Genomic DNA, 57,671 nt, shown 5'->3' with positions numbered 1-57,671 from the left:
CGATGCCACATGGTATGATTTTGCAAAAGAAATTTTAAGACTTTCAGGTAAACTTGAGAATGTAATACTTAAAAAAACCGATAATTATCCTACTTTTGCACAAAGACCTATTTATAGTGTTCTTAACAAAGAAAAATGTATTACATCTTTTAATCTGAATATTATAAACTGGAAAGAATCATTAAAAAGAGTGTTGAAGCAATAAATTATGTTATATCCATTAAAATTTAACCCAATTTTAAAAGAAAAAATATGGGGAGGAAATAAATTAAAAACCATCCTGAATAAATCTACATCTAATACTAATGTAGGTGAGAGTTGGGAAATTTCGACAGTAGATAAAGATATTTCTATAGTTGCTAATGGTGAACTTTATGGCAAGAAATTAGATGAACTTATTCGAGAGCACAAAGCAGAATTATTAGGTAAAAAAGTATACCAGGAATTTGGAGATCAATTCCCTTTATTACTTAAGTTTATTGATGCCAAAGAAGATTTATCTGTTCAATTGCATCCAAATGATGAATTGGCTAAGAAAAGACATGATTCTTTTGGTAAAACAGAAATGTGGTACGTAGTCCAGGCAGATGTAGATGCAAAGTTAATAGTTGGTTTTAATAAAAATACTTCTAAAGAAGAATACCAAACATATTTGGAAGAAGGAAAAATAACAAAACTCCTTAATTTTGAAGATATTTCAAAAGGAGATAGTTATTTTATCAAGACAGGGAAAATTCATGCAATAGGTAGAGGAGTATTAATCGCTGAAATTCAGCAAACATCTGATATTACCTATCGGGTTTATGATTGGGATAGAAAAGACGATACTGGAAATTCTAGAGAATTACACACCGATTTGGCACTAGATGCTTTGGATTATAATACTAAAGATGATTTTAAATTGATTTATAACAGGAAAAAGAATACAGCCAATGAGGTTGCTGATTGCAATTACTTCACAACTAATTATTTAAAAATAGAACAGCGATTAGATAGGGTTTATAATGCAATAGATTCCTTTAAAATATATATGTGTTTAGAAGGAACAGGGAATATCATGTGCAATACTCATTCAGAAAGTATTGGTAAAGGTGAAACTATATTGATTCCTGCAATGTTTGATAAGATTGAAATTAAAGGAACAGAGCTGGAACTTTTAGAGATTTATATTAAATAAAACCCCATAAAATGAATAAGATAATTAATGTGGTGTTGAGTGGAGGATCTGGAACTAGGCTTTGGCCTTTATCCAGACAATCTAAGCCAAAACAGTTTTTAAAAATATTTGACAAAAAGTCGTTATTCCAACATACTATTACTAGAAATAAATCGCTTGTTGATGATTTTATGTTATTAACAAATATAGACCAAGAAAATCAAGGAGTTAGTCAAGTAGAAGAACTTAACATTTCATTAAAACATAAAATTATTGAGCCAGTAGGAAGAAACACCGCTCCTGCAATAGCTCTGGCAGCTATGAGTGTTGATCAGGATGACATCTTGTTTGTTACCCCTTCTGACCATATGGTCAATGATGCAGAAGAATATAAAAAAAGTATAAAGAGAGCAATAACATTAGCAAATAAAGGATTTTTAGTAACCTTTGGAATTATACCCGAATACCCCGAAACAGGTTATGGGTATATCGAATCCAATGGAGAAGATGTGGTTAGTTTCAGGGAAAAACCTGATTATAAAACAGCCATTTCTTTTATAGAAAAAGAAAATTTTTATTGGAATAGTGGAATGTTTTGTTTTAAAGCTGGAGTTTTTCTTACAGAATTAAAAAAATATAGAATAGATATATTTGAGGCTTCAAAAAAAGCCCTTGATTCTAATCATTCAGGTTATATTAAGTATGATGATATGATGAAGATTCCTGATGAAAGTATTGATTATGCCGTTTTTGAAAAAAGCAACTTAATTAAAACTGTAAAATCTGAATTTCAATGGACAGATTTAGGATCTTTCGATTCTTTGATTTCTTATTTTAACAAAAATAATATAGTAGAAGGAATATCCAAGATTAAAGGAATCGACAACTTGAACTCATATAGTATTGGAAAAAAAGATGTATATGGTATTGGGGTGTCGGACCTAACAGTTGTAGATACACAAGATTGTATTTTAGTATTACCAAATCAATATGGTAATAGAATTAAAGAATTACATAGTAATGTTAAAGAAAGACTTCTATAAAAAATACTAGTAGATAATGAAATCAATTTTAATTACTGGAGGAGCTGGATTTATAGGTTCTAATTTTATCCCATATTTTCTTAATGAAAACCCTGAAATACAAATTGTTAATATAGATAAATTAACATATGCAGGAGATTTAGCTAATTTAAGCCTGATAGAAGGATACAAAAATTATACTTTTGTCGAGGGAGATATCTGTGACAGGAATTTAATAGAAATGTTATTTAGAAAGCATGATTTTAATGGAGTAATCCATTTTGCGGCAGAATCCCATGTAGATAATTCTATTGCGAACCCCGATGAATTTATAAGAACCAATGTTTTTGGAACGTTCACATTAATTGATGTAGCTAGAAATTATTGGATGGAAGCTCCGCATAAATACAAAGAACAATATAAAAATTGCCGTTTTCACCATATTTCTACAGATGAAGTATATGGAACTTTAGGAAAAACTGGATTGTTTATGGAGAGTACCCCATATGCTCCCAATAGCCCATATAGCGCATCTAAAGCCTCTTCAGATTTCATAGTAAGAAGTTATTTTCATACATATGGGATGAATGTTATCACAACAAATTGTTCTAATAATTATGGACCTAAGCAACATGATGAAAAACTTATTCCTACCATTATTAGAAAGGCATTAGCCGAAGATAGTATCCCTATATATGGTGATGGAAAAAATATTAGAGATTGGCTATATGTTTTGGATCATTGTAAAGGCATTGAGTTGGTGTATAAAAAAGGAAGTAGCGGCGAGACATATAATATTGGAGGTAGAAACGAACGTAATAATAATCAGATTGCATCAAAAATTTGTGAAATATTGGATATAAAAGTTCCTAGAAAAAATGGAGAGCCTTATGAAAAACTCATAACCTATGTTAAAGATAGACCAGGTCACGATTTACGGTATGCTATAGATGCTACTAAAATAGAAAGTGAGTTGGGTTGGGAAGCTGATGAAAATTTTGAAACTGGAATTGAAAAAACAATATCCTGGTATTTAAAAAAATACAATATAATCTCATAAAATGAACATACCTTTGAAAAACAACAAATTATAATAGATGAAAGGAATAATTTTAGCCGGAGGCTCTGGAACAAGATTGCATCCCTTAACACTTGCTGTCAGTAAACAACTAATGCCAGTATATGACAAGCCAATGATATATTATCCACTTTCTAGCCTAATGTGGTCAGGAATAAGGGAAATTCTTATAATTTCTACTCCACATGATTTGCCTCTATTTGAAAAACTATTGGGGGATGGAGCCAAATATGGTTGTAGATTTGAATATGCTGTACAAGAAAATCCAAATGGTTTGGCAGAGGCATTTATAATAGGAGCGGATTTTATAGGTAATGATAAAGTAGCATTGATTTTAGGAGATAATATTTTTTATGGTACAGGTTTAGAAAAACTTTTACAAGCCAATAATGATCCAGAAGGAGGTATAATCTATGCATATCATGTTCACGACCCAGAGCGATATGGAGTGGTAGAGTTTGATCAAGAAGGTAAAGCAATCTCTATTGAAGAAAAACCGAGCAGACCTAAGTCAAATTATGCTGTACCAGGAATATATTTTTATGATAATGAAGTAGTAAATATTGCAAAAAACATAAAACCTAGTCATAGAGGAGAGTTAGAAATAACTGATGTAAACAAAGTATATTTAGAGAAAAAGAAACTTAATGTAAGTATTTTGGATAGAGGAACTGCATGGTTAGATACTGGCACTTTCAATTCTTTAATGCAAGCGTCTCAATTTGTTCAGGTGATTGAGGAGCGTCAAGGGTTAAAAATTGGTGCTATTGAAGAAGTAGCCTTTAAAATGGGATATATATCCCAAGACGAATTAAAAGGATTAGCAGAGCCATTAATCAAAAGCGGATATGGTAAGCATTTAATGAGTATTCTACAAGATTAAAATATGAAAGCAAAAGAAACCAGACTTAAGGGGTGTTTTGTATTAGAGCCAACAGTTTTTAAAGATGAACGAGGATACTTCTATGAAAGCCATAATCAAAATACGTTTAATAGACTTATTGGCCAGGAAGTTAATTTTGTTCAGGATAATCAATCTTTTTCTACAAAAGGAGTAGTTAGAGCGTTACATTATCAAATAGGAGAACATGCACAAGCAAAATTGGTAAGTGTTTTACAAGGTACAGTATTGGATGTTGCGGTTGATCTACGTCAAGATTCACCAACTTTTGGAGATCATATAGCTGTAGAATTATCTGCAGAAAATAAAAAACAATTATTTATACCCAGAGGATTTGCTCATGGCTTTATTGTATTAAGTAATATTGCCAATTTTTTTTATAAGTGTGATAACTTTTATAATAAAGAAGCAGAAGGTGGTATAATTTACAATGATGAGGATTTAAAAATTGACTGGAAACTTAATGAAGAAGATATTATTGTTTCAGAAAAAGACACTGTTTTGCCAAATTTTAGAAATGCAAGGATATGATTTAGATCTAAATCATAGGCTTTTTTAGATAGAAAGAATTACTAAAAAATAGATTGATTATGAAAAATTATAGATATATAAATAATTCAAAATATAATCTATTGATATTTCTTATCGGATTACTTATAGTCACTGGATGTAAGGATGATGATCCCTCCATTCTAAGCGCAGGAAACAAAATTATCACTTTTAAACTTACTGTGGTAAGTAATAGTATTTTAGAACAAGATATAGAGATGGAAATTGATCAGTTTAACAGAACCATTAGTGCTACAGTCCCTGGAGGTTTAATGAATGCTGATTTTAAGCCAACCATATCTATATCAGCAGATGCTTCGATTTTTCCTGCTAATGAAACACTACAAAATTTTAGTAGTCCTGTAATTTATACAGTAACTGCACAAGACGGCTCTGAACAATTATATAAAGTGAGTATTAATCCAGTACCTGATCGAGAAATTCTTATAACATTCTTTAATGCTAATCGATATAATACCTTACAATGGGATCTTCAAGACGAAACAATGGATTCCTGGATAGGAGTTACTCATTCTCAAGGAAAAGTAACTGGGCTAGATTTACATAATAAGCACATTGATATAATTCCTTCTTCTTTTAGTGGTTTAATCAATTTGACAAGTTTAGATTTAAGTAATAATACAACTTTGAGTGATCTTCGTGAAATTGGAAACCTTACAAACTTAGTACGATTAGACATTAGTCATAATAACCTAACGAGTATTCCCAATGAAATAGGAAATCTTAAAGAATTAGGACTTTTATTTATTAATAATAATAAGTTAACGAGTATTCCTAGCGAAATTGGAAACCTATCCAGTTTAAGATATTTAGATTTGTCTAAAAATGCTATAACAGATATTCCGGAAGAACTTTTTAAGACAAAAAACATATATAGATTAGATTTAGAATTTAATCAAATAACGAGTATTCCAAAAGAAATTGGAAACGTAGAACCTGCATACAACTCTAGTGGTTATTTAAGAGATTTAAATTTGGGAGATAATAAATTAACAAGCATTCCTTCAGAAATTAGTAATATACGTACGATGAGGTCTCTATATTTATATAGGAATAATTTAACGAGTATTCCTCAAAGCATATGCGATCGTTACCTTTATGGAAGTGTTGGAAGAAGACTTATAATTCATAAAGAGGATGAGGTACTCTGTGAATGATTTATTATGGCATATTAATTCATAAGTCTAGTAAAGTTTCGTGTAATTAAGAAAATGTTTTATTAAATAAAAATAGATTATAGTAGAAATGAAAATACTAAAAACGATTGTTATAAGAATTTTTGCGGTCATGGGATTATTTATCGATAAATCCACCGATAGAGATAAAGTGATATCCTTGATTAAAAAACTACATCCTTTTTCGACAGGAAAGGATCTTATAAGAATTGGAGGAGATCAGGACGGAGGATATTTGATTCCTGATGATTTAGAAAATATAGAAGCCTGTTTTTCGCCAGGTGTTGGTCCGACGAGTTGGTTTGAAAAACATTGTTTAGAATATGGGATGAAAGTTTTTATGGCGGATAACTCTGTAGATGGACCTGCAATAGAGAATAATGAGTTTAATTTTGTTAAAAAGTTTATTGGCTCTACAAACAATGAAAATTTTATGACCTTAGATTATTGGGTAGACTCAAATATAGAATCAAAAGATTCTGATTTATTATTACAAATGGATATTGAAGGCTATGAGTTCTTGACTATTGCAAATCTTTCGGATGAATTATTAAAAAGATTTCGAATTATTATTATCGAATTTCATGATCTAGATAAATTATGGCATAAAACATATTATCATTTGGCTGAGGAAACATTTGGTAAGTTACTTCAAAATCATACATGTGCTCATATTCACCCTAATAATTATCTTAATATTGATAAAAGAAAAGGTGTTGAAATACCAATTGTAGCTGAATTTACTTTTATACGAAATGATAGAGTGATAGAAAAAACTTCTCAAAAGGTATTTCCACACCCATTAGATTTCGATAATTCAGCAAATGACACTCCAGTTTCTTTACCAAAACAATGGTATTCATAGAAGAAAAGAGAAATTGCTAAAACATTAATAATACAGTTCTTTTTAATTATAAAGTAATTATTTTTGCTCGATACGAAACATGAAAGTAAGTAATAGAATAACAACAATTTTATCAAAAAATAAGATATTGTTAAAAAACTTTTCTTACTTGGGATTACTTCAGATTTTTAATCTGGCGGTTCCTTTGTTAACTTACCCTTACCTAATAAGAGTTTTAGGAGAAGAAACTTATGGATTAGTCATTTTTGCACAAGCGGTTATTGCATATTTGGTGATTCTTGTAAGTTTTGGATTTAATAAAACAGCTACAAGAGAAGTTAGTATTCATAGAAATGACAAGGAGAAATTATCAGAAATAATAAGTTCAGTATTTATAATTAAAGGATTAATTTTTATTGCTTCATTTTTATTTTTGTATATTATTTTACATTTCATTCCTTCTTCAAGAAATCAAGAAATTTTATTTTATTTAAGTTTATGGCTTTGTTTTTTTGAATGGATTTTTCCTTTATGGTATTTTCAAGGCATTGAACAAATGAAGTTCATAACGGTTATAACCTTAATAAGTAGATTAGTGTTCTTAGCATTAATTTTTATTTTAATTAAAGAGAAAAAGGATTATCTGTATTTACCAATTATTAATGGTTTAGGAGCTTTAGCCGCAGGTTTTGTTTCCTTATACATAGTTTTTTCAAGACATAAAGTTAAATTTAAATTTCAAAACAAAACAACATTATTTTTCTACGCCAAAGAATCCCTTGCAATATTGACTTCTGATATTTCAATTACACTTTATGTAAGTACTAACAAGGTTTTGGTAGGAACATTCTTAGGAATGAATGAGGTAGCTTACTACGATTTGGCTGAAAAATTATTAAATTTAATCAGGCTACCAATACTTATTTTGGGTCAAGCTCTGTTTCCAAAAGTAAGTAAAGAAAAAAATATTTATTTCGTTAAAAAAATCGCAATGATTTCATTGCTTGGTATCTGTATCTTATATGTAGGTCTTGTTATTTTTGGAAAGTACATTGTTTTGTTTTTGGGAGGTCCAGAAATGAGTCCTACAGTCTCTATTCTATGGATTTTATGCTTATCAGCTCCTTTTACAGCACTCAATAACATTTTTGGAAATCAACTATTAATTCCTTTTGGATATTTAAAAGCTTTTAATAAAGCGGTAATAATGACATGTTTGACATATTTTATAATAATAGGAGGGTTGTGGACAATAAAGGAAATTACCCTTATTAATGTTTCGATAGTAACAGTAATAGTGGAAGCCCTTGTTGCTTTATTTACTTTTTATTATTGTGTTAAATTCAATTTATGGGAAGTTAAAATTAATCCCCGTTTTTTGAAATGATTTTTAGAATACGTAAAAAGTATTTTCATGGTAAAAAACTCTTGTGTAACTAAGGAATGGTTTTGTACTAAATATTAATAGAAGTTTCTAATATGGAAATATGATTTTTTCGAGAAAAAAAGTAACAATTTTAGTCATTCTTTGGCTGTTTTTAAGCTCTTTGATTATTGCTTCTATATACAGATTTTTTAATCCGGAGGTAAATTTATTAGTTCTTAAAGATGTATTTATAATTGCTTTTTTTATTCTTTTAATAGCAGATTATCGCAGCTTAAAATTGTATACAATAAATCATTATGTAGTTTTTCTAGTACTATACCTTATACTACAATCTTTTCTTTCAAATGCGCCTTTTTTTGCCAAACTGGCTAGTTTGAGGCAAATGTTGGTCCCTTTTTTATTGATTTATATAGGAATGAGCTCTAAAATAGGAACTTTTGAATTTGTCAAGTTTAAAAGAGGGATAATCAAAATTGCCATTTTTGTAGTTTTATTTGGTTATTATGAAATTATATTTAGTATTTGGCATGAGTTTGAATTAAAGAATTATTTTGAAGCCAAAAACGTTCCTGTTTATGGAGACCCAAAAGAAACTTTTTATAATTACCCTCCGTTCTTTATAGAACCTATTTTTGGAGGGGTTAAAAGAATGACTGCAACGCTATTGGATCCTATAAATCTGGGACATACTTTAGTTTTTATTCTTAGTCTAATATTGTTTGATAAAACATTAGGTTATAATAGAGATAAAAAATTAGTGCTGGTCGTTTTTTTTGGTACAGCTTTGATTTTAACTTTTTCAAAAGGAGCTCTTTTACATGTAATTTTGGTTGCTCTTTTTAATTTCCGTAAAATTAGTATTGGTATTAAGGTAATGGTAATGTTTTTATTTACACTATTATTGTTTTATATGTCCAATTTTCATCAAGGGATAAAAATTCATTTGTCAGGAATCGAAAATGCAATTAAGAGTCTTAAAATATTTGGTCATGGTATAGCAAAAACAGGAAACCAGGCTACAATGTTTTTTGAACAAACTGTTGATATTGGAGATACATTTATAGGGTCTATAATGGGACAAATAGGATTTTTAGGATTAGTTTTGTGGTTGATACCTTTTTATATCATATATCAAAAAATTAAAGACAATATCGTAGCCAAAATTTTACTGGCTCAGTTAATAATATCGATAATTTCAGAAAATGCTTTTAACTTGCTAAGTGTTTTTCTAATTTGTATTTCTGTAGGAGTAATGTATAGATTAAATAATATAAATGGATAAGATAGGAATAGTTGATCATGTTGGAAAAAAGAGCGGAATGGATTTTTATGACGTTTCACTGGCAAAAGAGTTATCTAAGAAAATAAATGTTTATATATTTTCAAACTTTCAAAAAAAATCTTCAAAAACTCCGGATGTTATAATTAAAAAAACATTTGGAGATTATAAAAAAGATGAAAATATAATTGACAAGTCAACGTATTTTTTTAGTGGATTTATCAGATCTTTTATAAAAGCAAAAAGGAATTCTGTAAAAATAATTATTTTACATTCTTTTTCATATGAAATAAAAGATATACTAGTTTACATAATAGCACGTCTTTTTGGACTTAAAATTTTACTGATAGCCCATGATATATCAGGTTTTGCAAAAGGCGACAATAAAATAATAAAAAATATTATTCTTAAACATTTGGCGGATAAGGTCTTGGTTCATAACTCTTTTTCAAAGAGAGAGTTGTTGAAAGAAAATATTTCAGAGAATAAAGTAATTACAATTAGACTTGGAGGGTATATCGACCTTGTAAATCTAGTTGAAAAGAAAGAAGCTCTTTCTAAGCTTGATCTGTCGGATGAATATAAATATGTTTTGTTTTTTGGGCAAATAAAAGAAGTAAAGGGATTAGATTTATTAATAGAGGCCTTTGGAAAAATAAATAATACTAATACAAAATTAATCATTGCTGGTAAAGTTTGGAATGATAATTATGAAAAGTATATTGAGTTAATTAATAATTTTGATTTAGAAGAAAAGGTTATTTTTCTCAAAAGATTTATACCAGACGAAGAAATGGATTTATTGTTTTCTGTTTCAGATATTGTTGTAATACCATATAGAGAAATTTATCAAAGTGCCGTTCTTTTGAATGCATTGAGTTATCCATCTTTAGTTTTGTGTTCAGATTTAGAACCAAATAAAGAGGTTATTATTGATGAGAATAATGGTTTTTTATTTAAGTCGTCCAATATTCAATCTTTATCAGAAAAACTTTCTATGTTACTATCACTTGAAAATAATGTAAGAGATCGAATAAAAAGAAAAGCATTAGAGACAGTTGAAGGAGAACATAGTTGGGATTATTCTGCAAAGAAAATATTAAATTATCTAGAACAAAAACGCTAATGAACAAAATTTTTAGTGAGAAAAATATAACAATTGGCTTATTAATTTGCTGTTTTTTAAGCTTATTTTTAAAAAACAATATTAATTCTATCTGTTTAGTTCTTCTGGTAGTATATTCTTTGATTAATTATTTTTTAATAAAAAAAAGAAAGATAGTTTTTACTTTAAATTTTAGAAAGGAAGAGATTTATTTTATAATTTATTTTTTGATAATATTAGTATCAGTTATTTATAGTGAAAATAAGGATGTTGCTATTAAACACATTGGTAGATATATTGTTTTTCTTGTAGTTCCTTTTAGTTTTATTTTTTTACCTGCATTACCTGATAAGCATAAATTTTTTATAAGAAAAACATATGTGTACGGAATGATCATTCTGCTAACCTTTTTGTTTCTTAATGCAATTAAACAAAATGCCGAGATTGGGTATTCTTTCATCGATTTTATATCTAGTATTTTTCTAAGCATATTCGATTCTGATGTTACTGTGAGTGGAATAGAGTATTGGGTTTTTATGTATGAAGGATTAACAGGTATAATTGATATACAGCCAATATACATATCTTTGTTTGTGAATTTAGGGTATGTTTTTTTGATTTCCTTACGAGAAAAAGAAGAAATATCTAATGTGCGTTTTTGGGCAATAAGTTCTTTTTTTCTTTTTTTTAGCGTACTATTATCTTCTAGAATGGAGACCATTATATTTTTTGTGCTACTATTTTTATACTTATTAATATACAGTCCAAAATCAAAAAAAGAGTTTTTTAGAAATCTTTTTGTTTGTAGTATCTCTGTTTTTCTTATGGTTTTAGTTGTTTTTAGTAATCCGATATTAAAAGATAGAATTCTGAGCACAATAGATACAAATTATACTAGTGATTATGTATCATTTGCCAATCAAAATGTAAGAATGGAAAAGTGGAAGAATTCATTACAAGTTATAGAAAAATCCCCAATCATAGGACAAGGAATAGGAGATTATAAAGACGAATTAATAGCACAGTATAAAGAGAATAATTTTTTATTAGGTGTAGAAAACAAGTATAATTCACATAACCAATATTTGGATACAATGCTTCAATGTGGATTATTCGGGCTAGTTGTTTTATTAGGATTATTTTTTAGAGGTATAATTAATGCTTATAAAAAAGATTTAGAGAAGATACTGTTATACCTGACTTTTGCCTTGAGCTTTATTACAGAATCTATGTTTGATAGACATTGGGGAATTGTCTCTTTTGTTTTTTTTATATGTTTTTCTTTAAAGTATACTGTTGATATAAATAACAATAAATGAAAATAGCGGTTATAGGAATAAGAGGAATCCCTAATTATCATGGGGGTTTTGAGCAATTTGCAGAATATTTTTCTGTATTTATGGCTTTAAAAGAGCATGAAGTATATGTTTATAACTCACACAATCACCCCTATCAGGAAGAAACCTATAAGAGTGTGAATATTATCCATTGCTATGATCCAGAGTATTTATTAGGCACTGCTGGGCAGTTTCTATATGATTTTAATTGTATTCTAGATTCTAGAAAAAGAAAGTTTGACATCATCTTACAGCTTGGATATACATCTAGTTCAATATGGAACTGGATGTTTCGTAAACCTACTACAATTGTCACAAATATGGATGGGCTCGAGTGGAAAAGAACCAAATATTCATCACCAGTTCAAAAATTCTTGAAATTTGCTGAAAAATTAGCGATAAAGAAAAGCAATTTTCTTATTTCTGATTCAATTGGTATTAAAAATTATCTTAAAGAGAAATATAGATGTGACTCTGAATATATAGCATATGGGGCTGATGTTTTTGAAAATGAAGATGAGAAGGTTTTACTAGATTATGATCTTCTACCATATGATTATAACATGCTTATAGCAAGGCTAGAACCAGAAAATAACATAGAACCTATATTAGATGGAGTTGTATTGTCTAATTTAGATAAACCATTTCTTGTTATTGGTAAACATGAAACCAAATTTGGAGAGTATTTAAAAAACAAATACCAAAAAGAGAAAAGAATACGCTTTCTGGGAGCAATTTATAATATGAATGATTTGAATAATTTGAGGTACTATTCTAAGTTTTATTTTCATGGACATTCGGTAGGAGGAACTAATCCTTCTTTATTGGAAGCAATGGCGTCTAAAGCATTTATTATTGCTAATGATAATGTCTTTAACAAATCAATTTTAGAGGATGATGCATTATATTTTAGAGATAAGAATGATGTGAAGGATATCCTCAACATAACAAATAGGGAAGAACACTCTAAAATACTTTTAAATAATTTTGAAAAAATTAAAGAACATTTTAATTGGAATAAAATTAATCAAGAGTATCTGGATTATCTAGAAAAGTGTTTGAAATCATAAGAAAAGGAATAAATCATTATTTTACTAATTAAAGAACAACGTACTTATTAACCTGTATATGATATTTACATCACCTTCATTTCTGTTTTTATTTTTACCAATAGTTATATTACTTTATTATATTTCTACAAATACATTTAAGAATTTAATTATTTTTTTATGTAGCCTTTTCTTTTATTCCTGGGGAGAGGGGGTTTATGTTTTATTAATGCTTTTCTCGATAGGAGGTAACTATATTTTCGGGCTTTATATTGGGAATAAGCAAAAAAAAGTTAGAAAAGATTATTTTCTTTTTTTTGCTATTTTATTTAATCTAGGTCTTTTATTTTATTATAAATATGCAGGGTTTTTTGTAGGTATTCTTAATGATATTTTTAATTTTGAAATTAATTCCTCTCCTGTACACTTGCCTTTAGGTATTTCATTTTTTACATTTCAATCTATTTCTTATATAGTAGATGTGTATCGAGAAGAGGTTAAACCGCAAAAAAAACTCATTAATCTTGGGCTTTATATTTCGCTTTTTCCACAGTTAATAGCTGGTCCTATAGTTCGATACAGTGATATTAATTTACAACTACAAGAACGTAAGCATTCGTTTAAAAAATTTAGTGAAGGGATATATCGATTTTCTATTGGCCTATTTAAAAAGGTAATCATAGCAAATCCATTGGGGCATGTTGCCGATCAAATTTTTGAATTAGATACAGACCAACTTTCAATGCCTATAAGTTGGATAGGTATTTTTTGCTATACATTTCAGATCTATTTTGATTTTTCTGGATATTCTGATATGGCAATAGGTTTAGGAAGAATGTTTGGTTTTAAATTTGAAGAAAACTTTAATCACCCTTATATCTCACGATCAATACAAGAATTTTGGAGAAGATGGCACATTTCTCTTTCTACATGGTTTAGAGATTATTTATATATTCCATTAGGAGGAAATAGAGTGAGTAAAAAACGCCTTTATTTTAATTTATTCACGGTGTTTTTCTTAACGGGCCTATGGCATGGTGCAAGTTGGAATTTTATTGTTTGGGGACTATTTCACGGTGTATTTATATCCTTAGAAAGGATAACTGTCATAAAGAAATTTTTAATCAAGAATAGTTATTTATCACACCTATATACCTTATTTGTGGTTATTATTTCTTGGGTGTTTTTTAGATCACCAACATTATCAAGCTCTTTAGATTATATTTATAGTATGTTTAATATTGTTGATTTTTCCTTGGATATTTTTGAAATAAGATCATTATTTTCTAATGAAATAATTATTGTTTTCATTCTTGCTATCTTACTGTCACTGCCATTAAGAAGTAAATTTGAAACTTTCCTTTCTAAGAAAGAAAGGAATAGTAAAATAAAGCCCATATATATATATAAGTTTGCATTTATTTTTATATCTCTATTGTTCGTTTTTTCTAAAATTGCTTCTTCTGCATATAATCCATTTATTTATTTCAGATTCTAAATGAAAAATATTTACCATAAAATAGTCGTAATAGTTTTTTTAGCGTTCTTATATATACCGCTTATTGTTGGAGTCATAAAAAAAGATGAAAAAATTAGCAAAAATGAAAATCGAAAATTAACAGAATTACCTGATTTTCCAGCAACTTTGGATTCGGTAAATGGCTATTTTAATAAATTTGATAGCTATTATAAAGATCACTACGGTTTTAGAGAATCCTTTTTATTTTTATACAGTAAATTAAAATACCTAATGTATGATTCTACCTCAGAAAACATTGTTATTGGTAAAGATCGTTGGTTATTTTTAAATGAAGGAAACGGAGACCCTATAAATGACTATAGAAACATAAATGTGCTACCAGATAAAAAAATAGAAAGTTATGCTAACTATTTACAAGAAAAAAGCGATTGGTTAGAAGAAAAGGGAATAAAGTATTATTTCTTTATTTGTCCCAACAAACATTCTATTTATTTTGATCAACTACCGTCTTATGTGAAAAAAGTGAATGAAGGCTCTAACTATAACAAATTAATAGCCTATTTGAAAACTCATACAACTATAAAAGTAGTTGATGTAAAAGATCTTTTACTTGAAGAAAAAAAGAAGTCAGAAATTTTCATATACTCTCCAAAAGGAACTCATTGGAATGCTATAGGAGCAAACTATGCCCAGTTTGAACTTGCCAAAATTATTCAACAAGATTTTCCTGATAGAATTATACCAAAATTAGAAGACCTTAAGGATTTTAATTTAGAATATTCAAATTATGATTCTTCAGGAAATATGATTGGTTTAGCGAATTTGGAACAGGAAGTACCAATACCTAACTTAATAGCTTGTGAGGATAACTTGATTACTAATGGACAGAATTTTAAATGCAACTGTAATAAGAATCCAAATGGTTTGAAAGCTTTGATTTTTAGAGATTCATATTTTATTGAAATGACCCGTTATCTTACTAATTATTTTAAATATTCTAATTTTATCTGGTCAGGTTTAACTTTTAAAGATTTAAAGCAACAATTAGACAGTGATAATTATGATATTGTTATAGAATCTTATGTTGAACGTTATTTAGAAGATAAAAAACCTGAAAGCAAACAGTTTTCTAAAGACAAAAAGTATATAAAAAAGGTATTTGGAGAGTTAAAAACCACCATCTTTGAATCCAAGTGTTTTGATAAACTTGGGTTGCAATTTCAAGAAGAAGAAGAAGGGGAAGTTGAGAGAAACTGTAGTAATCTAAAGTTTTCTATTCTAAAAGAACCCGTAACCAATATCTACCTTAACAATTTAACAACATTAAAAAACTCTAATGCTATTGCTTATTTTGAGTTTGAATCAAGTATAGAAACTACTTTTCAGTTATTTTATACCATCATAGACGAATCTGTTAATGGATGGCCTTATGATAATAATAAAATGATTGAGCACAAAGTAATTAAAGGGTTAAATAAAATTTATATCCCAATAATCGTTGATCAATTAGACGATTCTATTCTTTTTCATATAGGAGGGTTAGGAGGAACTTATAGCATAAAGAAGGTTCATATTAAAAAAATAGAATTATAATATGTTGCTTCAAGTGCTAACTTAAGTCATGAAGTAATTTCTCTACATTTTTTGAAGCTTCTTCCCATGTAAACTGTTTTGAAAATGTAAGTCCTTCTTTTACTTTAAGGACTCTATATTGTGGATCTTCAATTATTTTTTTAGCTTTAAGATAAATGCTATTATGGTCTAAAGGATCAACAAGAAGGTCTTCATAAGCACAAATCTCAGACATGGGCTTATAATTCGTAGTTATTACAGGGCATCCACAAGCCTGAGCTTCTATTATTGGTAGTCCAAAACCTTCTTCGAGACTAGGAAACATAAGTAAAAGAGCATTAGAATATAAGCCAACTAAATCTTTCTCACTAGTATTTTCTATAAAGATGATATCCTCTTCCAGTTTTAACCCTTCTTCTTCGAGATAAGACATGGTAAGCTCTCTTTTGCTAGGAGAAACACCTCCTCCAGGCTTAACCATCTTTAAATTGGGAAAGTCTTTCTTTAATAAAGCAAAAGACTTTATAACAGTTTTCATGTTTTTTCTTTCCTGCTCCGAGCCTACACATAAAACAAAATCACCGTAAGGATTTGGCACATCGATTCTTTTAAAATCCGTTCCAATATATACATACTTGATTTTGTCCTTATCCAGTCCAATTTTCACTAGTTCTTCTACAGATTTTTTAGAAATCGTTAGAATTAGATCACAATTTTTCATTGCTTTAGTTCGACCAAATCGATAGAATATATATTTAAACCATCTAGAGAATAACTTTTTTTCCAGCTTATAGTCATTAAAATATATTAAATCATGAACAAGAATTATTTTCTTTTTCTTAGTAAAGAAAGAAACGATATGAGTATAACAAAAGTAACTTTCAAAAAAGAAAATGTAATCTTGTGATTGCTTTCGTATAAAAGATAAATCTTTGAGTGCTTGTATTACTAGTAATAGTTCAAAAGCAAGGGACTTAAGATAACTACTTTTATACTTTTCACTTTTCCTTTTAATTCGTATTAAATCTAAGTTTTTATAGGTTAGAGGTACTTTTATATACTTTAGTATATTATCACTTACAATACTTAGAGAGGAATTATGTTTTGTAGGTATAAATAGTATCTTGTCAGAAAGAGAATGCTTCATAATATATGCAAGTGAAAAGTCAAATTAGAAAGAGTCGAAAAATATATTTTAAACTTAGGTTTAAAAGTATGGCAAATATATAAATTTGTTCTTTAAAAGAGAGTAAATGTAGAGATCCCAAAATTAAAAAGTAATTCCCTGCATATGGAGTTTTATTCCTGTAGAACAAATCTATATATTTGCGGTATAAATAGAGAAATTCTCTACCATTACTCTTGGTTGTTTTAAAGTATAATTTGGTATAAACTGTTTTTTACCCTTAATAAAGACTTTGATAAGAAATTTAGAATAATAGATCGAGAAAAGAGATATCATAAACATAAAGCCTTTTGCAATTTTAAAAGGGTTAAGACGAGATATGTTAAGGGAAACATATTATTAAGGAATAGCGGGATTAACAAAATATAAATGTGTTATAATTACAAAATTTTAAATAGAAAAGATTAATTAAAGATGAAAAAAGCTATAATAACAGGAATTACAGGTCAAGATGCAGCCTATTTAGCAGAACTATTATTAGAAAAGAATTACCAGGTTTACGGAACCTATAGAAGAACTAGCTCTACTAATTTTTGGAGGATAGAAGAATTAGGTATAGAAAATCACCCGAACTTACATTTGTTAGAATATGATTTAATAGACTTGTCTAGTGCATATAGAATTATAGCCGATGTAGAACCCGATGAAATCTATAACCTGGCAGCTCAAAGTTTTGTTGGGGTGTCATTTACACAACCTATTGCTACTGCTAATATTACGGGGGTTGGAGTATTAAACCTGCTTGAAGCAATACGAACAATTAATCCAAAAATTAAGTTTTATCAAGCCTCAACTTCAGAGATGTTTGGAAAAGTTCATGCAATACCGCAAAATGAAGAAACACCTTTTCATCCTAGAAGTCCATATGGAGTAGCAAAAGTTTTTGCACATTGGGCAACTTTAAATTATCAAGAATCTTATGATTTATTTGCAGCAAGCGGTATATTATTTAATCATGAATCTCCATTAAGAGGAAAAGAATTTGTGACAAGAAAAATAACCGATGCAGCTGCAAAAATACATTTGAATAAACAAGATGTATTAGAACTAGGAAATCTAAATGCAAAAAGAGATTGGGGATATGCAAAAGAATATGTTGAAGGAATGTATAAAATTCTACAAGCCCCAGAAGCAGATACCTATGTTTTAGCGACAAACCAAACACAAACTGTTAGAGATTTTGTCACATTATCATTTAAAACAGTTAATATTGACATAGAATGGAAAGGAAATAATGAAAATGAAATAGGTATAAATACTAAAACAGGAAAAACACTTATAAAAGTTAACCCACAATTTTACAGGCCAGCAGAAGTTGATCTACTTATAGGAGATGCATCAAAAGCTGAAAAGAATTTGAAATGGAAAGCAAAAACAACTTTAGGAGAGCTTGCAGATATGATGGTGAAAAGTGATATTAAAAGAAATGAAAATGGCGGATCTTTCTAAGAAAACAATTTTCATAACAGGTATTTCGGGTTTTACAGGCCAACATTTAGAATCTTTTTATAAAGAGAAAAACTATACTGTTTTTGGAACAACCTATACAACATCTAAAAATCCAAATCACTTTCCTTGTGATATTACAGAAAAGGAACAAATAAAGGAAGTATTAAAAAATATACAACCAGACTATATAATACATACGGCTGCAATATCTTTTGTTGCAGGAGATAATCAAAATGAAATGTATGGGGTGAATGTTTTTGGAACAATAAACCTTCTCGAAGCATTGATTGAATGTGAAATAAGTCCCGAAAAAATAATTATCGCAAGTAGCGCTGCCGTTTATGGTAATATAGGAAACATACTTTCCGAAGATATGTGTCCTCAACCTATTAATCACTATGGTAATAGTAAATTAGCTATGGAAAACATGGTTAAAAACTACTTCTCTAAACTTAATATTCTTATTGTAAGACCTTTTAATTATACAGGAGTTGGTCAAACTGAAATTTTTTTAATATCAAAAATAATAAAGCACTATAAAAATAAATCTTCTGAAATTGAATTGGGGAATATTAATGTTTTTAGAGAATTTAATGATATCGATTATTTGATAAATTGTTATTACCAACTTTTATTAAGCAATAGCAAATCAGAAATACTTAATGTTTGTTCTTCTAAAACGAATAGTATTGAACAGATTTTATCTTATATGGAAGAAATTACCAATTATAAAATTAAAACTAAAATTAACCCAAAGTTTGTTCGTAAGAATGAAATTAAAAGCTTAAAAGGGTCTACACAAAAGTTACATAGCATTATTGATGATTTTTCTAATGAATATTCCTTGAAAAAGACGTTAGAAAAGATGTATTTTTCATAATAATGTAAAAGAGCAAATAATAAAAGCATGAAAATAGCAGTAATAGGCTCTGGATATGTGGGATTAGTAACAGGAACATGTCTTGCTGAGACCGGGAATGAAGTTGTATGCATAGACATAGACGAGAGTAAGGTTCAAAAATTAAGTATGGGTGAAGTCCCTATTTATGAACCACATCTGGATATGTTGTTTGATAGAAATATAAAAGCTGGGAGACTAAGGTTTACTACGTCTCTTGTCGAAGGCTTAGAGCACGGTGAGATTATTTTTTTAGCATTACCCACTCCAGAAGAAGAGGATGGTTCTGCAGACTTGTCATATATTATCGGTGTTGCAGAAGATATAGGGCAATTACTCAATGAGTATAAGGTAATAGTAGATAAGAGTACTGTTCCGGTTGGGACAGCAGAAAAAGTTCGAGCCACTATTGCAAAATATACAACAAGTGATTTTGATGTCGTTTCAAACCCTGAGTTTCTAAGAGAAGGTTTTGCAGTAGACGATTTTTTGAAACCAGAACGAATTGTTGTAGGATCAAGCTCTGATAGAGCAATAGAGCTTATGAAAAAATTATATAAGCCTTTTGTACGATCTGGTAACCCTATAATAGTGATGGATGAAAAATCTGCAGAACTTACTAAATATGCAGCAAATTCTTTTCTGGCAACCAAGATTACGTTTATGAATGAAATTGCAAATTATTGCGAGAAAGTTGGTGCAGATATTGATAAAGTACGCATAGGTATAGGAACGGATTCTAGGATTGGAAAACGTTTTTTATTTCCAGGGATAGGATATGGAGGTTCTTGCTTTCCGAAAGATGTAAAAGCACTTCATAAATCAGGTAAAAATTCAGAATATGATTTTAAAATTCTGGATGCAGTAATTAGAGTCAATGATAGTCAGAAAATTGCATTATTACCAAAGATCAATACATATTTTGATAACGATCTATCTAACAAAACATTTGCAATATGGGGATTAGCTTTTAAGCCAGAGACAGATGATATTAGAGAAGCACCCGCATTATATCTGATTGATGAATTGCTAAAAGAAGGGGTAAAGATTAGAGCATTTGATCCAGAGGCAATGAAAAATGTAGCCGATAAATATGGAGATAAGATTGACTTGGTTACTACTATGTATGAAGCGGTTCAGAATGCAGATGCGCTAATCATTTGTACAGAATGGAGTATTTTTAGAACTCCGGATTTCAATAAAATAAAAGAAGGATTAAAAAACCCTTTGATTTTTGATGGAAGAAATCTTTATGATATTGTTGATATCGAAAAAGAAGAGATTTCCTATTTTTCTATAGGGAGGAAAGATATTAAATTATAGCTATGCAAAAAGTTTTAATTACAGGAGCAGCTGGTTTTTTGGGATCTCATCTCTGTGATCGGTTTATTAAAGAAGGTTTTCATGTGGTTGGTATGGATAACCTAATCACAGGTACACTAAAAAATATTGAACACCTGTTTAAGCTAAAACATTTTGAGTTTTATCACCATGATGTAACCAAATTTGTTCATGTTCCTGGCGCATTAGATTATATATTACATTTTGCATCTCCTGCCAGCCCTATAGACTATCTTAAGATTCCTATTCAAACATTAAAAGTAGGGTCTTTAGGGACACACAATCTTTTAGGCCTTGCAAAAGAAAAAAACGCTAGAATTCTTATTGCATCGACTAGCGAGGTTTATGGTGATCCTTTAGTTCACCCACAAAGTGAAGATTATTATGGTAATGTTAACGCTATTGGACCTAGAGGTGTATACGATGAAGCTAAACGTTTTCAGGAATCAATCACAATGGCATATCATACCTATCATGGTTTAGAGACAAGAATTGCACGTATTTTTAATACTTATGGCCCAAGAATGCGATTAAATGATGGTCGGGTAGTGCCTGCATTTATCGGACAAGCATTAAGAGGTGAAGATCTAACTATATTTGGAAATGGATTACAAACTCGATCTTTTTGTTATGTAGATGATCTGGTAGAAGGAATTTATAGGTTACTTTTTAGTAATTATGTATATCCCATAAATATAGGTAACCCTGATGAGATTAGAATCAAAGATTTTGCTGAAGAAATTGTAAAACTTACTGAGACAAACCAAAAAGTAATTTATAAACCATTACCAGTTGATGATCCCTTACAACGACAGCCTGATATTGGTAAGGCAAAAGAAATTTTGGATTGGCAACCAAAAACAAGAAGATCTGAAGGGATGAAATTAACTTTGGATTATTTTAGAGGATTTTCTGAAGAAGAACTTCAAAAGAGTGAACATAGAGATTTTTTAAAAAAATAACTTAATACTTTATGAAAAGTAGGACCGGTAGATATTCAGTATACATAAAACCACTTTTCTGTTTGGTAGATTTATTTATTTTAAATCTTACCACCTTATTGTTTCAGACAAATATTGATCAAAACCTTTTATTTTCAGCTTATATTTCGGTTTTATGGATTATCCTTTCCAGTAAGAACAAGTTTTATGATATAAAGCGATTTTCGAAATTAGTTCATATTATCGCTTCTTTAATTCGGCAATTTTTAATTTTTGCACTTATTCTTTATGCTTTTATAGGGTTTTTTAAACAGCCAAATATTAGCAGATGGGAGATGGGGAAGTATTTTGTAGCAATAATTGGATTAGTTACTTTTTTTAAGTTTGTTTTACTTTTTTTACTATCCAAGTACAGAGGGATATTTGGCGGAAATATTAGAAGAGTTGTTGTTATTGGTGATAATAAAAAAACAAATCAATTAATTAAATTTTTTAAAGAGAAACCTGATTTTGGGTATAAGTTTCAAAAAAAATTCTGTGTAAATAAAGAAGATTTTGATCTTGAAAAGTGTTTTTATTATATCGTAGAGAATGAAATCGATGAGGTATATTGTTCTATTGCAGAATTATCAAATAGTCAATTGCGAAATATCGTTAATTTTACAGAGAATAATTTAAAAATCTTAAAATTTATACCAGACAATAAAGATATATTTACCAAAAAATTAATTTTTAATTACTACGGCTATATTCCAGTATTATCATTTCGTGATATACCATTGGATGACTCTATAAATAAGTTTGCAAAAAGAACTTTTGATATCTTATTATCCTTATTTGTTTTAATAGGCATCCTTTCATGGTTAACACCTTTAATAGCATTTCTTATTCAATTAGAATCTAAAGGCCCTGTGTTTTTTAAACAGCGTCGTAATGGGTTGGATTACAGAGAGTTTTATTGCTATAAATACAGATCGATGAAACCTAGTACGAGTGCTAATCAAGCAACCAAAGGTGATGCGAGGGTTACTAGGGTGGGAAAATTTATTAGAAGGACTAGTATTGACGAATTGCCGCAATTTCTTAATGTGCTCAAAGGCGATATGTCTGTAGTTGGTCCAAGACCACATATGGTAAAGCATAATGAAGAATTTGCAAAACGAGTGGATAAGTTTATGGTTCGTCATTTTGTAAAGCCAGGGATTACAGGATTAGCTCAGGTTAGTGGTTTTAGAGGCGAAATAGAAACAAATAAGGATATCGTTAACCGGGTAAAATATGATATTTTTTATGTAGAGAACTGGTCATTGCTTTTAGATATTAAGATTACTATTCTTACTGCTATAAATGCGATTAGAGGAGAAGAAAAAGCATATTAGCTTGCCTTGTAAAAAAATAAAATTTGTATTTACGCATTAAAAACATGTGATACCAAAGGCAAAAATAGTTGTTGTGTAAGCATATATATCTAAATATGATAATACAAATTCAAAAAAAACGTTAACTACCCCATAATACATCTTATAAAAAGTGCAACCAGTTAACATCATAACTCAGGCTACCAAAATGTTTTATAAAGAAGATCATTGGGTTGTAATGACCTTTTGGAACAGCCTGTATATTGCCTTTTTTTTACTACCATTAGGTATCAATCTCCCAACCCCGTTTTTTATAGTTTCGATCATTTTTGGGATAGGCATGATGTTTAGATCCGAAAAAAAATTTATTCTGGATAAGTCATTATTGCTTTTCCCCTTATATTTTATTGTAATGTCTTTGGGGTTGATCTACACCGATAATTTGATCAGTGGATTTGATTTGGTACAACGATCCCTTTCATTATTGTTATTTCCTATAATTTTTCTATTTGTTAAAGAAGATGCTACTACAGTAAAAAGATTATTTGACTTTTTGCTTATGGGGTTAATTGTTTCATTCTTTGTTAATGTTTTTAAGGCTAGTGATAACTTAACATGGCATATTATTGATGAAAGAGAAAACATAGAACCCCTTTTGTTTATAGAGGGAATTGTAAAAAATTGGCATTATTTTTTTGTTGGATCTTTATTTTCAAGATCAGTTAATGCTAATTATATTTCTATATACATACTGCTGGTATTAAGTTATTATCTTAAAAACAAGTTGAAATCTCGAATACAGTTAGTAATTGTTATTCTCTTATTTCTATATCTTTTTTTATTAGCTTCAATTGCAGCCTATCTTATTTTGTTTGTAATGTCAATACTATTAGTTCTTGACATTGCTGATAAGCAAAAGAAATATGCTATGACTATTATTTTTTTGATGGGATTATTACTGTTTTTGAATAACCCCAGAGTATCTGATTTTTATTCCAGAATAAAAGATTTTAGTAATGTAGAAGAATATTATGACGCAACAACTGCAGAAAAATCAAGGCTGTTGTCATGGGATGCCAGTATCAAATTGATTAAAGATGCACCCATATTTGGTTATGGAACAGGAGATGCAAATGATGTTTTGATTCAAAAATATAAAGAATTAGATTATGCCCTTAATTACAAGAGTAAGTATAATTCACACAATCAGTTTTTGCAAACATATTTACAGACAGGCATTATTGGATTTGGGGTCTTGGTTAGCATTTTTGTTGTATTGGCAATGCGCATGAAAAGGAGTCGCAATGAGTTTTCGGTCTTTTTAATCCTCTTTATATCATTAGTATTCGAATCTATGTTAGTTCGATTTAATGGTATTGTATTCTTTTCTATTGTTACCCCTTTGCTTTTAAAAAAGAGAAGTATTTTGAGTAGTAGGATTATTCGCAATGATGGTAATGAATAGGATTAAAATATTATATCAAGGCATCTGATTATTATATGGCAGGATAGTATTAGTTTGAGAAGCACGTATAAAGAGCATGAGTTTTTATCTAGAAAGAATTAGCTATACAACTACGAATAAACTATTTTTGAGTCCATAAAAACAAGCCATAATAAATCATGAATATTTTAGTACTCGGATCAGGAGGTAGAGAACATACATTTGCTTATAAAATTGTGCAAAGCCCGATTTGCGACACCTTATTTGTAGCACCTGGTAATGCAGGAACAGCTCGTATAGCTACTAATGTACCAATTGCAGTTACAGATTTTCCTGCGATTAAAGAGGTAGTGTTACAAGAGAACATTGAAATGGTTGTAGTTGGCCCAGAAGATCCATTGGTAAAAGGGATAAGCGATTATTTTGCAGAAGACAGCCAATTAAAAAATATTGTAGTTATTGGTCCATCTAAAGAAGGTGCACAATTAGAAGGAAGTAAAGAATATGCCAAAGAGTTTTTAATCAGGCATAATATACCTACAGCAGCTTATCAAAGCTTTACTGCCGATACTGTTGAAGATGGAAAGCGATTTTTAGAAACTTTACAGGCGCCTTACGTGCTTAAAGCAGATGGTTTGGCCGCTGGAAAGGGTGTATTAATTCTTCAGGATATAGATGAGGCTAAAACTGAGCTTGAAAATATGTTAACCAATAAAAAATTTGGTGCAGCAAGTGAAAAAGTTGTGATCGAAGAATTTCTTGATGGGATAGAGCTTAGTGTTTTTGTACTTACCGATGGTAAAAATTATTTAACCTTACCCACAGCCAAAGACTATAAACGTATTGGAGAAGGAGATACAGGGTTAAATACAGGGGGTATGGGAGCGATCTCACCAGTTCCTTTTGTAGATGATACACTTATGACTAAAATTGAAGAGCGTATTATTAAACCTACTGTACAAGGATTGGAAAAAGAAAATATAGATTATAAAGGTTTTATTTTTATAGGGCTTATTAAAGTAGAGGATGACCCAAAAGTAATCGAATATAATGTACGTATGGGGGATCCAGAAACCGAAGCAGTCCTACCGAGAGTAAAGACAGATTTAGTACAACTGTTTCAGCATGTCGGAAATCAATCGCTGGATAAGATCAATCTCGAATTAGATGAACGAAGTGCAGCTACCATAGTAACTGTTTCTGGTGGATATCCAGAAGCTTATGAAAAAGGAAAAGAGATTACAGGTATAGATACCATTACAAACTCTATTGTTTTTCATGCAGGAACATCTCTAGAGGGTGATAAAGTAATCACTAGTGGTGGAAGGGTAATTGCTATAACATCATTGGATGAAGATTTTAGAAAGGCCCTTAAAACATCGTACCAAAGTATAGAAAAACTTAATTTTGATAAGATGTATTATAGAAAAGATCTAGGATTCGATTTGTAAAAACATCTCTCTCACATAAGACAATTAAAAAAGCGTTTAATTTATATAAATTAAACGCTTTTTTAATATTTATAATATTCGAAATCTCAAGAATTACTTCTTGGTCAGACAAGATTTTAGTTTAAAAAAGAATGTGCTTTAGGATCTCTATTCTCTTCATTATTGTCATTAAATTTCTTTAATTCCTTCATCCAATATATAAAAGCAGCAAAACCAATGAACATAAACGCCCAATTAAGCATATTAGCTCCAAACCAGTTTTCTAATTCTAATGCTCTAAACCAATCAAAAGGAATAAATAATACATCTGTAAAAAGTGACCCTATGGCTTCAAAAAAATCTTTCATAACTTGTTCTATATTTTCTTTGTAAAAAGTCTAAAGCGGTAAACTAAAAACTTTTTATAAATTAGTTCAATAATACCAATAGACAATTCTTTACTATTGTCTGGTGCAAAAATATAAAAAATAGTAGTGTTATCAAGCTTTTTTAGTAAATCAAAACCCATTAATTATATTGCTGTGGCATTGTATATGGGTATACTATTTGGCATTGCCCATTATAGAAAGGGTTTTGAGGCCGAAAGCAGCCATATTTTACTAACGGCCGCTAGTATTTTTTTGTATATTTTACCAATGTTGGCCCTTAATTTTGTAGCGCAAAAAAATGATCTTACCAATAAAGGTACATTTACAATACTTTTGTATGCTTTTCTTACCGCAATATTACCTAATTCTCTAACCAGCTTTCCTATTTTATTGTCAAACGTATTTGTATTACTGGCAGTACAAAATATTTTACATCTGCGAAATGAAAAACATATTAAAGCCAAAATCTTTAATGCATCAATCTTTATCGGTTTGGCTTCGCTAGCTTATTTTTGGAGTATTGGGTTTATTATTTTGGTTTTTTTAGGGATATTGTTTTTCGATCCCAAAAATTATAGAAACTGGATTATTCCTTTTATTGGGGTTAGTATGATCTACGTATTCGCAAATTGTTTTACACTGTTGTTTTATGATTCGTTTTTTGCAATTGCCACCTATATTGATTCGATATCATTTTCATTTCAAACTTACTTTATAAAAGAACATCTTTTCTCTGTAGGAATAATATCTATTTGTATTGTATTCTTTTTTTCAATCTACCTTATCAAATTTGGTAGAAAAACGGCAAATACAAAACCTATATTACGAGTTGTTATCATCTATTTAATTGTGGCGATTGTAGTAGCGGCCATTGCACCAGAAAAGGATACTTCTGAGCTGTTTTTTATAGCAACACCTCTTTCTCTTATTGGCACTACATATCTCGAAATGAATTATCATCAATTTGCTAAAGAGATAAATATTTGGGTATTCATCCTGATTCCGTTTACAATATTATTGTTTTAGGAATGTATGATTGGAGTAAGGAATAAGAATAATTGCTAAGAAAAAAATAAAAGGCTTTTCTATTGAATTTGAGAGAACTACAAATTTGTTTTAGATGTTTACTACCGATAGTAATACTTTTTTTTAATGCCATAACAGGAAGTGTTTTGTGTTTAAACCCGGTGTATAATTTTTGTTGAGGTGGATTGAATTATCATATGCTAGATACTATTGCAAAATATAATACCTTTGTACCTGCCGAAAAAATAAGGTTACGTACTTATGATCGTTCTGTATATTGAGAAAGATATAAAGTTAAAACCAACTTTTGAAGAATTGGTAAGAACATCAATTCATAAGCAGTTCGAAGGGCATAAAACAATACTATAGAAAGTATAAAAGCGTACAAATTATAGAATATTTACACATTTTAGAAAAATAATAGCACAGATGTTTACCGACAAAGCAAATTCCATTTTTAAAGAAGTTATAGAAAAATACCACGTGATCGATAGTGTAGATCAAGAATTCTCAAATCCATATGATAGTAAATCACAGGCTATAGAGCACTTACTATATCGAAAATGTTGGATTGATACTGTGCAATGGCATTATGAAGATATCATACGAGATCCAGAAATTGATCCGATTGCAGCCTTAAAACTAAAACGAAAGATCGATGCCTCTAATCAGGATCGAACAGATATGGTAGAATATATTGACGGTTATTTTTTAGAATTGTATAAAGAGATAACTCCCAAGACAGATGCCACCATTAATACAGAAAGCCCTGCCTGGGGAGTAGATAGACTATCTATTTTGGCGTTAAAAGTTTATCACATGCATGTAGAAACGATTCGAGAAGAGGCTACAGATACTCATAAAGCGGCATGCCAAAACAAATTAAATGTATTACTAGAGCAACAAGTAGACTTGTCTACTGCTATTGATACATTACTGAATGATATTGAAAATGGGGATAAATACATGAAAGTGTATAAGCAAATGAAAATGTACAATGATGATGAATTAAACCCAGTATTGCGTGGCGGGAAGTAATATAAAGAGATCTAAAGAATTTGAAACGAACGTTCTGATAATTCGCCTCTCTGCTATGGGTGATATAGCAATGACTGTTCCTGTTTTAAGAGTTTTTAGAGCTACTTATCCCGATGTAAAACTAACAGTACTTACCCGCAAGTTCTTTGAACCTATATTTTCTGATATTGAAAATCTAGAAGTATATCATGCAGATGTAGAAAATAAACATAAAGGTTTTATTGGTCTTACGCGATTATCGAATGAATTGCATAAACGGAAGATAGATGCTGTTGCCGATATGCATAATGTATTGCGCTCTAATGTGCTAAAAACTCTATTTTCGTTACGAGGGATAAAAACAGTTCAAGTCGATAAAGGTCGTGCAGAGAAAAAAGCATTGACTCGATCAAAAAATAAGGTGTTTAAACAATTAAAAACAACGCACCAGCGATATGCTGATGTTTTTTCTGCTTTAGGGTATCCTATTGATCTTACAACTCATAAGTTCCCTAAAAAACAACCGTTAACACCCGAGATTCTTTCCATAACTCAAAATTCGACCAAAAAATGGTTAGGGATTGCACCATTTGCACAATATGAAAGTAAAACCTACCCACTAGCATTAATGATTGAGGTAATTGAGACCTTGAACAAGGAAGACGGGTTTGAGATTTTTCTCTTTGGAGGAGGTAAACGAGAAATGGATATTCTAAACAACATAGAAAGTAAGTATAAGAACGTAACGAATATAGTTGGTAAACTATCTTTTGAAGATGAGCTAGGACTTATTGGTAACCTAGATGCTATGTTATCCATGGATAGTGGAAATGCGCACTTAGCAGCGATGTATGGAGTGCCAACAATTACCTTATGGGGAGTTACTCATCCGTTTACCGGGTTTATGCCTTTTGGGCAACCTATGGAGCGCGCTATTTTGCCTAATTTAGCAAAATATGACCAGATTCCAACTTCAATTTATGGTAATAAAGTACCTCCTGGTTATGAAAAAGTGATGCATACGATCAAACCAGAAACTGTCGTAGAAAGGATTAATAAATTATAAACTTATCATACATTTCAGCCTTGCTGAAATGTATTTTTAACAGATAAAGTTAGTGGTCAAAATCAAACATCATCAAAATCAACAGTAATTGATGATGAGGTTGGGTGAGCCTGGCAAGCCAAGACTAATCCTTCTGCGATTTCTCCATCAGTAAGAATACTATTTTTTTCCATTGCTGCACTACCTTCTGTGATTTTGCAAATACATGAACTACACACTCCTCCCTGGCAGGAATAAGGAGCATCGATATCCTGATCTAGTGCCGCATCAAGAATTGTTTTTTTCTGATCCATGGTGAAATTAAATTCTTCATCATCCACCAATACTTTAATATTCGATTTTCCTTCGAGATCAGCATCTATTTCTGTTGTAGAAGCACTACTGGTAAATAGTTCAAAATGAATATTATCTTTAGAAATATTATTTTCTGATAAAATTGAAGTTACGGTATTGATCATTTCTTCGGGGCCACATAGATAAAATGAAGTAAAAGAAAGATCTTTAAATTTATTTTTTAATACGTAATTTACAGTTGACTTTTCTATCCTTCCAAAGTGAGCGTTATCTTCCTGACTTCTACTATATATAAATTCTATAAATAAACGATCTGAATAGTTAGCTTGTAACTCTAGTAATTCTTTATAAAAGATAGTTTCTTCTGGTGTTCTATTTCCGTATACCAAAACAAAACGACTATTTGGCTCTTCTTCAAGAACCGCTTTGATCATACTCATTACAGGAGTAATACCACTACCTGCTGCAAAAGCAGCATAAGAATTACTTGCTTGGGCATTAGTGGTAAGTGAGAAGTTACCTTCGGGAGTGTGAACTTCGAGTACATCACCCTCTTTTAATTTATTATTAGCAATGACCGAAAATGTACCTCCGGATATTTCTTTAACGGTTACTTTAAGGACATCACTTTTTGGAGAACTACAAATAGAATATGCTCTACGCACTTCTTTTCCTTCTACCTCAGTTTTGATAGTAATGTATTGCCCGGGGATAAAAGAATAGGCATCCTTTAATGCTGTTGGTACTTCGAAAGTTATAGAAACAGCCAAGGGAGTTTCTCGAGTAATATGTTGTATGGATAATTTATGAAAATCTGACATTGTATTTTACTAAAAACCTAATTTGAAAACTTCATTATAAGGAGAATTCAAAATAGACAGTTTAACTAATCCGATAATATATCGGGATCTCATTTTTAAATTTGTGACAAAAATAGTAAATGCAACAAGAGAAGATAGCCTTTACGAAAGAATTTAAGTGAGTTCTTGATTTATTTTTGTAACAAAATTGCGATTTTGATTACTAAATAGTTAAATACATCTTATCTATGTTTACCCGTTTCATCAATTTACAATGGAAATCTTTTTGGCGATCTGCTTCATTAACCTCTGGATTATTTATGAAGTTCTTTATGGGGTTTTGGGCACTTTGGTTTATTGTCATGATGGCTTCGGGAGGAATTGGCGCGTTTTTTTTAATTAAAGAAGAACTTAATCTCGATCCTCTAGAAACCATAAACAGGTTTTTGATATATTGGTTAGTAATTGATTTGTTATTTCGATATGCATTGCAAAAAATGCCGGTTATTAATATTAAGCCATTACTGATTCTTCCTTTTAAGAAAAGAAAAATAGTTTCTTTTGCTTTTGGAAAAACAGTATTTTCATTTTTTAATATTATTCATGCTTTCTTTTTTATTCCGTTTTCTATTGTATTGATTGGAAATGAATATCCAGTATTTGATGTGTTATTATGGAATATAGGATTGGCAGCATTAATCTATAGTAACAATTTTCTAAATATTATTCTAAACAAAAAAGACAACCTTATATTTATCATAGGTGGTATTTTGGCAATTTTAGGAGGGTTACATTATTTCGAATATTTTGATATCACTACGTATACGGCACCATTTTTTAAAGGATTATATGAAATTCCTTTTTTGGTATTGATTCCTATAGCGATACTATTATTTTTAATAACCATATCGTTTCGATCCTTTGTAACCGACTTGTATCTGGATGCTGGATTAGCAACTAAAACCAAAAATGTAAAAACAGAAAATCTGGAGTGGTTAGATAGATTCGGAAAGACTGCAACCTTTCTTAAAAATGATATAAAACTCATAAAAAGAAATAAACGAGCCAGGTCTACAGTTTTGGTGAGTATTCTGTTCTTATTTTATGGATTGTTATTCTTCACAGGATCTGTAGAGGCATATGATGGACCCGTTTGGAGAATTTTTGCTGCCATTTTTGTCACCGGTGGATTTCTATTAAGTTTTGGACAGTTTGTACCTAGTTGGGATAGTTCATATTATCCGTTAATGATGAGTCAAAATATACGTTACAAAGAATATCTATCTTCTAAATGGTGGTTGATGGTAATTGCAACATTGATTTCTACAGTATTAGCATCTGGATATTTGTATTATGGATGGGAAGTATATCTTGCTATAGTGGTGGGAGCAATCTATAATATAGGAGTGAATTCTCATGTAGTATTATGGGCGGGAGCTTATGTAAAAACGCCTATTGATTTAACTAGTAACAAAAATGCATTTGGGGATAAGCAAGCTTTTAACGCTAAGACCTTACTATTATCGTTGCCTAAAATGGTTTTACCTATGATATTATATGCAATAGGCCATTATGCGTATAGTCCTTATGCGGGATATGCTCTTGTAACTGTAGCAGGTATCGCGGGGTTTGCATTTAAAGATGCAGTTTTTAATAAAATTGAACGTATTTATAGAACAGAGAAGTATAAAACGATCTTGGCATACAAACAAAAAAAATAAGAAAAATGATATCAGTACATAATCTTACTAAAACATATACCGGAAATACCGTACTTAATATAGAATCTCTAGAAATACAGAAAGGAAAAAGTTTTGGTCTGGTAGGTAATAACGGAGCAGGAAAAACAACTTTATTTAGTGCTATATTAGATCTTATTCAGCCCACAACAGGGTATATCGAAAATAAAGGAATTAAAGTTAATGAAAGTGAAGAATGGAAATCGGTAACTTCTGCATTTATTGATGAAACGTTCTTGATAGGATATCTTACTGCAGAAGAGTATTTTTATTTTATTGGAGAGCTTAGAGGGCAAAATAAAGCCGATGTAGATGCACTACTATCTGGTTTTGAAGACTTTTTTCATGGTGAGATTTTAGGGCAGAAAAAATATTTAAGAGATCTTTCTAAAGGAAATCAAAAGAAAGCAGGTATTGTTGCAGCACTTATTGGTAATCCAGAAGTAATTGTTCTAGATGAACCTTTTGCCAATTTGGATCCAACGACACAAATTCGCTTAAAAAAAATAATTAAAGAACTATCCGCTGATCCAAATATTACAGTTCTGGTATCAAGTCATGACTTAATACATGTGACCGAGGTATGTGAGCGAATTGTAGTGTTGGATAAAGGACAAGTAGTAAAAGATCTTTCTACATCAGAAGAAACACTTAGAGAACTCGAAGCACATTTTGGTGAGGAAGAATAAAAATAAGCATGTGTTGTAACGGGTTTGAAAACGTATTGAAACCTGCTATGAAAAAGCCTGTAGATATATAAGAATGACTAAAAGATCAAACAATTTTAAAATTGTTTGATCTTTTAAATAGAATAAAGGTAGAGTTTTTGATTAATCACACCTTACCCATCTGCCACTACTACCGGTTTTTTTCCATTTATGGGCATTTCCTCCAGGGCAATTCGGAAATTCATTGCTACAATACTTTTTTTCTGTGATTGTTACGACGTATTTTTTTTCGCATAACCAAAGACAACTCCAATGTTTTTTACAAGATACATCTGTATAGGTACGCTCTCTGGTTTCTCCACAATCAGTTGTTCCTCCACACTCCCAATCCCCTGTGAGATCTTCAGAAAATTCTACTGTAACTATTTCATCTGACTCTATGTTTCTTTTGTTTTCAAAACTAGTAAGTACAACAATAAAAATTAGTAGCCCGACTACTGATAACAAAATAGAGATTATTGATTTTTTTGTTTTTTGTGATTTCATAATTGTATGGTTTTAAGAATTAAATTTTTAAAAATGAGTTTCTATACTAAGGCAGGGTTACAGGGTCACACTTTCCAAAAGAAATACCTGTAAAAATGCTTCTGGTTTCATCGGTTGATGTCCCCATTGGAGTACAGAAAATATATTTTCTATCTATTCTATAATTCGAACAAACAAGGTTAAATGAAGTACAGCTACAATCAGTCTCTTCAGGTACCCAACCAGTAGGGCAATAGCTCTCTTGGTTTTCAATATTTGAACTTTCACGAGCAATGTTAGCATTTAAATTTTGTAGAGGAGATACTAAGAATATAGATATTAAAATTGCACATGCTAAGGCAAACGAAGTTTTTAAAAACTGCCCTTTTGATGTTAAGAAATACTTTTTCATGATTTGTTGTATAATTGGTTAATAAATTGTTATTCAGTATAAAATTACTAACCAATCATGATTTGTGAAGCATAAAAACCTTTGTAAAACGTTAACTTAAATTATTCTTTACTCCTTTTTTATTTAAGTTTCGGTATTTAGAAGGTGTAGTAGAGGTGTGTTTTGTAAAGGCCTTATAAAAAGTGACCTTATTATTGAAACCCGACTCAGTTGCAATGGCTTCTATTTTATAAATATTGTATGCAGTGTCTTTAAGTAATTTTTGAGAATACGCTACTCTATGTTTATTCACGTAATCATTAAAATTTTCTTGAATACATTCAGAAAAAGTCTGTGAAATTTGATAAGGTTTCACATTAAGTTCTTCGGCCAAATACCCAATGGTAAGATCATTTTTTAGAAATATAGAATCATGAATAAACAGAGCATTAATTTTCTTTTGAATTTGGGCCATAACGTTATGATCCAATGTAGAATTTGAGTATTTTTTCTTAATCTCTTTAAGAAATTGAGGATTGGTATAGAGAATAATCCCAACAACAAAAATCATGATATTATTAAACAAATAGTAATAAGCAAATTGACGCCATCCATCAGCAAATAGAGTAAGGAATGAGATAATTAGGGTAGAACAGATATATATACAGGCAAGTGTAAATAAGTACACTAATACATTTGATGATAGTTTTGTCCTGTTTTTTCTGGTTATATAAATAATGCCAATTGCATATAATAGTTGATGAATGGCCCTAGCGTAATTTATAGGCATAATTTGATCTAAAAAACGCTCTCTCATATATTGTAAACGTTCTTCACTAGGTAACATCAAAATATCTATGATGAGTATATATATAATTATGAAGGCTATAAAATGTAAACCATCAATTTTTGAATACTTATTTTTATTATGGATAAAAGATTGAAAGTGAAACCATAATAATGGCCCATAAAGAAAACCCATATCAAAATAAAACCATCCTAAAAATTGGGGATAGACTATCGATAGTTTACTAGTCCCATAAAGAAATACTAATATTTCTAAACCAAATATTCCTGAAAATAAAGCAATAGTCCAGCTTTTTAGACTTTTAGAATGTTTGAAGAAAATACCTCCCGATATAAAAAGAATTGTAAGTGACTGTATGAGAAGAAAATACCTGATGATGGTCATAAATAATCAGTTAACTATTCTGCTTTTTATTAGAATCAATGCGACACTATAAAAAAGAGAGCAGTAGAAGCCCTTCGATATCAAAAGAAAGGTTATTAGAAGATGTGTTTTTATTTTAAAGGGTACTGAAAAATTTGATTTCAGTACCCTATTATTTTTAGATTAAATGAATTAATTCCAACAAGTACCACCTGGCTGTAGACCAGGATAAGAATCTAAAAAGCATAATTCTATAGCATAACAACATCCCTGTCCACCAGGGCAATCTTGGTGGCTGGTACAATGTCTGTGGGCACCGCCTTTAATTTTTTGCTGTTGTCTTTTGCTTAAAGCTTTACCTAAGTTTAACAATTTTGATTTCATAATAAGAGTTTTAAGAGATTTTGTCTTAAACATTTATAGACACTTAAGACGTGAGTCTAAAAATTTGATAGTATGTAAAAATCACAATGAATTTATTGAATAATTTTTACGTGGAAAACAAATCGCAATTATATTTAATATTTTGATAATCAATAAAATGATGATATTCTGATTGCCATAATTATCAACATGATATTCTGATGAATAATCAATGTGTTAAAAAAAATACCTTAAGTAGAGTAAAATACTTTATTTTAAAAAAAAAAAGGGATAAGAGAAAGAAGAGGTTTTGTAATTTTTACCTAGTGCGTATTGTTAATAAATCAAAAGAGCATAACGAAAACAATAATTGAGCAGAGAAAAATATGTTAACAACCTGTTTTTTAACGAAAGAAATGTATTTTTACAACGCACACACAATTTTTGTGTACAATCAACACACTAAAAGTCAAGTTTTTTAGTTATCACACGTATAAATTTATCTGGTTTGGGCAGAAAGCTATTAAAGATCACGCTGATATTGTTTCTAGCAATTGTAGGATTTGCTTGTTCTCGTAAAAAGGACAAGTTTATAAATCGTACATGGCATGATGTTACGACAAAAAATAATACGCTATATAATGGTCGATTGGCCTTTGAAGTAGGTAAAGAAGATATCATTCAGTCTTACAAAGACAATTTCTGGGAATTACTACCTGTAGAACGGATGATTGTAAGTGAAGACGTTAGACTTCCTAACGAAGTACTTAATAAAAACTTTGATAGAGCAGAGGAAAAAGCAGTAAAAGCAATCCAAAAGCATAGTATGCTTATTGATAATAAGGAACGTAACCCTAAGATCGATGAAGCATTTTTGTTATTGGGGAAAGCTCGTTATTTCGAACAACGTTTTGTACCAGCATTAGAAGCTTTTAACTATATTTTATATAAATATCCCACAAGTAATACGATCAATCATGCCAAAGTGTGGAGAGCCAAAACAAATCTTCGCCTTGATTATAATGATAAAGCGATAGAGGATCTAACCAGAATGATCGAGCAGGAGTTTATGAAACCTCAGGATTATGCCGATGCAATAGCTATGATGGCTCAGGCATATATTAACTTAGAAAGAAAAGACTCTGCCGTTACTTATATTACTAAAGCAGCCGTTCATACCAGAAAAAATGAAGAGAAAGGAAGATATCTCTATATAAAAGGTCAATTATTAAATGAATTAGGCTATAAGGATAGTGCAAATTACGCTTTTGATCAGGTCATTGCGCTCAATAGAAAGTCACCTAGGAAATATATGATGAATGCCTATATGGCAAAAGCTCGAAATTTTAATTATGAGAATGGCAATAAAGAAGAGTTTCTTGAATTATTAGCCGATCTTGAAAAAAATCGAGAAAACCGACCGTTTTTAGATAAAATATACAACCAAAAAGCAGTTTATTTTAAAACTCTGGATTCTATTGATCTGGCTGTAGAATATTATAATAAATCATTACGAACAAAGTCTGAAGATAAATACTTAGAATCTCTTAACTATTATACCCTTGGGGATATTAGTTTTGATAGAAAGGAGTATGCTATTTCTGGGGCGTATTATGATAGTACACTTCAGCGAATGATTGTAGATTCAAAACGGTATAGAGTATTAAAGAAAAAAAGAGATAACCTTGATGATGTTATTTTATACGAGGGTATTGCCAAAACAAATGATAGTATTCTTACTATTTTGGCCATGTCCCCAGAGCAGAGAATAACGTATTATGCAGAGTATACCGATGCGTTAAAAACAAAAGCTATCGAAGAAGAAAAAGCTGCAGAAATTGCCAGAATAAAGGATAATTTACCTGTAGAACAGAGATATAGACAACCAGGCTCTGGATTTGGCACAGATACCAAAGGGCCAAGTGTAGAAGGAGGAATCTTTTACTTCTATAACCAAACCACTGTAGCTTATGGTAAAACTGCTTTCAAAAGAACGTATGGAAACAGAGAGTTGCAAGACAATTGGAGAGTTTCAAGTATTTCTAATCCGGGCGCTGTCTCTACAATAGAGAAAGAAGAAAAGGATGAATATTCTATCGATACAGATCCAACGTTTGATCCGCAAACCTATATTGCTCAATTACCAACCGATCCTTCAGCTATTGATAGCCTTCAAACTGATCGTAACTTTGCTTACTATCAACTTGGAGTTATATATAAAGAAAAATTTCAGGAGTATGGTTTAGCTACAGATAAATTCGAAAATCTATTGCAGAACAATCCTGAAAAACGATTAATTGTTCCTTCTAAATATAATTTGTATAAAATCTATTTGACACAAGGAAATACCTCGAGATCCAATGCAATGATGCAGGATATTATTAATAATCATGCAGAATCGAGATATGCCAAAATTCTTCAGAACCCTGATGAAGCATTAAAAGATGATGAAAACAGTCCTAAATCAATATATAATAGATTGTATAGGGATTTTCAGAACCAAAAATATGCATCGGTAATAAAAGAAAGCGATGAGATGATTACGAAATTTGGAGGAGATGAAGATTTTTTACCCAAATTCGAATTGTTAAAAGCTCAGGCAATAGGACGATACAGAGGATTTGAAGCCTATAAAGAAGCGCTTAACTACGTGTCTCTTAATTATCCTCAAAGCCCCGAAGGTAAAAAGGCCCAAGTGATTTATCAGGTTACGATTCCGCAAATTCGAGAAAATGTATTTTTAACTGATATAGATGAACAAGATAACCATAAGTTGGTTTATGCATTTTCTACTTTTGGAGATAATCAGGCTCAAGGATTAAATGAACTAATAGATGCTATTATCAAAGAACTTCGCTATGAGAAGATGAAAGTTTCCTTAGATATATATAATAAAGATCAACAATTCGTAGTTGTACATACAAAAGGAAATAAATTGGCTGCGGAAGGATTGGGAGAATTATTGTCTTTAGGTAAAACCGAAGACACCCGAGGTGTAGATTTAACAAAGTGGAACAGAAAAAAGAAATATTATGAAAAGGTAGAGGCTGCGTATTTTACGATAGCATCTCCAAATTATCGAGTGCTTCAGATTCATAAAAATCTCGAAGAATATATTCAATCACAACCAGAACCAGAAACCGAATAATCATTTAATCCCCCTTATATATTATGTTTTCAGACAATAAAAAAGGAAGAGACTACGGCAATACGACCGATTTCTCTCGCAACCAAAACAAAATCTCAGAAGGAACTAAAATCGTAGGAGATGTTATTTCAGAAGGAGGTTTTAGAATTGAAGGTACTATCGAAGGAACTTTTAAAACTACTGGTAAAGTAGTCGTAGGAACATCAGGCTTTATTAAAGGCACATTAGAGTGTTCTGATGCAGATTTTGAAGGTAAGTTCTCAGGAACTCTCATCGTGTCAAATACCTTATCTTTAAAACCAACTGCGCATATCGAAGGCGAAGTTACTGTAGGTAAATTGGCTGTTGAACCAGGAGCAAACTTTAATGCATCTTGTTCTATGAAAGGTAGTGTGAAATCTTTAGGTAAGCCTAGTGAACAAAAATCTTCACAACCGCAAACAACACAAGGACAAGGGAAATCAGCTTAGATTAGAAGTTTGTATCTACTGTATTAGGTTTTCGCTTGATTGAGTGAATACAAACTTCTAATATATACAAGATGTAACTATAAATAAAGTGTAAGATGAAAAATATCAATTCTATAAAAACACTCAATAGAAGTCAGTTACATAGCACCAAGGGAGGAAGTTCTCCTCATGGAGCTGGAGGAGGAACAGGAAACCGTTTTTTATTAAATGACTCCGATTATTTAGGAATTACTTATTCTGGTCATGGTATTGGAGACGGGACTGGACAGAACCATTAATTTTCTATCCTATTAGAATGCTTGTTTAAAACGACGTTTTTCTTAATAAAAAGAACCTTGAAAAAAAATAATCGAGGTAAGAAAGCCTTTAATAAATACATTGCCCTTACAGGAATAGCTTTCCAAATGGGAGCTACTATATTCCTGTGTGCTTACGCTGGAAAAAAACTAGATGCCTATTATGAATTGGATAAAAAATGGTTTACCATGGGGTTTATACTCTTTGGAGTAACAGCATCTATATATTTGGTGATTAAACAACTCAATCGGATTAATAAATCTGATTGATTATTATAAGGTATCGCCATTAGACTTTTAAATTCCTTAAATGCTTCTATAATGTTTAGAAAATTTAGATATTTGACAAGTTTATTTTTTGAATAAAGAATTTTAATACACTAATGGGAAAGAACGTATTCCGTTTTTTATTTCTTTTCACTATTGTAATAGCAGGCAGTTATATGATCCATATGGGTATCATAAATGCCTTTTTGCTCGAAAGAAATATCAATATTATCAAGCTTTCATATATCTTCAATAGTGCATTCACCTTTGTGTTTACAATAGTTATACTAGTGCTAAGCAAAAAATTTAAAGACCAACTTGGTTTTATTTTTATGGCAGGTAGCCTTATAAAAATTGGAGTTTTTATGGCCGTCAGTAAGCTTAATGATTTCGAAATCAATAAAAATGTCTTTCTTGATTTTTTTGTAGCCTATCTAATCTGTTTAATCCTCGAAGTCTATTATGTTTCAAAGATTTTGAATTCTACTAAATAATTGATTTTCAGAAACTTAATCATTTACGGATAATCTTAAACTTATTTAGTCAAAATAGTTTAAGAATCTAACATAATTATGTACATTTGCACCGAAATTTAGGAACCGAAATTTTACGCGTAATGCAAAAACGTACTGTAGTTAAAATTTTATTGATTTTTAGTCTGGTCTTTACGACAGGAAACTTATTCGCCAAAGAATCCGAGAAAAAGGAAAATGAAGGAGAAGGAGGTTTAAAAGAACGAATCAAAGAATTTATAGATCATCACCTTCAAGATTCTTATGATTTTACATTGTTTTCTGATGAAGAAGCAAACAAGCATTATGGCTTTCCTTTGCCTGTGATTTTATGGGATAATGGATTAAAAGTTTTTTCTTCCTCTAAATTTCATCACGGTGAATCTGTTGCCGAAGTTGATGGTAATCACTATAAGTTATACCATTCAAAAATTTATAAAACAGATGCATCAGGTACGATCAATTATGATGAAGATCACCATGCTACCAATGCAAAACCACTTGATTTTTCTATTACCAAAAACGTTGTAAGTATGCTATTGATTAGTTTGCTTATGTTTTTTATGTTTAGAAGTCTTGCTAAATCATATAAGAAAAATAATGGCATCCCTACAGGGGTAGGACGTTTCTTAGAGCCTTTGGTTCTGTTTATAAGAGATGATATAGCTATTCCTAATATCGGAGAACATAAATATAAGAAGTACATGAGCTTTTTGCTTACCGTTTTCTTCTTTATTTGGTTTTTAAACCTTTTAGGAATGACTCCACTTGGAGTTAATGTTACAGGAAATATTGCGGTAACTTTTGCATTAGCATTAATCGTATTTTTAATCACTAATTTAACAGCGAATAAAAATTACTGGGGCCACATTTTCTGGATGCCGGGTGTGCCAACTTTTATGAAAGTTGTTTTGGCGCCAATAGAATTATTAGGAGTTTTTATCAAGCCTTTTTCATTAATGATTCGTTTGTATGCGAACATGACTGCAGGTCACGTTGTACTAATGAGTATTATTGGAATGATATTTTTGTTTAAAAACTGGATTGGTGGTCCATTATCATTTGGATTAGCTTTTGCGTTATCAATATTAGAATTATTGGTTGCAGCATTACAAGCTTATATATTTACGATGTTGTCTGCGCTATACTTTGGTATGGCAAATGAAGAGGCACATCATTAGAATTTGAACGTTTAATTTTTAATTATATAATTATGGAAATTCCAGGAATTGTTGGAGCAGGTTTAATTGTAATAGGTGCTGGTATTGGTATCGGTAGAATTGGTGGTCAGGCGATGGACGCTATCGCTCGTCAGCCAGAAGCTTCTGGTAAGATACAAACGGCTATGCTTATTGCTGCCGCTCTTATTGAAGGTATTGGATTTGCTGCGTTATTCGCATCTTAAATTTACAAACGACAGCTATAACGGTTGGTTATAGCTGTTGTTAATTAGATTTTTAAAATTAAACACTAAAGAAATTAATATAATTAATAATGGAGAAGTTAATAAATGATTTTTCGTTTGGTCTGTTTTTCTGGCAGATTTTAATCTTTGTAGGTTTACTATTATTATTAAGAAAATTTGCATGGAAGCCTATTTTAGAGGCTGTAAATAATCGTGAAGAAGGAATCAAAAATGCATTAGAATCTGCAGAAGAAGCAAGAAAAGAAATGCAAAACCTTCAAGCTGATAATGAGCGAATCTTAAATGAAGCGAGAGCAGAGCGTGATGGTATGCTTAAAGAAGCCAGACAGCTTAAGGAAAATATGATCTCTGATGCAAAGTCTGAAGCACAAGCAGAAGCTGATAAAATTGTAGCACAAGCACAAGTGGCTATTGCTAGTGAAAAGAAAGCAGCAATAGCTGATCTTAAAAGTCAGGTAGCTGGGCTTTCTGTAGAGATTGCAGAAAAAGTATTGAGAAAAGAATTATCTGGTAAGGACAAGCAATTAGAATTGGTTGAGTCTATGCTAGGGGATGTTACTTTAAACTAAACTAAATGAGTAGAGCAGCAATACGTTATGCTAAAGCAGTTTTGAGCCTGGCTCAAGATAAAAAAGCTACTGAAGATGTTCAGAAGGATATGCAAAGTATTATCGCTACAGTTAGCGGTAGCGCAGAGCTCAGAATGGTGTTAAGTAGTCCATTGATCAAAAGTGAAGTAAAACTTGCTTCATTGCGTGAGATCTTTAAAAGTACTGGTGAGATTACACAAAAACTTTTTGATGTATTAATCGAGAATAAAAGAGTGAACTTGTTAGATGATGTTGCAAAGCAATACATTGCTTTGTTTGATCAGTTAAACAACACTCAGGTTGCAAAAGTAACCACTGCAGTACCACTGGATAAAGGATTAAGCGCTAAAGTTTTGGCCAAGATTAAAGAATTAACAGGTAATGAAGCTACTATAGAAAATGTAATCGATGAAAGTATTATCGGTGGATTTATTCTTAGAGTAGGTGATTTACAGTATAATGCGAGTATAGCAAATAAGCTTACAAACTTAAGAAGAGAATTAAGCAATTAATACATACATTTTAAAATATAAATTTAATAATAAGAGAATGAGTGTTCATGCTCGTTCTTTCAAACTATTATAAAATGGCAGAAGTGAATCCTGCTGAAGTATCAGCAATATTAAAACAACAATTATCTGGATTTGAAGCATCAGCTTCATTAGAAGAGGTAGGAACGGTATTACAAATAGGTGATGGTATCGCCAGAGTATACGGATTGTCTAATGCTCAATATGGAGAATTAGTACAGTTTGAATCTGGTTTAGAAGGTATCGTACTTAACTTAGAAGAAGATAATGTTGGGGTAGTACTTTTAGGTTCTTCAACTGAAGTTAAAGAAGGTGCAACTGTAAAACGTACACAACGTATTGCATCAATTAACGTTGGAGAAGGAATTGTAGGTCGTGTAGTGGATACATTAGGTAACCCTATCGATGGTAAAGGTGCGATCGAAGGTGAAACTTTCGAAATGCCATTAGAACGTAAAGCTCCTGGAGTAGTTTTTCGTCAGCCTGTAAATGAGCCTCTTCAGACAGGGATTAAGTCTATTGATGCGATGGTACCAGTAGGACGAGGACAACGTGAATTAGTAATTGGTGACCGTCAGACAGGTAAAACAACAGTATGTATCGATACTATTCTTAATCAAAAAGAATTTTATGATGCAGGTGAACCAGTATATTGTATATATGTAGCTATAGGGCAAAAAGCATCTACAGTAGCATTAATTGCTAAAGTACTAGAAGATAAAGGTGCAATGGCATATACTACTATCGTAGCGGCTAATGCTTCTGACCCTGCTCCAATGCAAGTATACGCTCCATTTGCTGGTGCTGCGATCGGAGAATATTTCCGTGATACAGGACGTCCTGCTTTAATTATCTATGATGATTTATCTAAACAGGCAGTAGCATACCGTGAAGTATCTTTATTATTACGTCGTCCACCAGGTCGTGAGGCGTATCCTGGAGATGTTTTCTATCTTCACTCTAGATTATTAGAGCGTTCTGCAAAAGTAATTGCAGATGATACTATTGCTAAAGATATGAATGACCTTCCTGATTCTTTAAAAGATAAAGTAAAGGGTGGTGGATCATTAACAGCATTACCAATTATCGAAACACAAGCGGGTGATGTATCTGCATATATCCCTACAAACGTAATTTCGATTACAGATGGTCAGATATTCTTAACATCAGATTTATTTAATTCTGGTGTACGTCCTGCAATTAATGTAGGTATCTCTGTATCTCGTGTAGGAGGATCTGCGCAGATTAAGTCAATGAAAAAAGTAGCAGGTACTCTAAAATTAGATCAAGCGCAGTTTCGTGAATTAGAAGCGTTTGCTAAGTTTGGATCTGACCTTGATGCAGCTACCCTAAATGTAATAGAAAAAGGAAAGCGTAACGTTGAGATTCTTAAGCAAGCACAAAATGATCCATATACTGTAGAAGATCAGATTGCGATCATCTATGCTGGTTCTAAAAACCTATTAAGAGATGTGCCTGTAAATAAAATAAAAGAATTTGAAAGTGACTATATAGAGTATCTTAATGCAAAACATAGAGATACACTAGATACTTTAAAAGCAGGAAAATTAACAGACGAGGTAATCGATGTGTTAATGGCAGCTTGTAAAGAAATTTCAGCGAAATATAAAAACTAGTATTAAATACAGCGTATTAGATTCTAATACGCTGTATTTAATAAAATAAAGTTTACTATTTAGAATGGTATTGATCTAGAAGGTACTCACTACTAACTACTCAATACTCAATACTAAGAAAAATGGCAAATTTAAAAGAATTACGTAGTAGAATTACCTCTGTATCATCAACGATGCAAATTACCAGTGCCATGAAAATGGTATCTGCGGCAAAGTTGAATAAGGCACAGATGGCGATTACTGCAATGCGTCCTTATGCAAATAAACTTACCGAACTACTGCAAAACTTGAGCGCTTCACTAGAAGGAGATAGCGCAAGTGCATATGCAGAACAACGCGAAGAGAATAAAATCTTAGTTGTTGCTATAGCTTCTAATCGTGGTCTGGCTGGAGCATTTAATTCTAATATAATTAAAGCTTCAAAAGAGTTATATGAAAATGTATACTCTGGGAAACAAGTTGATTTTGTTACCATTGGTAAAAAAGTGAATGATATTATTTCTAAGACACATAGTGTAGTTGCCAATAAGAATGAAGTATATGATGACCTTACATTTGCTAATGTTGCTGCTATTGCAGAAGAATTAATGGAATACTTTACCAGTGGTTCTTATGATAAGATCGTAGTTGTATATAACAAATTCAAAAATGCCGCTACTCAAGAGGTTATTACAGAACAATTTTTGCCAATTGTTCCAATAAGCGGAGAAGCAACTAATACAAATCTGGATTATATCTTCGAACCTTCTAAGGAAGAGATTGTAGAGCAATTAATCCCTAAGTCACTTAAGACTCAATTGTATAAGGCAATACGTGACTCATTTGCATCAGAGCATGGAGCACGTATGACAGCTATGCATAAAGCAACAGATAACGCAACTGAGCTTAGAGATGCACTTAAATTATCATATAACAAAGCAAGACAAGCTTCTATTACTAATGAAATCTTAGAGATTGTTGGTGGTGCCGAAGCTTTGAATAACTAATTATAATTTGATGTTAATTCAGCCTGGCTGGAATTCATTATAATAAAATACCAAAACCTCATAAGTTTCCTTATGAGGTTTTTTGTTTTTTCAGCAGGTATTTTGCCTATTTTCCTATCTTTAGTGAAACTAAAATTACCAAGGCTATGCTTTTGGTATCAATTTTGTTTTTCAATACTTAAAATATCAAAAATGATAAATTTGAGAACAATAAGTACAATAATTGGTGTTTTATTCCTACTTATAACTTGTACACAATGTGCCAGTAGTCAACAAATAGATATGAAAACTCCGATAGAGCTTAAAGATGTTTATTTTCAGAAATGGATAGCCGGAGTTGAAGGTGGTGGCTCTGGTTTTATGTTGTATATAGAAGTTAATGAGAAATCAGATGTACAATTAGAACATGCATATTTTAAAGGAAAAAAGATAGAACTGGGACATAAAACCAATGAACTTGTATATGTAGGTCATCATACCTATCCATCTAGAAAACAGGATTTGAGTATGAGCGATGACCCCAAAGAAGAGTTTAAGAACCAGTTGCCGGCAGTTGAAGAAAAACCTCGTTTCCAACTTAAAGATAATGAGTGCATTGTTGCGTATACCAAAAATGGTAAAAAAGGATATTTTAAATTAAGCAATGTACCCGAAAAAGAATTGCAAGCGTATCCGACCAGAAAGAGTCAGTAAATTGTATTGCTGTACTATTAAAAATTGTAAAGAAAAACTAGTCATATATTGATGTATTTAGGGAAACAATATATGACCAGAAACACTATTTTTTGAATAAAGGAGAATAATCAACACTGTAAATTTATAAATAGAAAATGAAAAAAGTAATTACTTTATTGGTGTGCGCAATACTATTACTAGGAAGTTGTGCCGATACTAAAAAAGAAAAAATTGAATTGAAACAGGAAACTTCTTTGCCTAAGTATGAAGAAGAACCGCATTCTTTCGCGCAGCCAAATAAAGCCGCAATAAAACATTTGGATTTAGATATAGATGTTGATTTTGAAAAAGAAATCATTAAAGGAAGTGCTACTTATCAAATAGAAAATAATAATGCTTCAGAAATCATTTTGGATGTTAAATTTTTGGAAATTGAGAATGTACAGGCAGACGGAGTTGACACCAAATTTTTATTAGGAAGTTTTGATGAATACCTGGGGCAACCACTAAAAATTGATATTCAAAAAACCACAAAAGCAATAACAATTCAATATAAAACCACCAATAAAACCGAAGCATTACAATGGTTAAGCCCACAACAAACAGCTGATAAAACACATCCTTTCTTGTTTACTCAGGGGCAAGCAATATTGACTAGAACCTGGATTCCCATACAAGATAGTCCGCAGATTAGAATAACGTATAATGCTACAGTAAGTGTCCCATCGGATTTGATGGCAGTAATGAGTGCAGAAAATCCAAAAGAGAAAACAGAAAATGGAGAGTATCAATTTAGAATGAAACAACCTATCTCCCCGTATCTGATTGCACTGGCAGTTGGGGATATTGAGTATAAGGCAATTAGTGACAGAACTGGTGTCTATGCTGAGAAATCTATGGTAGATGCTGTTCATAATGAGTTTTCGGATATGGAAAAAATGGTTGTTGCCGCCGAAAAATTGTATGGAAAATATGCTTGGGAGCAATTTGATGTGATCGTGTTACCACCAAGTTTTCCTTTTGGAGGAATGGAAAACCCACGTTTGACTTTTGCTACCCCTACACTAATAGCAGGAGATAAAAGTTTAACAGCTGTTATAGCACATGAATTGGCACATTCCTGGTCAGGGAATTTGGTTACTAATTCAACCTGGGATGATTTTTGGCTTAATGAAGGATTTACGGTTTATTTTGAAACGCGTATAATGGAAGAATTGTATGGAGTAGATAGGGCAAATATGTTAGCATTAATTAGTAGACAAAGTTTGGATGATGAAATAGAAGGTTTTAAAGCAACACCAGATGAGACTAAACTAAAACTGAACTTAAAAGGACGAAATCCTGATGATGGTATGAATAGTATTGCCTATGAGAAAGGATACTTATTTTTAAGAACGTTGGAAGAAGCAGCGGGACGTGATAAATTTGATAAATTTCTTAACAATTACTTTCAAACACATGCCTTCTCTACCATAAGCACAGAGAAATTCATTGTTTTTTTGAATGAAAATTTATTGATTAAAGACGATATTAAGTTTAACGCTGGAGAGTGGATTTATAAAGCAGGTGTTCCGGATAATCAAGCAGTTGCAAAATCTGATAAATTTGATAAGGTCTTAGAAGCGTTAACACAATTTATTGCAAATAATAAAGTAGATGTAAAAATTACCGAAAACTGGACAACTCAGGAATGGGTGTATTTTGTTCGTAATTTTCCAAAAGATATAAATAAAAAACATTTAGCAATGTTTGATAAAGCTTTTAATCTAACGAATACTACCAATTCTTATATTGCAATGGTTTGGTACGAACAATCAATAAATCATGATTACCATGGTAATGATATAGATAAAAAAATTGAAGACTTTCTTATTACTGTTGGACGTCGTTGGTATGTTTCTACTATTTTTAAAGCGTATCAACGAAACAATAAAACAAAAGTAGCATTACTTATTTATGAGAAAGCACGACCAAACTATCATTCTGTCACTATAAATACTATTGATGATATTTTAGGCGTTAAGAAGTAGTTTTTAGTAACGAACTCGTTTAAATTTTTTCAATTGACTAAAAAAGTTTAAACGAGTTCGTTGGTAAGAAAAACATGGCAATACGTAAGACAAAAAATTGTATTTTTACAGCTATAAGTACACCACCAATTGAGTATATTTCAGAAACTCTTTAAGCAAACTTTTATCTATGGGCTGGCAACAGTACTACCACGTATGTTGTCTTTTATTTTAGTCCCTCTATACACAGATTTGTTGCCAACTGGAGAATACGGCAAAATTTCTATTATATTTTCGTATTTTGTGCTATTTAATGTTATACTGGCTTATGGGATGGAAACCGCTTTTTTTAGATTTTTTAATAAAGAATCTGATAAAGATGCAGTAGTAAGCACATCTGCAATATCTTTGGTGATATCATCATTTTGTTTTTTTGTTTTAGCCTTGCTATTTAAAAACCAAATAGCAATACTTACTGATATAAGAGTTGATTACATTACTTTGGTGATCTGGATTCTTTTATTAGATGCTTTAGTAATTGTCCCCTTTGCATGGCTAAGAGCAAATGAAAGGCCAATGCGCTATTCATTGATTAAGATTGTAAATGTAATCGTTAATCTGGGATTGAATATCATTCTGTTACTATACTTAAAAGGGTTATCAAAAGATTTTTCGATACTAAAGAGTATCACCATAGAGAATTATGAGATCAATTATATCTTCATTTCTAATTTGATTGCGAGTGGATTAACATTGGTATTATTGATCCCTTTCTATAGTAAGGTTAAATATCGCTTTAACCGAGTTCTTTGGAAAAAAATGATGAATTATGCTTTTCCGGTTCTTATAGCAGGAGTTGCATACTCTATTAATGAAACGTTTGATAGGATTTTGTTGGATTATTTGTTACCAGAGGATGTAGCTGATCATTTAGTTGGAGTATATTCGGCTTGTTATAAACTTGCATTATTTATGACGTTGTTTGCTACAGCATTTAGATTAGGAATAGAACCATTTTTCTTTAACTACTCCGAAAATAAGAATGCCCCCGAAACCTATGCCAGAATTACCAAATACTTTGTAGCTTTTGGAGCGGTTATTTTACTTGGGGTAGTCGTTTTTGTACATGTATTAAAAGACTTTATTATAAGAGATCAAGCATATTGGGAGGCCGTTAAAATTGTTCCTATAATTTTATTGGCTAATCTCTGTCTTGGGATATATCATAATCTCTCCGTATGGTATAAGATTACCGATAGAACTAAGTTTGGGGCATATATTTCTGTAATAGGCGCTATAATTACATTAGTATTAAACTTTATTTTAATACCAAAATACAGCTACCTTGGATCAGCTATTGCAACACTAGCTGCTTATGGGGCTATGATGATATTATCATGGTATTATGGCAAAAAGTATTACCCTATTCCTTATAATCTTAAGAAGATAGGAATGTATCTTTCTATATCCATTACCTTTTCAATTCTGTCATTTTATGTTTTTGATAGTAATTATATAATTTCTATCCCATTGTTACTTGGGTTTTTAGTAATTTTGTACGCCTCAGAAAAGAAAGAATTAAAACAAATTTTAAAAAGATAAATCCAGTTAAAATTTTGACTTTTAGCTTTTACGGCAAAATAGTATAACTTTTTTACAGGATAATAGTATGTCAATATGCAGATAAAAATAATTAATCAATCATCTCACGATCTACCTCATTACGAAACTATTGCTTCGGCAGGAATGGATCTGAGAGCACATATAACAGAATCAGTAACCCTAAAACCATTAGAGCGTACAATTGTAAAAACTGGATTATTTATAGAGTTACCGGTTGGATATGAAGCACAAGTACGTCCACGTAGTGGATTAGCAGCCAAAAAAGGAATTACAGTACTTAATGCACCAGGAACAATAGATGCAGATTATCGGGGAGAGATAGGAGTAATTTTAGTAAATCTGTCGAATGAAGATTTTACCATTCAGAATGGAGAACGAGTAGCTCAAATGGTAATTGCAAGACATGAACGAGGAGAGTGGATTGAGGTAACAGAATTATCTGAAACCACAAGAGGAGAAGGAGGATTTGGGAGTACGGGAGTTAAATAAAATAACAATTAGCATTAATTTTCTATTTAGTAACTACTAAAATTTAAACGTGTGAAAATCATAGTACCAATGGCAGGAAGAGGATCGAGATTACGACCTCATACACTTACAATTCCTAAACCATTAATTCCGGTTGCCGGAAAACCAATTGTACATCGGTTAGTATCTGATATTGCTAAAGTTTTAGGAGAACCAGTTGAGGAGATAGCCTTTATATTGGGTGACCCTGCGTTTTTTGGAGATGATGTGGTAGAAAGTTTAACGACATTGGCAGAAAGCCTGGGAGCAAAAGCATCTATTTATAGACAAGATCAACCCTTGGGGACAGGACATGCCATTATGTGTGCCAAAGAATCTTTGTCTGGACCTGCAGTAATTGCTTATGCAGATACATTAATCAGAGCGGATTTTAATCTCGATAAAAATGCAGACTCTGTAATTTGGGTGAAGCAAGTAGATCAACCCGAAGCCTATGGTGTCGTAAAACTAAATGATAAAAGCGAGATTGTAGAATTGGTAGAAAAGCCTAAAGAGTTTGTATCAGATCTGGCGGTAATAGGTATATATTATTTTAAAGATGTGGCAGTTCTTAAAAACGAATTGCAATATGTTCTGGATAATAACATTATTAATGGAGGAGAATACCAAATAAATGATGGTATTAAAAGAATGATGAGTAATGGAAAAGTATTCGTAACCGGACAGGTAGATGAATGGATGGATTGCGGAAACAAAAATGTTACTGTTGAAACAAATACCAGAATGCTAGGGTTTTTACAAAAAGATGGAGAACATTTAGTTAGCAATGAAATTACTCAAGAAAACTCAACGGTTATTGCTCCATGCTATTTGGGTGAAGGAGTAACGTTAAAAAATGCTACTATTGGACCTAATGTTTCGATAGGAAAAGGGTGTACAATTGAGAATGCTACAATCAAAAATAGTCTGATTCAGACCAAAACTGTCATAAAAAATGCTACCTTAGACAATGCTATGATAGGAAACAATGCTGTTTATGACGGAAACTTCACTACAGTAAGTATTGGAGACTATTCTGTTTTGGAATAATTTATGATGCAATACCAGTATTGTAGAACACGATTTATGATTAACTATTGGAAACATATATGTCTTTTATGTCTATTCTTATGGAGTGGAAATAATGCGGTCTTATCTCAGGATATAGAGCCTAAACAAGAGATAAATATTGACGACCTTGGAAATGTTTCTGACGAATTTCAAGAGAACTTTTTTGAAGCTTTAAAACAAAAAGCGATTACCAATTACGATAAGGCAATTGAAGCCCTGGAGAAATGTATCGCGATTGATCCAAAACCAGATTTTTTATACCTAGAATTAGGTAAGAATTATTTAGAACTAAAACGATTTCAGAGTGCAGAAGATAATTTCGTAAAAGTATTAGATGGTAAACCTAATAATAGGTTTATTCTCGAACTTATGTTTGAAGTTTATTTCCAACAACGAAAATATCAAGAATCAATAGGAGTAGTCGAAAAATTGGTCGCATTTAACCCTATGTTCAAAGAGCAATTAGCAAATTTATACTTTCTAGAAAAACGATATGAAGAAGCATTAATCGTTCTTGATGAACTAGATGATGAATTTGGAACTGATGAATATCGCAATCGATTACGAAAAAGGATCTCTTCAAAAATTATTAATCCAAATGGTCAAATTAGTAGACTAGAGAAAAAGATAAAAGAAAAACCTAAAGTAGAACAGAATTATTTAAACCTGATCTATCTTTATAGTAAGGATAATCAAAAAGAGAAAGCATTTGAAACGGCTAAATTACTATTGAAGAAAAAGCCAAAATCAGAATTTGTACATCTAGCACTATATAAGTTTTATCTTGAAGAAAATAATATTGAAGAAGCCATCAATTCAATGAAAATTGCTTTAAAAAGTAATAAAATAGACATTGAATCAAAATATAAAGTAATTAATGATTTTTTACCGTTTCTAGATAAGAACCCACAATACGAATCTCAATTAACGAGTATTGTTACATTACTCTCTAATGGTCAAAATAATGGAAAAGCTTTTACAGAATTAGGTCATTATTATTATAAAAAAGACAAAAAAGAGCAAGCGCTCAATTTTTATGAACGAGGAATAAAAAGTAATGTCAATGATTTTGTATTGCTAAAAAGGATCTTATTATTACAACTAGACTTAAAGCGATATGAAAAAGTAGAGACAGGAAGCGAATTAGCTTTAGAAATGTATCCTGCACAACCTATTTTCTATTTGGCCAATGGCGTTGCATTGATTCATCTCGAAAAAGCGGCAGAAGCTGTTGAAATTCTAAATATAGGTATAGATTATGTGATAGATGATCTAAAGATGGAATCAGACTTTTATCAACAAATAAGTGAGGCATATCGCAACTTGGGAAACACTACAAAAGCCTCAGAATATCAACAAAAAGCAAATCAACTTCAGAAAAAATCGTAAGCGGGTAATGAACAGAATATTTTATCTATTGTGCATTGCTATGATGATGCTTAATTCTTGTAAGGGAACCAAGGCGATAAGTACGTCTGGCATTAAAAAACTAAATGCAGAAAAAGTAATTGCAAATCACTATAATCGATCTTTTAATTTTAAAACACTTAATACTCGTATAAAAGTAAAATACGATAATGGTAAACAATCTTATAGCCCTAATGCTACGCTGCGAATCGAAAAAGATAAAACCATTTGGGTTAGCGTAAAGATGTTGGGCATTACATTGGCAAAGGCACTAATAACACCAGAAAAAGTAAGCTATTACGAGAAAATTAATAACACCTATTTCGAAGGAGATTTTAAACTGCTAAGCGATTGGTTGGGTACAGACCTGGATTATAATAAAGTACAACAGATGCTTTTAGGACAAGCGTTGTTTAACTTAAGGGACGATAAATATAAATTTTCGATAACTGGAAAAGTATATCGATTACAACCTAAAACAGAATTGGCACTTTTTGAGCGATTGTTTTTAATACACCCAGATACCTTTAAAATGTCCTCGCAACGATTAAAACAACCTATAGAAAATAGAGATCTAACAATTAATTATCAAAGCTATCAAAAAGTAGGAAATCAAGATTTTCCTAAAGAAATTTATATTGAAGCATTGCAGGATAAAGAAAAAACCATGATTGGGATAGATTATAAAACGGTAGATTACAATGCTAAGGTGAGTTTTCCGTTTAAAATACCATCAGGGTATAAGCAAGTCACTATTCAATGAGGTTTTTAAAGGGTATATTTTTCGTAGGTTTATTAGTAATCTGTAGTCCAGTTTTTTCTCAAAGTAGCAAACAACAGCAACTTGAAGAAGAGCGCCAACGACTTAGAGAAGAGATTGAACAAATGAAAGAGCTACGTGCTAATAACAAACGTAAAGAGCGTTCTGTTCTTTATGAAGTAGAAACTATCAACTCACAAATAGGGACGCGTAAAAATCTAATAAAAGTTACCAATCAACAAGCTAATTTATTGACCAGAGAGATCAATACGAATTTTAAAAAAATAGAAGCGTACCGTAAGGAACTTACAGCACTTAAAAAGGATTATGCTAAGATGATTACAAAATCCTATAAGAGTAAATCGCACCAAAGTAGAATTATGTTTTTACTTTCTTCTTCTGATTTTTCTCAAGCCTATAAGCGATTACAGTATATGAAACAATATAATGAACATCGTAAAGAACAGGCAGGACGAATAGAAAACGATACCAGGGCACTTCAGGTTTTAAATACAAATCTGTCGAGGGACAAAAAAGAAAAACAAGTACTGATCGAAGAGAATCGTGAGGAACAGAGTAAGCTTAAAGAAGAGAAAAAGGAGCAACAAATTTTGATGTCTTCTATTCGGAAAAAACAAGGAACCTATACCAAGCAAATCAAGGTAAAAGAACAACAAGCCAGTGCAATTGATAAAGCAATTGAGAAGTTGATTAGGGAAGCCATAGCTAAAGCCAATAAAAAAGCAGGTAAAAAAGTAACCAAAAAAGGATCTGCAACAACATTTGCCCTTACTGCCGAAGCCAAAATATTAGCCGATAATTTTACATCTAATAAAGGAAAATTACCTTGGCCTGTTGGAACCGGAAGAATAACAAAGAAATTTGGCCGTCAGCCTCACCCTACGCTCCCGAATATACAAATCAATAGTAGTGGGGTAGAAATTGAAACGAGATCAGGAGAACGTGCACGAGCTATTTTTGAAGGAGAGGTTATTGCTATTCAAAAACTAAAAGGAGCGAGTCGTTTGGTGCAGATTCGTCACGGTAATTATATTACTACCTATTATAATATCGAGAATATTAGTGTTAAAGAGGGTCAAAAGGTAACTACCAAACAAGCAATAGGTGAGGTACGTACCAACCCAACGACTGGTAGAACGATTATGAAGTTCTTAATCTATCAAAATGCAAAACGATTAAATCCGCAAAGTTGGGTTTACAAGATGTAGGTAATCAGGTAGAAACGATTTTTATATCTTCACTTCTTGTTTGCTTACTTATTAGTAAGTATATTTGTAAATTATGTCTGATAAAAGAATAGAAATAATGGATCTGGCAGAAAAGCTAATCAGAACTAAAGGATATAATGCTTTTAGTTATAAGGATATATCTGTGCCATTACAAATAAAGAATGCTGCGGTACATTATCATTTTCCGAAAAAGTCAGACCTGGGAGAAGAAATTATTCTTAAAACAAGAAATGCGTTTAAGAAAAAATATATAGAATGGGAACAATGTTTACCAAAAGAGAAACTAAAGAATTTTATTGCTCTTTATGAGAAAAACCAATCGCTTAACTTAGTTTGTTTGGTAGGAGCATTGGGTTCTTCTTATGAATCTTTGCCAGAAAATATGCAGATTTCACTAACAAAGATGAGTGAGGAAATTCGTGGTTGGATGCAAGACGTACTTAACGAAGGTCTTAAAAAGAAGGAATTTAATTTTACTGAGACGGCCGATGAAAAAACCGATGTGGTTATTGCAGCTTTACTTTCATCCCTCATCCTTGATAAAGTCATTCAGAAAAATATTTTAAAATCTGTTAAAGCTTCAATATTGAAGAGTATATAATTTTTTTAACCATTTAAACTTACTTATTAGTAAGTATAATTTGTATTGATATGAAAGAAAAAAGAGTTGTAATCACCGGTTTAGGCGCTATAACCCCTCTTGGGAATTCTGTAGAAGAATTTTGGTATAATGCGATTAATGCTAAAAGTGGAGCTGCAAGAATTTTGAAATTTGATCCATCTTTATTTAAAACTCAGTTTGCTTGTGAAGTTAAAGGGTTTGATCCACAAAAATACTTGGAACGAAATGAAATTAGAAAAAGCGACTTATTTACTCAATATGCATTATATGCAGCAACAGAGGCATTTGAAGATTCTAAAATTGATATAAACTCAATATCTCCTTTCGATATTGGAGTGATTTGGGGTACAGGACAAGGAGGTATGAATACTTTTGAAGAAGAAGTGAAAGGGTATATTGCAAATAGTAATACCCCTCGGTTTAATCCATTTTTTGTACCTAAATTAATATCGAATATGGCTTCAGGAATGATTTCTATGAAATTTAAACTAATGGGGATTAATTATACTACGGTTTCTGCTTGTGCTACCTCAAATTCGGCCATAATGGATGCCTACAACTACATAAAATTTGGGAAGGCAAAAATATTTATAACCGGCGGATCTGAAGCACCAATAACAGAAGCTTCTATAGGTGGATTTAATGCAATGAGAGCAATGTCTACCAGAAATGATAACCCAAGTGAAGCTTCAAAGCCTTTTGATAGCGAAAGAGATGGTTTCGTTATGGGAGAAGGAGCAGGAGCACTAGTGATAGAAGATTTTGATCATGCTAAAAAAAGAGGAGCTAAAATTTATGCCGAAATCATAGGTGCTTCAATGACAGCTGATGCATATCACATGACAGCAACACATCCAGAGGGGCTTGGAGCAGCAAAAGCTATAGAGCTTGCTTTGAATGAAGCACAAATTAACCCTGAAGAAGTCGATTATTTAAATACGCATGCTACCTCAACTCCTGTTGGAGATTTAAGTGAGATCAAAGCAATCACAAAAATTTACGGAAACGCACCCAAAAATCTTAAAATCAGTGCAACCAAATCTATGACTGGTCATTTACTTGGTGCCGCTGGTGCAATCGAAAGCATATTATGCATTAAAGCAATTAATGAAGGGATTATTCCACCGACCATTAATACAAATACTATTGCGAATGAAATTCCAAAAAAGCTAAATATTATTACAAAAGAAGCTATAACAGGAACTGTAAATATTGCTATGAATAACACATTTGGTTTTGGAGGTCATAATGCAATAGTAATATTTAAAAAGATCTGATATCCTTTAACAAGGAGTAATTTTGAGCAATCTATACAAATAAAGCTTTTAGTTCTGTAGCATCACTAGGCTTCATTTTTCCTGCTAGAACCAGACTCAATTGTTTACGGCGTAAAGCGGCATCATACCTTTGTTTTTCGAGCTCTGTCTCTGGGGTTATTGAAGGTACGGCTACTGGGTTTCCGCTTTCATTTACAGCAACAAAAGTGTAGATAGCCTCATTGGCTTTAGTTTTATCTCCACTCTGGCGATCTTCTACCCAAACATCTATATATACTTCCATCGAAGATCTAAAAGCTCTGGAAACTTTTGCTTCAACGGTTACAACACTACCTAGTGGGATAGCCTTATTAAAAGCAACATGATTTACAGAAGCAGTTACCACAATTCGTCGAGAATGTCTACCTGCTGCAATTCCTGCTGCACGATCCATACGAGCTAAAAGTTCTCCTCCAAATAAGTTATTTAAAGGGTTGGTTTCTCCTGTTAGTACCAAATCGGTTAAAGTAGTAAGAGATTCTGAAGGATGTCTGGATTCCATGCAATTTTAAATTTTTTGCAAAGATATGCGGTAATACCATAATGAGAAAATTATAAATGGTATTAATTCATGAGTATTTAAACTTCATCTTAAAGTATTCTATTGCGGTCGCGACAGAATACTTACACTATATAATTGTAGTATGATTTTTGGATTACTTTTTAATCAATAACCAGGCTTTAGGGCTTTGTTCTCTTTTAATTCTGGCTAAAGCTTGTATCGCTTCAGAACGATTTTCATAACTTTCATATGCTACCTGATGTAAACCATATCTGTTTACTCCAATAAGATGAGCATTAAATCCCTGATTTTTAAGTTTTTGTACTTTGCTATCTGCATTAGATGCAATTCTAAAAGCACCGGCTACAATATGAAAATTTCCTGATACAGTTTTAGATATTTCAGGAGTTGAAGTGTTATCTTCTTTACCTTTTGTAATAGTAAGATTAATAGCAGGGAGCGGGTTTGAAATTTCAAAAGTAGCCTCCTGTATTCTATTTTCAATTTCTTGATTGGCTTTTTGCCATTCCTTATTATTATAACTTACATTAGTATCACTAACTTGTTTCAAACCAAAAAACCCACCAATTCCCAATACGATTGCTGCAACAGCTGC

At 31.3% G+C, this 57,671-nt stretch carries 56 protein-coding genes (2 of these 56 running past the window's edge); 47 read left to right on the top strand and 9 right to left on the bottom strand.

What is annotated here, in order from left to right:
- The 15 genes from rfbD to Z054_RS0109310 all read left to right on the top strand — a co-directional run.
- Positions 1-205, top strand: partial view of a dTDP-4-dehydrorhamnose reductase gene (gene rfbD, locus Z054_RS0109380; RefSeq protein WP_035091177.1) — the final stretch only. The gene continues 662 nt to the left of window position 1, outside the view; only the last 205 of its 867 coding nucleotides appear in the window; its start codon lies off the left edge, out of view; it ends in the stop codon at positions 203-205.
- 3 nt (positions 206-208) lie between these two features.
- Complete coding sequence (locus Z054_RS0109375; protein WP_035091175.1) at positions 209-1,177, top strand: type I phosphomannose isomerase catalytic subunit; 969 nt, start codon at positions 209-211, stop codon at positions 1,175-1,177.
- 11 nt (positions 1,178-1,188) lie between these two features.
- A complete protein-coding gene (locus tag Z054_RS0109370; RefSeq protein ID WP_035091162.1) occupies positions 1,189-2,199 on the top strand; it encodes a mannose-1-phosphate guanylyltransferase in 1,011 nt (336 codons plus the stop codon).
- A 16-nt stretch (positions 2,200-2,215) separates the two neighbouring features.
- Entirely contained in the window at positions 2,216-3,238 is a 1,023-nt protein-coding gene (gene rfbB / locus Z054_RS0109365; RefSeq protein WP_024769816.1) for a dTDP-glucose 4,6-dehydratase, read from the top strand.
- Positions 3,239-3,275: 37 nt separating this feature from the next.
- Entirely contained in the window at positions 3,276-4,139 is an 864-nt protein-coding gene (gene rfbA / locus Z054_RS0109360; protein WP_024769815.1) for a glucose-1-phosphate thymidylyltransferase RfbA, read from the top strand.
- A gap of 3 nt (positions 4,140-4,142) precedes the next feature.
- Positions 4,143-4,688, top strand: a complete 546-nt coding sequence (gene rfbC / locus Z054_RS0109355) for a dTDP-4-dehydrorhamnose 3,5-epimerase (protein ID WP_024769814.1) — start codon at positions 4,143-4,145, stop codon at positions 4,686-4,688.
- Positions 4,689-4,747: 59 nt separating this feature from the next.
- Positions 4,748-5,884: a leucine-rich repeat domain-containing protein gene (locus tag Z054_RS30060; RefSeq protein WP_024769813.1), complete on the top strand. Its 1,137-nt coding sequence runs from the start codon at positions 4,748-4,750 to the stop codon at positions 5,882-5,884.
- 88 nt (positions 5,885-5,972) lie between these two features.
- The gene (locus Z054_RS28160) at positions 5,973-6,767 is read left to right on the top strand and encodes an FkbM family methyltransferase (RefSeq protein ID WP_035091159.1); all 795 of its coding nucleotides are present in this window, start codon (positions 5,973-5,975) and stop codon (positions 6,765-6,767) included.
- 79 nt (positions 6,768-6,846) lie between these two features.
- Positions 6,847-8,133: a flippase gene (locus tag Z054_RS0109340; RefSeq protein ID WP_024769811.1), complete on the top strand. Its 1,287-nt coding sequence runs from the start codon at positions 6,847-6,849 to the stop codon at positions 8,131-8,133.
- Positions 8,134-8,548: 415 nt separating this feature from the next.
- Positions 8,549-9,415 carry a hypothetical protein gene (locus Z054_RS0109335; RefSeq protein ID WP_152538514.1) on the top strand — a complete coding sequence of 289 codons (867 nt, stop codon included), beginning with the start codon at positions 8,549-8,551 and terminating at the stop codon, positions 9,413-9,415.
- A complete protein-coding gene (locus Z054_RS0109330) occupies positions 9,408-10,538 on the top strand; it encodes a glycosyltransferase family 4 protein (protein ID WP_024769809.1) in 1,131 nt (376 codons plus the stop codon). The genes Z054_RS0109335 and Z054_RS0109330 overlap by 8 nt, the downstream gene beginning before the upstream one ends.
- Before the next feature lie 206 nt (positions 10,539-10,744).
- Positions 10,745-11,836, top strand: coding sequence for an O-antigen ligase family protein (locus Z054_RS0109325; protein WP_161635268.1), 1,092 nt, complete (start codon positions 10,745-10,747; stop codon positions 11,834-11,836).
- Positions 11,833-12,924 carry a DUF1972 domain-containing protein gene (locus Z054_RS0109320; protein ID WP_024769807.1) on the top strand — a complete coding sequence of 364 codons (1,092 nt, stop codon included), beginning with the start codon at positions 11,833-11,835 and terminating at the stop codon, positions 12,922-12,924. The genes Z054_RS0109325 and Z054_RS0109320 overlap by 4 nt, the downstream gene beginning before the upstream one ends.
- 208 nt (positions 12,925-13,132) lie before the next feature.
- A complete protein-coding gene (locus Z054_RS0109315) occupies positions 13,133-14,401 on the top strand; it encodes an MBOAT family O-acyltransferase (protein WP_241461404.1) in 1,269 nt (422 codons plus the stop codon).
- Positions 14,402-15,976, top strand: coding sequence for an alginate O-acetyltransferase AlgX-related protein (locus tag Z054_RS0109310; RefSeq protein ID WP_024769805.1), 1,575 nt, complete (start codon positions 14,402-14,404; stop codon positions 15,974-15,976). It abuts the gene before it with no gap.
- Positions 15,977-15,992: 16 nt separating this feature from the next.
- On the opposite strand, the gene Z054_RS0109305 is transcribed toward Z054_RS0109310, so the two are convergent.
- Positions 15,993-17,102: a glycosyltransferase family 4 protein gene (locus Z054_RS0109305; protein WP_024769804.1), complete on the bottom strand. Its 1,110-nt coding sequence runs from the start codon at positions 17,100-17,102 to the stop codon at positions 15,993-15,995.
- Positions 17,103-17,555: 453 nt separating this feature from the next.
- Here Z054_RS0109305 and gmd point away from each other — a divergent pair, with 453 nt between their 5' ends.
- From gmd to purD, 7 genes are all read left to right on the top strand, one after another.
- Positions 17,556-18,590: a GDP-mannose 4,6-dehydratase gene (gene gmd / locus Z054_RS0109300; protein WP_024769803.1), complete on the top strand. Its 1,035-nt coding sequence runs from the start codon at positions 17,556-17,558 to the stop codon at positions 18,588-18,590.
- A complete protein-coding gene (locus tag Z054_RS0109295) occupies positions 18,574-19,470 on the top strand; it encodes a GDP-mannose 4,6-dehydratase (RefSeq protein WP_024769802.1) in 897 nt (298 codons plus the stop codon). The genes gmd and Z054_RS0109295 overlap by 17 nt, the downstream gene beginning before the upstream one ends.
- Positions 19,471-19,497: 27 nt before the next feature.
- Positions 19,498-20,811: a UDP-glucose dehydrogenase family protein gene (locus Z054_RS0109290; protein ID WP_024769801.1), complete on the top strand. Its 1,314-nt coding sequence runs from the start codon at positions 19,498-19,500 to the stop codon at positions 20,809-20,811.
- A gap of 2 nt (positions 20,812-20,813) precedes the next feature.
- The gene (locus Z054_RS0109285; protein ID WP_024769800.1) at positions 20,814-21,791 is read left to right on the top strand and encodes a UDP-glucuronic acid decarboxylase family protein; all 978 of its coding nucleotides are present in this window, start codon (positions 20,814-20,816) and stop codon (positions 21,789-21,791) included.
- Between the two features lie 11 nt (positions 21,792-21,802).
- The gene (locus Z054_RS0109280) at positions 21,803-23,149 is read left to right on the top strand and encodes an exopolysaccharide biosynthesis polyprenyl glycosylphosphotransferase (RefSeq protein ID WP_024769799.1); all 1,347 of its coding nucleotides are present in this window, start codon (positions 21,803-21,805) and stop codon (positions 23,147-23,149) included.
- 151 nt (positions 23,150-23,300) lie between these two features.
- Positions 23,301-24,593: an O-antigen ligase family protein gene (locus Z054_RS0109275; protein ID WP_152538512.1), complete on the top strand. Its 1,293-nt coding sequence runs from the start codon at positions 23,301-23,303 to the stop codon at positions 24,591-24,593.
- Positions 24,594-24,751: 158 nt separating this feature from the next.
- A complete protein-coding gene (gene purD / locus Z054_RS0109270) occupies positions 24,752-26,023 on the top strand; it encodes a phosphoribosylamine--glycine ligase (RefSeq protein ID WP_024769797.1) in 1,272 nt (423 codons plus the stop codon).
- A 116-nt stretch (positions 26,024-26,139) separates the two neighbouring features.
- Here the strand turns inward: purD and Z054_RS0109265 are convergent, their stop codons facing one another.
- Entirely contained in the window at positions 26,140-26,370 is a 231-nt protein-coding gene (locus tag Z054_RS0109265) for a DUF6341 family protein (protein ID WP_024769796.1), read from the bottom strand.
- A 126-nt stretch (positions 26,371-26,496) separates the two neighbouring features.
- Between Z054_RS0109265 and Z054_RS0109260 the strand changes: the two genes are divergently transcribed.
- The 3 genes from Z054_RS0109260 (at position 26,497) to Z054_RS0109245 (ending at position 29,500) form a co-directional block, all read left to right on the top strand.
- Positions 26,497-27,417 (top strand): DUF6427 family protein, encoded by a 921-nt coding sequence (locus Z054_RS0109260; protein WP_024769795.1) that lies wholly within the window; start codon positions 26,497-26,499, stop codon positions 27,415-27,417.
- Between the two features lie 429 nt (positions 27,418-27,846).
- On the top strand, positions 27,847-28,455 hold the full coding sequence (locus Z054_RS0109250) for a DUF4254 domain-containing protein (RefSeq protein WP_024769794.1): 609 nt from the start codon (positions 27,847-27,849) through the stop codon (positions 28,453-28,455).
- Positions 28,442-29,500 (top strand): glycosyltransferase family 9 protein, encoded by a 1,059-nt coding sequence (locus Z054_RS0109245; protein WP_316929923.1) that lies wholly within the window; start codon positions 28,442-28,444, stop codon positions 29,498-29,500. The genes Z054_RS0109250 and Z054_RS0109245 overlap by 14 nt, the downstream gene beginning before the upstream one ends.
- Positions 29,501-29,562: 62 nt before the next feature.
- Here Z054_RS0109245 and Z054_RS0109240 read toward each other — a convergent pair whose 3' ends face one another.
- Positions 29,563-30,615 carry a ferredoxin--NADP reductase gene (locus Z054_RS0109240; RefSeq protein ID WP_024769792.1) on the bottom strand — a complete coding sequence of 351 codons (1,053 nt, stop codon included), beginning with the start codon at positions 30,613-30,615 and terminating at the stop codon, positions 29,563-29,565.
- Positions 30,616-30,842: 227 nt separating this feature from the next.
- Between Z054_RS0109240 and Z054_RS0109235 the strand changes: the two genes are divergently transcribed.
- On the top strand, positions 30,843-32,315 hold the full coding sequence (locus Z054_RS0109235; protein ID WP_024769791.1) for a DUF5687 family protein: 1,473 nt from the start codon (positions 30,843-30,845) through the stop codon (positions 32,313-32,315).
- A 5-nt stretch (positions 32,316-32,320) separates the two neighbouring features.
- Positions 32,321-33,022, top strand: coding sequence for an ABC transporter ATP-binding protein (locus tag Z054_RS0109230; protein ID WP_024769790.1), 702 nt, complete (start codon positions 32,321-32,323; stop codon positions 33,020-33,022).
- 141 nt (positions 33,023-33,163) lie between these two features.
- On the opposite strand, the gene Z054_RS0109225 is transcribed toward Z054_RS0109230, so the two are convergent.
- From Z054_RS0109225 to Z054_RS31665, 4 genes are all read right to left on the bottom strand, one after another.
- Positions 33,164-33,547, bottom strand: a complete 384-nt coding sequence (locus tag Z054_RS0109225; RefSeq protein ID WP_024769789.1) for a hypothetical protein — start codon at positions 33,545-33,547, stop codon at positions 33,164-33,166.
- Positions 33,548-33,593: 46 nt separating this feature from the next.
- Positions 33,594-33,938 carry a hypothetical protein gene (locus Z054_RS0109220; protein WP_024769788.1) on the bottom strand — a complete coding sequence of 115 codons (345 nt, stop codon included), beginning with the start codon at positions 33,936-33,938 and terminating at the stop codon, positions 33,594-33,596.
- Positions 33,939-34,029: 91 nt separating this feature from the next.
- Positions 34,030-35,109: a helix-turn-helix domain-containing protein gene (locus Z054_RS0109215; protein WP_024769787.1), complete on the bottom strand. Its 1,080-nt coding sequence runs from the start codon at positions 35,107-35,109 to the stop codon at positions 34,030-34,032.
- A 171-nt stretch (positions 35,110-35,280) separates the two neighbouring features.
- Positions 35,281-35,472, bottom strand: a complete 192-nt coding sequence (locus Z054_RS31665) for a hypothetical protein (protein ID WP_161635267.1) — start codon at positions 35,470-35,472, stop codon at positions 35,281-35,283.
- Positions 35,473-35,959: 487 nt separating this feature from the next.
- Here Z054_RS31665 and porW point away from each other — a divergent pair, with 487 nt between their 5' ends.
- The 20 genes from porW to fabF all read left to right on the top strand — a co-directional run bounded on the left by porW (position 35,960) and on the right by fabF (position 56,514).
- A complete protein-coding gene (porW, locus tag Z054_RS0109205) occupies positions 35,960-38,599 on the top strand; it encodes a type IX secretion system periplasmic lipoprotein PorW/SprE (RefSeq protein ID WP_241461403.1) in 2,640 nt (879 codons plus the stop codon).
- Positions 38,600-38,622: 23 nt separating this feature from the next.
- On the top strand, positions 38,623-39,069 hold the full coding sequence (locus Z054_RS0109200; protein ID WP_024769784.1) for a bactofilin family protein: 447 nt from the start codon (positions 38,623-38,625) through the stop codon (positions 39,067-39,069).
- 95 nt (positions 39,070-39,164) lie between these two features.
- Entirely contained in the window at positions 39,165-39,347 is a 183-nt protein-coding gene (locus Z054_RS0109195) for a hypothetical protein (RefSeq protein WP_024769783.1), read from the top strand.
- 57 nt (positions 39,348-39,404) lie between these two features.
- On the top strand, positions 39,405-39,635 hold the full coding sequence (locus tag Z054_RS0109190; RefSeq protein ID WP_024769782.1) for an AtpZ/AtpI family protein: 231 nt from the start codon (positions 39,405-39,407) through the stop codon (positions 39,633-39,635).
- Positions 39,636-40,248: 613 nt separating this feature from the next.
- On the top strand, positions 40,249-41,325 hold the full coding sequence (gene atpB / locus Z054_RS0109180; protein WP_024769780.1) for a F0F1 ATP synthase subunit A: 1,077 nt from the start codon (positions 40,249-40,251) through the stop codon (positions 41,323-41,325).
- 32 nt (positions 41,326-41,357) lie between these two features.
- Positions 41,358-41,549, top strand: a complete 192-nt coding sequence (atpE, locus tag Z054_RS0109175) for an ATP synthase F0 subunit C (protein ID WP_024769779.1) — start codon at positions 41,358-41,360, stop codon at positions 41,547-41,549.
- An 89-nt stretch (positions 41,550-41,638) separates the two neighbouring features.
- Positions 41,639-42,139 (top strand): F0F1 ATP synthase subunit B, encoded by a 501-nt coding sequence (locus tag Z054_RS0109170; RefSeq protein WP_024769778.1) that lies wholly within the window; start codon positions 41,639-41,641, stop codon positions 42,137-42,139.
- A gap of 5 nt (positions 42,140-42,144) precedes the next feature.
- Positions 42,145-42,672: an ATP synthase F1 subunit delta gene (atpH, locus tag Z054_RS0109165; RefSeq protein WP_024769777.1), complete on the top strand. Its 528-nt coding sequence runs from the start codon at positions 42,145-42,147 to the stop codon at positions 42,670-42,672.
- Between the two features lie 74 nt (positions 42,673-42,746).
- Positions 42,747-44,327, top strand: a complete 1,581-nt coding sequence (gene atpA / locus Z054_RS0109160; RefSeq protein ID WP_024769776.1) for a F0F1 ATP synthase subunit alpha — start codon at positions 42,747-42,749, stop codon at positions 44,325-44,327.
- A 122-nt stretch (positions 44,328-44,449) separates the two neighbouring features.
- Positions 44,450-45,313 carry an ATP synthase F1 subunit gamma gene (gene atpG / locus Z054_RS0109155; RefSeq protein ID WP_024769775.1) on the top strand — a complete coding sequence of 288 codons (864 nt, stop codon included), beginning with the start codon at positions 44,450-44,452 and terminating at the stop codon, positions 45,311-45,313.
- Between the two features lie 282 nt (positions 45,314-45,595).
- Positions 45,596-46,006, top strand: coding sequence for a hypothetical protein (locus tag Z054_RS0109150; RefSeq protein WP_152538511.1), 411 nt, complete (start codon positions 45,596-45,598; stop codon positions 46,004-46,006).
- A gap of 137 nt (positions 46,007-46,143) precedes the next feature.
- Positions 46,144-48,018, top strand: a complete 1,875-nt coding sequence (locus Z054_RS0109145) for a hydrolase/aminopeptidase (RefSeq protein ID WP_024769773.1) — start codon at positions 46,144-46,146, stop codon at positions 48,016-48,018.
- Between the two features lie 129 nt (positions 48,019-48,147).
- Positions 48,148-49,599 (top strand): oligosaccharide flippase family protein, encoded by a 1,452-nt coding sequence (locus tag Z054_RS0109140; RefSeq protein WP_024769772.1) that lies wholly within the window; start codon positions 48,148-48,150, stop codon positions 49,597-49,599.
- A gap of 75 nt (positions 49,600-49,674) precedes the next feature.
- Complete coding sequence (gene dut, locus Z054_RS0109135) at positions 49,675-50,109, top strand: dUTP diphosphatase (RefSeq protein ID WP_024769771.1); 435 nt, start codon at positions 49,675-49,677, stop codon at positions 50,107-50,109.
- Between the two features lie 51 nt (positions 50,110-50,160).
- Positions 50,161-51,177 carry a sugar phosphate nucleotidyltransferase gene (locus Z054_RS0109130; RefSeq protein WP_024769770.1) on the top strand — a complete coding sequence of 339 codons (1,017 nt, stop codon included), beginning with the start codon at positions 50,161-50,163 and terminating at the stop codon, positions 51,175-51,177.
- 36 nt (positions 51,178-51,213) lie between these two features.
- Positions 51,214-52,587 (top strand): tetratricopeptide repeat protein, encoded by a 1,374-nt coding sequence (locus Z054_RS0109125; RefSeq protein ID WP_024769769.1) that lies wholly within the window; start codon positions 51,214-51,216, stop codon positions 52,585-52,587.
- Positions 52,588-52,594: 7 nt separating this feature from the next.
- Positions 52,595-53,368 carry a DUF4292 domain-containing protein gene (locus Z054_RS0109120; protein ID WP_024769768.1) on the top strand — a complete coding sequence of 258 codons (774 nt, stop codon included), beginning with the start codon at positions 52,595-52,597 and terminating at the stop codon, positions 53,366-53,368.
- Entirely contained in the window at positions 53,365-54,594 is a 1,230-nt protein-coding gene (locus Z054_RS0109115) for a murein hydrolase activator EnvC family protein (RefSeq protein WP_024769767.1), read from the top strand. The genes Z054_RS0109120 and Z054_RS0109115 overlap by 4 nt, the downstream gene beginning before the upstream one ends.
- Positions 54,595-54,667: 73 nt before the next feature.
- The gene (locus Z054_RS0109110) at positions 54,668-55,216 is read left to right on the top strand and encodes a TetR/AcrR family transcriptional regulator (RefSeq protein ID WP_024769766.1); all 549 of its coding nucleotides are present in this window, start codon (positions 54,668-54,670) and stop codon (positions 55,214-55,216) included.
- Between the two features lie 50 nt (positions 55,217-55,266).
- Positions 55,267-56,514, top strand: coding sequence for a beta-ketoacyl-ACP synthase II (gene fabF, locus Z054_RS0109105; protein ID WP_024769765.1), 1,248 nt, complete (start codon positions 55,267-55,269; stop codon positions 56,512-56,514).
- A 31-nt stretch (positions 56,515-56,545) separates the two neighbouring features.
- Here the strand turns inward: fabF and Z054_RS0109100 are convergent, their stop codons facing one another.
- Both Z054_RS0109100 and Z054_RS0109095 read right to left on the bottom strand, forming a co-directional pair.
- Positions 56,546-57,055: an acyl-CoA thioesterase gene (locus Z054_RS0109100; RefSeq protein ID WP_024769764.1), complete on the bottom strand. Its 510-nt coding sequence runs from the start codon at positions 57,053-57,055 to the stop codon at positions 56,546-56,548.
- 154 nt (positions 57,056-57,209) lie between these two features.
- Positions 57,210-57,671: the final stretch of an HU domain-containing protein gene (locus Z054_RS0109095; protein ID WP_024769763.1), read on the bottom strand. 534 nt of this gene lie beyond the right edge of the window; the window shows 462 of its 996 coding nt (coding positions 535-996); its start codon lies beyond the right edge, outside the window; its stop codon occupies positions 57,210-57,212.

The sequence above is a fragment of the Aquimarina macrocephali JAMB N27 genome (genome assembly GCF_000520995.1).
GTDB classification, from domain to species: domain Bacteria; phylum Bacteroidota; class Bacteroidia; order Flavobacteriales; family Flavobacteriaceae; genus Aquimarina; species Aquimarina macrocephali.
The sequence above is the reverse complement of the archived record's forward strand: the minus strand, read 5'-3'. Positions and strand labels throughout refer to the sequence as shown.

What these genes read in the sequence shown, in the direction of transcription:
- Z054_RS0109320 (WP_024769807.1), top strand. Translation starts at nt 11,833, where the DNA reads ATGAAAATAGCGGTTATAGGAATAAGAGGAATCCCTAATTATCATGGG.
- Z054_RS31665 (WP_161635267.1), bottom strand. Translation starts at nt 35,472, where the DNA reads ATGAAATCAAAATTGTTAAACTTAGGTAAAGCTTTAAGCAAAAGACAA.
- Z054_RS0109150 (WP_152538511.1), top strand. Translation starts at nt 45,596, where the DNA reads ATGAAAACTCCGATAGAGCTTAAAGATGTTTATTTTCAGAAATGGATA.
- Z054_RS0109295 (WP_024769802.1), top strand. Translation starts at nt 18,574, where the DNA reads ATGGCGGATCTTTCTAAGAAAACAATTTTCATAACAGGTATTTCGGGT.
- dut (WP_024769771.1), top strand. Translation starts at nt 49,675, where the DNA reads ATGCAGATAAAAATAATTAATCAATCATCTCACGATCTACCTCATTAC.
- Z054_RS0109125 (WP_024769769.1), top strand. Translation starts at nt 51,214, where the DNA reads ATGATTAACTATTGGAAACATATATGTCTTTTATGTCTATTCTTATGG.
- Z054_RS0109195 (WP_024769783.1), top strand. Translation starts at nt 39,165, where the DNA reads ATGAAAAATATCAATTCTATAAAAACACTCAATAGAAGTCAGTTACAT.
- rfbC (WP_024769814.1), top strand. Translation starts at nt 4,143, where the DNA reads ATGAAAGCAAAAGAAACCAGACTTAAGGGGTGTTTTGTATTAGAGCCA.
- Z054_RS0109170 (WP_024769778.1), top strand. Translation starts at nt 41,639, where the DNA reads ATGGAGAAGTTAATAAATGATTTTTCGTTTGGTCTGTTTTTCTGGCAG.
- fabF (WP_024769765.1), top strand. Translation starts at nt 55,267, where the DNA reads ATGAAAGAAAAAAGAGTTGTAATCACCGGTTTAGGCGCTATAACCCCT.
- Z054_RS0109310 (WP_024769805.1), top strand. Translation starts at nt 14,402, where the DNA reads ATGAAAAATATTTACCATAAAATAGTCGTAATAGTTTTTTTAGCGTTC.
- Z054_RS0109240 (WP_024769792.1), bottom strand. Translation starts at nt 30,615, where the DNA reads ATGTCAGATTTTCATAAATTATCCATACAACATATTACTCGAGAAACT.
- Z054_RS0109220 (WP_024769788.1), bottom strand. Translation starts at nt 33,938, where the DNA reads ATGAAAAAGTATTTCTTAACATCAAAAGGGCAGTTTTTAAAAACTTCG.
- atpE (WP_024769779.1), top strand. Translation starts at nt 41,358, where the DNA reads ATGGAAATTCCAGGAATTGTTGGAGCAGGTTTAATTGTAATAGGTGCT.
- atpB (WP_024769780.1), top strand. Translation starts at nt 40,249, where the DNA reads ATGCAAAAACGTACTGTAGTTAAAATTTTATTGATTTTTAGTCTGGTC.
- Z054_RS0109265 (WP_024769796.1), bottom strand. Translation starts at nt 26,370, where the DNA reads ATGAAAGATTTTTTTGAAGCCATAGGGTCACTTTTTACAGATGTATTA.
- purD (WP_024769797.1), top strand. Translation starts at nt 24,752, where the DNA reads ATGAATATTTTAGTACTCGGATCAGGAGGTAGAGAACATACATTTGCT.
- gmd (WP_024769803.1), top strand. Translation starts at nt 17,556, where the DNA reads ATGAAAAAAGCTATAATAACAGGAATTACAGGTCAAGATGCAGCCTAT.
- Z054_RS0109110 (WP_024769766.1), top strand. Translation starts at nt 54,668, where the DNA reads ATGTCTGATAAAAGAATAGAAATAATGGATCTGGCAGAAAAGCTAATC.
- Z054_RS0109305 (WP_024769804.1), bottom strand. Translation starts at nt 17,102, where the DNA reads ATGAAGCATTCTCTTTCTGACAAGATACTATTTATACCTACAAAACAT.
- Z054_RS30060 (WP_024769813.1), top strand. Translation starts at nt 4,748, where the DNA reads ATGAAAAATTATAGATATATAAATAATTCAAAATATAATCTATTGATA.
- Z054_RS0109100 (WP_024769764.1), bottom strand. Translation starts at nt 57,055, where the DNA reads ATGGAATCCAGACATCCTTCAGAATCTCTTACTACTTTAACCGATTTG.
- Z054_RS0109230 (WP_024769790.1), top strand. Translation starts at nt 32,321, where the DNA reads ATGATATCAGTACATAATCTTACTAAAACATATACCGGAAATACCGTA.
- Z054_RS0109215 (WP_024769787.1), bottom strand. Translation starts at nt 35,109, where the DNA reads ATGACCATCATCAGGTATTTTCTTCTCATACAGTCACTTACAATTCTT.
- Z054_RS0109290 (WP_024769801.1), top strand. Translation starts at nt 19,498, where the DNA reads ATGAAAATAGCAGTAATAGGCTCTGGATATGTGGGATTAGTAACAGGA.
- Z054_RS0109250 (WP_024769794.1), top strand. Translation starts at nt 27,847, where the DNA reads ATGTTTACCGACAAAGCAAATTCCATTTTTAAAGAAGTTATAGAAAAA.
- Z054_RS28160 (WP_035091159.1), top strand. Translation starts at nt 5,973, where the DNA reads ATGAAAATACTAAAAACGATTGTTATAAGAATTTTTGCGGTCATGGGA.
- Z054_RS0109115 (WP_024769767.1), top strand. Translation starts at nt 53,365, where the DNA reads ATGAGGTTTTTAAAGGGTATATTTTTCGTAGGTTTATTAGTAATCTGT.
- Z054_RS0109145 (WP_024769773.1), top strand. Translation starts at nt 46,144, where the DNA reads ATGAAAAAAGTAATTACTTTATTGGTGTGCGCAATACTATTACTAGGA.
- Z054_RS0109200 (WP_024769784.1), top strand. Translation starts at nt 38,623, where the DNA reads ATGTTTTCAGACAATAAAAAAGGAAGAGACTACGGCAATACGACCGAT.
- atpH (WP_024769777.1), top strand. Translation starts at nt 42,145, where the DNA reads ATGAGTAGAGCAGCAATACGTTATGCTAAAGCAGTTTTGAGCCTGGCT.
- Z054_RS0109330 (WP_024769809.1), top strand. Translation starts at nt 9,408, where the DNA reads ATGGATAAGATAGGAATAGTTGATCATGTTGGAAAAAAGAGCGGAATG.
- Z054_RS0109315 (WP_241461404.1), top strand. Translation starts at nt 13,133, where the DNA reads ATGCTTTTCTCGATAGGAGGTAACTATATTTTCGGGCTTTATATTGGG.
- Z054_RS0109120 (WP_024769768.1), top strand. Translation starts at nt 52,595, where the DNA reads ATGAACAGAATATTTTATCTATTGTGCATTGCTATGATGATGCTTAAT.
- atpA (WP_024769776.1), top strand. Translation starts at nt 42,747, where the DNA reads ATGGCAGAAGTGAATCCTGCTGAAGTATCAGCAATATTAAAACAACAA.
- rfbB (WP_024769816.1), top strand. Translation starts at nt 2,216, where the DNA reads ATGAAATCAATTTTAATTACTGGAGGAGCTGGATTTATAGGTTCTAAT.
- Z054_RS0109285 (WP_024769800.1), top strand. Translation starts at nt 20,814, where the DNA reads ATGCAAAAAGTTTTAATTACAGGAGCAGCTGGTTTTTTGGGATCTCAT.
- rfbA (WP_024769815.1), top strand. Translation starts at nt 3,276, where the DNA reads ATGAAAGGAATAATTTTAGCCGGAGGCTCTGGAACAAGATTGCATCCC.
- Z054_RS0109335 (WP_152538514.1), top strand. Translation starts at nt 8,549, where the DNA reads ATGAGCTCTAAAATAGGAACTTTTGAATTTGTCAAGTTTAAAAGAGGG.
- Z054_RS0109370 (WP_035091162.1), top strand. Translation starts at nt 1,189, where the DNA reads ATGAATAAGATAATTAATGTGGTGTTGAGTGGAGGATCTGGAACTAGG.
- Z054_RS0109280 (WP_024769799.1), top strand. Translation starts at nt 21,803, where the DNA reads ATGAAAAGTAGGACCGGTAGATATTCAGTATACATAAAACCACTTTTC.
- atpG (WP_024769775.1), top strand. Translation starts at nt 44,450, where the DNA reads ATGGCAAATTTAAAAGAATTACGTAGTAGAATTACCTCTGTATCATCA.
- Z054_RS0109375 (WP_035091175.1), top strand. Translation starts at nt 209, where the DNA reads ATGTTATATCCATTAAAATTTAACCCAATTTTAAAAGAAAAAATATGG.
- Z054_RS0109235 (WP_024769791.1), top strand. Translation starts at nt 30,843, where the DNA reads ATGTTTACCCGTTTCATCAATTTACAATGGAAATCTTTTTGGCGATCT.
- Z054_RS0109340 (WP_024769811.1), top strand. Translation starts at nt 6,847, where the DNA reads ATGAAAGTAAGTAATAGAATAACAACAATTTTATCAAAAAATAAGATA.
- Z054_RS0109225 (WP_024769789.1), bottom strand. Translation starts at nt 33,547, where the DNA reads ATGAAATCACAAAAAACAAAAAAATCAATAATCTCTATTTTGTTATCA.